We start from the raw sequence: 57671 nt of genomic DNA, 5'->3' as shown, positions 1-57671 counted from the left end.
CCGGGCGTTGGGGGTTTTCCCGGTGATGAGAGGGAACCCGAGGTCCCCGGCGATCCGCTCCAGTTGGTCCACGTACTGGCCGATCACCAGGATGGCGTCGTCGGGGTTGTTTTCGATCAGTTCCTCGACGATTTCGATCTTACGGGGGTTTTCCGCCGCCAGTCGGTACTTGGCCCGCTTCGACCCCAGGGCGTAGGGGACGTGCAGCGCCTCCGGCAGGGCCACCCGGATTTCGAAGCACCCGGCCTCGGCGATATACCCTTTCTGCTCAAGGAATTTCCAGGGCAGTTCGTATTTCTTCGGCCCGATCAGGGCGAAAACGTCCCCCTCCCGGCCGTCCTCGCGGATCAGGGTGGCGGTGAGGCCCAGCCGGCGGCGGACCTGGATCTCGGCCGTGGCCCGAAACACCGGCGCCGGAAGGGTGTGGACCTCGTCGTAGATGATGAGACCCCACTGGTTGCGTCGCATGAGTTCGAGGTGGCGGAACTCCTCTTCCCGGGCGGCCCGGTGGGTAAGGATCTGGTAGGTGGTGAGGGTGATGGGACGAATCTCCTTCCGGTCGCCGGTGTATTCCCCGATCTGGTTTGGGGCGAGGTCCGTCTTGTCCAGGAGTTCGTCGCGCCACTGGTGGACGGCCACGGTGTTGGTGCACAGGATCAGGGTCGAGGTTCGCAGCCGGGACATCACGCCCAGCCCGATCACCGTCTTGCCCGCCCCGCAGGGGAGCACGATCACGCCGGCACCGCCCTGGGGCCCCCCGCCGTGGTGGAAGGCGTCCACCGCTTCCTGCTGGTACCGGCGCAGGCCAAAGGGGGCGCCGCCGCGGCTCGTCGCCCGGAGAGCCAGCGACAGGGGGACGCCTTCCATATAGCCGCAGAGGTCTTCCGGCGGGTAGGCCAACCGTACCAGGGCCTGTTTGACCGCGCCGCGCCGGCCGACCGGGACCAGGAAACCCTCGGGGGTCGCCTCCTGGATATGCTCCCGCATCTCCCGGGCGCCCTGCAATTCGAGGCGGATCCGGGAATCGTACACCCGGAGCAGCAAGAATTCCTCATCCCGGGGGACCATCACCACCTGGCCGAAACGGTCGAACTGATCCCGGATGTTCCGTTCGACCAGGTCCGGGACGGGGTAGCGGCTGAACCGGGACAGGGCGCCGAGGATGTCGGGGAGGCGGACGCCGGCGGAAGCGGCGTTCCACAGGGAAAGGGCGGTGAGCCGGTAGGTGTGGATGTACTCGGGGGACTTTTCGATCTGGGCGAAGGCGCACAAGGCGTTGCGGGCTTCCTCGGCCTGCGCCCCGCCGACCTCCAGCAGGAGCGTGCCGTCGCTTTGCACCACCAGGGGGCGTTCCGACCGGGGGGTGTCGCCGGGGCGAGTGGCGTCCGCCGGGGTGGGGGGCAGGTCAGATCTCCACATCGAAACGCTCCGCCAGGGTGCGCAGTGCCTTTCGGGCCGCGGGGAGAGCCGAAGCGGGGATCACCAGCAGGGCGTCGCCCACGAGCTGGCAGGGGTCCGCCGACGGTCGGAGAATTTCCGACACCGCCTTCAACAGCCTGGGGTTTGCGCAGCGGAGCCCCGCCAGGTCCTCGAGGGCGACCGTCGCCTTCTCCCGCGGCGCCGGGCCCTTCTTCCGGGGAGACGGGCGTCCCGTTCGCTCCCCGGCTTCCCGGAGGACCCCGTCCGGGGCCGTGAAGCGGCCGCCGGCGTGATGGAAGCCCTCCGGGAAAAACAAGCCGGCCTCCAGTTGCTCGATGACCTTGTCGGGGTCGCGGACCACCAGGGCGCTCTCCAGCTTCTCGACGACCCGTTCCCCCAGGCAGTCGGCGACCCTGGCCACCTGCTCGCCGCCGCCGCGGAGTTCCACGAGGCCGAAGTTTTCGTACAGAGTCAGCTTTCGGGCGTGCCCCGTCCAGGTCTCCAGTTCGTGGCGGACGTTCTCCTGCAACGGCTGGGAGGCCAGCCGGGCCAGGAGGTCGACCAGGGGGACGGCGTCGGGCGGGAGCTGGGCGGTCCGGGTCACCACTTTCTTCCGGTCCAGGCGCAGCCTCAGGGTGTGGGCGTCTTCGTGGAGCATCACCGTGTAGGGCTCGAGGGCGGCCATCTCACGTTCCGGGTAGGAGGGGGCGTCGATCAGGACCTCGAAGTTGGGCATCACGGTCAGGTTCACCGCGTTCAGGCTCGGGTCCCCCTTCAGGACCTGACGGAGGCGGGGCCGCAGGCGGAAGGCGCGCAACCGTTCGAAGGACGGTTCCACCTCGAGGCCGCCGCGGTCCTCATCGGGGAGGAAGGCGAGGTCCACGAACCCGGCCAGGAAGGGGACCTGGCAGAGGAACCGCTCGAGGTAGCGCCCTTCCACCCGGTGGAAGCCTTCGGGGGTGCCATCGACGAATCTATTCCCTTTCCGCGGACCGAAGGAATACGGCTCGTTGGCCGGGCGCGCCGGGAACTCCTGGAAATTCTCGTAGCGGCCCTCGAGGACGACCGCGGGATAAGGTGTTTTCCCGATCGACCTCCTCGGGTACCTGTTTTCCCATTCCCAATTCTTGATCTTCCGCTTCGACTCGCTGTTCGGTTCCCGGGTCTTCGGATCGAGGATCAGGTCGGGGGTTCGTTGCCGTACCATCTCGACGAAATCATGGAATTCGAACCAGGTGTCGGGGGGAAGGTCCGCCAGGAGTTCGAGCAGGGCCCCCCGGATACGGGGGAGGTCCATGCGAGAAGCGGGGCCGGTGGCGCTGCCCCAGGTGCTGAAACAGTTTATGCCGACCCGTCCGGGGCGGTGGAAGAACTCGTTGGGGGTCTTGGCGGAGAGGGCGGCGACGATCCTCCGTTCCTTCTCGACTGCGGGCGCTGAGAGGTACTCGGCCCAGTTCTCCTCCCGGACCCGGATGAAGTTGTCCGGGTACGATTCGCTGCTGCTGCTGTACCCGGCGTAGACGCCCTTGAGATCGAAGTGGACGACCCCCAGGTGCAAAGCCGTGTTCCCGACCAGTTCCGACCAGCTGCCGGAATCGGTGTCTTCCACCCATTCCTCTTCTTCGGGGTCGGAGAGCAAGCGGGCGATTTTTTTGGCCGCGGCCTTGGGGATGAGGTTCTCCCGGTGGGACCGTTTGATGGGGTTGTGGGCGGCGAAAGTGACGAAGTGGAAGATGTCGCGTTTGAGGTTCAAGGGGTCGATCTTCATCACCGAAAAGGCGGCGATCTCCGGGGCGGCGAGGGTGCGGGGGATTCCGGGTTCGCTCATTGCACCCTCCGCGGGACCAGCCCCAGTTTACGGGCGAAGGCTTCCACCTCCGTCCCTTTCGCCTCCGGGACGGCAAAGAACTCCCCGCCCAGCGGCCGGAAGGCGTCCCCCAGGTGGTGGGCCAGCTGGGCCCTCAGCACGGGGTCCGCGATCTTGAGAATGGTCGCCCCCTTGTGGACCCGGGTCTTGCCCCGAGCCTCCCGAACCCGTTCAAAAGCTTTGGCGTAAGCCGGCGACATCGTCAACTTCTCCCGCAGGGCGGTCGCTGCGGCGTGGTTGTCGGGCAATCGGCCGATGCGGATCAGGTCGGGTTTGCAGACCATCTCCCCCCCGGACCCGGTGACGGTGCTGATCGACAGCAACTGAAGCACCGTTTCGGGAGTCGATCGGCTGAGTCGGATCCGGAGGCCTTCCGGGCACGGCGTGAGGGCGGCCGGGTCCTCCGCGACGGGCGCCGAATCGGCGGGGGCCAGGGCACAGATCATTTCGCCCTCGTTGCCTTCCGCCACGAGAAAACCGGTTTCGAGCCCGTCGTCGATGAAACGGCGGAAGGCTTTGGGGTCGATTTTCAACCCGTGGTGGGTGAGTTCGGCGCTAAGGTCTTCGGGGCTACATCCGTGGCCCCGGGGAACATGGGACAGAATGTGGCGCACCGCCTGGGCCGCTTCCGAACTCAGAAAGGATCCGAGGCTGCGGGAGTTCAGCCAGAACGAGGTCAGATTTCCCCGCCAGTCCGTGCGGTTGCCGACTTCCGCCCCCGCCAGCAGCAGCCGCCCTTTCGTGAAACGGATGCGGCCCGCATACCGATTTACGGCCGGGGTTTCGCTCTCTTCGTCCACGGTCGAACCGCTCGCCGCGAGGGACAGCGCGTTCAGCCAGAACCGTCCCGGGTCCGCGCCCCGGCCGGCGTTGAGGGGTCGGCTGTCGATCGGGTAGGGGGGCAACAGGGGGCGGTGACTTTCCGGGATCACGAGGGTGAGGCCACTGTAACGGCTTTCGCCGGATCGCCGGAGATGGTCGTCGGCGAGGAGGAGCAGGCCCCGGTTGAGTATATGTCGTCCCAGTTCGGAGTAATTGTCGCGGTCGTCCCAACCCGACGCCAGGTCGAAAGCGTTCATCAGGGCTCCCCGGATGTCCCGCAGGGAGGGACGGCGCGCCATCCCGGCCAGCAGGTGGAGAAACCGCAAGGAATTGCGGTCCAGGGAGGCCATCGCTTCCTTCACCCCGGCCGTCCCCGGGAGGCGCGGAGCGACGAAGGCGGCCAGGGCGGCCTTGTCGTTTTTCGGGGGGGCAAATCCCCGGAAACGGCAGATTTCTTTGAGCTGCGCCGCGGTGAGAAACTCAGTGCAGGTCGTCAACGCTTTTTCGTTTTCCGCATCCATGCCGGTCTGCGCTTCATGATCTGTCGCGCCCCTCGGAAGGGACTGCGAGAAACGGGGATTATACTCAAACGGGCCGGGTTATTTCCAGAAGAACCTTCCAGGATCAGCGGGTTCGAATTCGACCCCGTCTTGTGAGCCAACGGGCGCCCAACACTCCCCAACCCGGATGCGGTCGTCCTTTTCGAGCTTTGTGCCTTGGCGAGAGTCGGTCCGGACCCTGATCTCGCAAAGGCGCAAAGCTCGCAAAAGAAAACGGTTAGCCCTCGAATTCGGCCAAGGGCCATGAACGTTCGCCTTCACCGTATCGCCGTGCCTCTGTGAGAGAGATATCCCGGAAGGAACTCTCAAGGCGAGCTTCATGCCCCATCGACGCAGCTTGTCCGACCAGGACACCGGGCCCTGGGATTACCTGATAACCTGGGCCCAGGGCGGCAGGGCTTTGCCGGGGGCGCCGGGCTTGCCGCCCGCCAGGCCGGCGTTGAGGTTGACGTGGTTGAGGGTCTGCCAGGTCATGTCGGACACCGAACCCGGGGACATCTGGCCGGTGATCCCGGTCCCCGAGCAGAACCAGATTGACATGTCCCCCGTGGACTGGTTCCGCCAGAACTCGTCCGCCAGGTTGTCGCCGTTGAAGTCGCCGATCCCCACCACCTGCCAGCTCAGGTCCCCGAGGCCCCCCACGAAGACGTCGCGCTTCAGGCCCGCCTCGGTGAGGAGCCACAGGGACATGGTGCCCGAGGTGTCGTTTCGCCAGAAGATGTCTTCCTTGTTGTCGCCGTCGGCGTCGCCGAAGCCGACGATCTTCCAGGACGTGCCCACGGCCCCCGGCGAGAAGTCCGAGGTGATGCCGCTGCTGCCGCAGAGCCACACGGACATGATCCCGGAGTCGGTCCGCCGCCAGAAGATGTCCTTTCGCCCGTCCCCGTTCACGTCGGCGATCCCCACCACTTGCCACAGGGGGTCCGAGATGCCGCCCACGAAGAGGCTCCCCGCGTAACCCGACGGGGTCATCAGCCAGACGGAGAGGGTCCCCAGGTTGTCGTTGCGCCAGTAGATGTCGGCCCGGCCGTCCCCGTCCACGTCCCCCACGCCCACGATTCTCCAGGTGGTGTCGACGGTGGCGACGCTCAGTTCCCCGGCGTAGCCGTTCTCGTCCACGAACCAGACCACGATGGCCCCGGTCGTGGTGTTCCGCCAGAAGAGGTCCCCCTTGCGGTCCCCGTCGAGGTCGCCGACGCCCACCACCTGCCAGGCCGCATCGCTGTAAGGTCCGGACGGGGGCTGGATCCCCACGGAGCCGGCCACCCCCGAGGCGTTCATCAGCCAGGTTGACACCGCGCCGGACGTGGTGTTGTGCCACAGGATGTCACTGTAGACGTTGAAGTTGAAGTCGAAGGCCGTCCGGGGGCGGAGGAAGTCGAGGTAGGACCGCATGATCCCGTCGCGGAGGGGCGGGGGGATCAGGCCGAACTCGCACGAGCAGCCGATGGTGCGGTAGACGCCCGTGTTCCGGGCGATCCCGCAGAAGTAGTAGGGGGACATGTTGGCCCAGATCACGGCGGCGTCGGTGACTCCCGACGTGACCTGGAGACGGCTCACGGCGGCCTGCGTCCCGACCGGGGGGAAGGCGTTCCCCGAGGTGAAGACCCCCTGGGGCGCCTGGATGAGGACGAGGTCGGCGGCGGAGGAGGCGACGCCCGTGATCCCCGTCATGCCGTGGACGGGCAGCGGCGGGTCGGTGGCCCAGGTGGGGCTGCCTTCGAGGTACAGCCGCCCGCCGGCGTTGAGGTAGTTGACCAGGTGAGTGCTGTCGGTGGGCGTCAGGACGTAGTTTCCGGGGGTGTACCCCAGGCAGAGGAACGCGAGGGGGTAGGTGGACGCGGAGATCGCCCCGACGGACGTGGCGAAGACGGGCCGGATGTTGTGGTGGGCCAGGGCGTTGGCGAGGGCCCGGCCGCTCCCGTTGTCGGAGCCCAGGTCCATGACCAGCGCCTGGGCACTCGACCGGATGACGTAGACCGTGATCTCGTCGTAGTCCACGACGCCGTGGTGGTTCGTCGCCTCGACCCGGAGGGTGTAGGCCCCCGCGGGCAGGGGCGTGGTGTCCCACGGCAGCTGGTAGGGCGGGGAGGGGCACAGGCCGAGGGAGACCCCGTTGACGAAGACTTCGACCTTCACGATCACGTCGGGGGCCTTGGTGATCTCGCCCACGGTCGCCTGGATGTTCACGACCCCCGAGACCACCTGCTCGGCGGTCGGGTTGGTTACGGCGACGGTGGGGACGGCGTAGAGGGTGGCCCGGCACGACATCTGGAGCGTGCCGCTGGCGATGTTGTCCACCACGATGCCGGTGGGCCGCCCCGTGTAGGCGGCGCTGTTCGGCGTGGTGCCGAAACCGAAGGTGAGGCCGGAGGTGTAGTAGTCGCCGGCGTCGGCGTTGCCGTCGCCGGTCTCGATCTCCTCGAGCCCGTCGGCTTCCATCAAGCGGAGCAGCTTGTGGGAGGTGTACGAGTTGTCGTACTGGTAGTCCCACGCGCTGCCGTCCAGGGTGGCGTCCACGTGCCAGACCAGGAGCCCGTCGGCGGGGTAGGTGGAATCGTTGGCCTCCCGGAACCGGCTCTGGACCAGGAAGAACTCGCCGAAGAGCGTCGAGCCGGAAGCCCCCCGCATGACCAGGAGGGCGTCGCCGTAGGTCCCCGAGGAGCGGAGGGCCTTGGTGGTGGACCCGCTGCCCAGGACCGTGGGCGTGATCCAACCCAGGAGGTACTTGCTGAAGGCGTTGTGGTCGCCCCAGTTGCCGTCCATCATGTCCAGGCCGCCCACCCCGCCCTGGGGCCCTACGGTGGTGTCGTAGTCGTAGTAGTCGGGCAGCCCCAGCGCGTGCCCGGTCTCGTGGATGAGGACCTGGGGGGAGAAGGCGCCGGAGGGGTAGTAGTAGGACTCCCACTGCCAGGAGTACTTGCCGAGGGTCTTGCCGTCCAGGGTGTAGGAAGTGTCCCAGAAAGAAGTTTGGTACCCCCACCAGAAGGAGGCCCAGGCGCCCGGGGGGCCGGTCCAGATCACGGCGAAGTAGTCGACGGCCCCGTCGCCGTCGTTGTCGTACTGGGTGAAGTCGTGCCCCACCCCTTCGTAGTAGTTGAGGGCTTCCTTGATCAGCGTCTCGCGCCCCGTGTCGGTCTGGGTGACGGCGGAGCGGGCGTAGGCCGTGGTGTACCACCCCAGGACGTTCCCCTGGAAGGTGAGCTGGCTGTAGGACGCCCGCTGGTAGTAGTTCTTGAGGCTCTCCAGGGGGTAACCGCCGGTCCCGCTGCCGAAGATCCGCGAGTCGATGGCCGACTGGGTGTCCCCGGTGATGGGGGCGTAGTCGGAGAAGGCGATGAGCAGCACCAGGACCTTGACGTTGCCCGTGGTGGGGATGCCGCTCCAGGCCGGGGGCGGCGCCAGCACCGACTGGATCTGCGCCGCGGACCACCCCTCGTTTTCCAGGTACCGGTACTGCAGGTCATAACGAAGGCGTTCCATCCGTGCCGCGTCCGGACGGTGATTGCCGAGCCGGTAAGCCTCCGCCAGCCGCCCGGCCCACGTGCCGTCGGCCTGGTACTGCGCCGCCATCCCCGGGGCGGGGGGCTCCAGGGCCGGAACGAAACCCGTCCCGAGCACCAGCAGGCCCACCACGCCCACCACGCCGATCGTCGCTCCCAACCGCGTTCCGCGCGTTTTCGAAACCGCCATGATCCCTCCTCGCCCGGCACCGCTTTCCGGCCGGTGTTTCCTGGATTGTTCTCTTGGTCTATTCTATCGGAATTCGAGCGCTTCCGCAACTCCCCGGGTGACGAATTCGTGACGGCCCGGGGCCCGGGACCGGAAAAGAACCACGGATGAACACGGATGAACACGGATGAACACGGATCGTCCGGGTTCTACAGAAAGAAAAACACGCCCTTGCGCTGGCGAGGGCGGAACGAAGGGTCACTTTCGTCTTGACAGCCCGGCCGTCTTGCCCTATTCCTTGACCGGGACGGGGGGAGCGCGACCGCCTCCCCGCCCGCTCCCCCACCCCGGCGGGACGTTCCCCGGGGAGCCCAATCCCATCGAGAGGTTTTCATGCCCAACCTGATCGAAGCCATCGACCTCAAGCGCCGCACGTTTTTCGAGTTCGAGGACGCCCCCTTCGTGTGCCTCGACGTCGAGATCAACACCCCCACCGCCCGGGGGGGGCAGACCCTGGTGCGGGTAAAAATGCGCAACCTGATCACCCGGGCCGTTTTCGACAAGACCTTCCGGGCCGGCGAGAAGTTCCGGGAACCCGACCTCGTGATGGTCCCCGCGAGTTTCCTCTACGCCGACGGCGAAGGCTGCCACTTCATGGACCAGGAGACCTTCGAGACCCTGAGCCTGGGGGAAGACCTCCTGGCCGGCGACGAGGGCCTGATCGTGGAAGGTCTCGTCATCCAGGTCCAGAAGTACAACGGCAACCCCATCGGCCTCCAGTTCCCGCCCCACGTGGAACTGACGGTGACCCACACCGAGCCGGGCACCCGCGGCGACACGGCCAGCGGCAACGTCACCAAGCTCGCCCGGCTCGAGACCGGGCTGGAGGTCCGCGTCCCCCTGTTCATCAAGGAAGGGGAGAAGATCAAGGTGCACACGGAGACCCGGGAGTTCGCGGGCCGGGCCTGAGGGGGAAAGCCGGGGCCGGCGGGCCCCGGCCCGGTGATGACCCCGCAACACGTCCGGATTCCGGTCTCGCAGAGGCGCAGGGTCACGGAATCACATGCTGCATACCCGGAAATCAGAACGGCAAGACCGGCTTGCCCGAGTCCTGCCTCGCCGCCATCCGCAGGAGATGTAAAACGCGCGGGAACAACAACGAAGCCAAAGATCGTCAGGACGTTTCCAGCAGGGTTTGCAAGGCCCGGTAGTCGTCGGGGGTGTCGATGCCGGGCGTCAGGCGGTCGACGGTGACCACGCGGATCTTCCCGCCGTTTTCCAGGATCCGGAGCTGTTCCAGCCGCTCGGCCCGCTCGAGGGGCGAGGGCGGGACCCGGACCAGTTCCTGCAGGTCGGCGTTCCGGTAGGCGTAGAGCCCGCCGTGGCGCAGGGCCGGGAGGGGGGACGGCGGGTGCAGGAGGGTCCGCTCCCCGTAGGCGGCCAGGGTCAGGGTCCCCGACTCGGGGCGCACGTAGGGGATGGGCAGGCGGGAGAAGTAGAGGGCGTCCCCGCGGGTGTCCACCACCACCTTGACGCAGTTGGGGTTCAGAAAATCGGCGACGTCGGTGAACGGGGCGGCGAGGGTGGTGACCCGGACCGCTTCCGAAGCGAAGAACGGCTCCAGGGCGGCCTCGATCACGGCCGGCGGGATGAGCGGCTCGTCCCCCTGTACGTTGACCACGATCTCCGCCGGCAGCACCCGGGCCACTTCCGCCACCCGGTCGGTGCCGGAGGGGTGGTCCGGGGCGGTCATGACCACCTCGCCGCCGAAGGCCCAGACCGCGTCCCGGATCCGGACGTCGTCGGTGGCGACGACCGTGGCGTCCACCCGCGCGCAGGACCGCACCCGCTCGTAGACGTGCTGGACGACGGGTTTTCCGGCCAGCGGCAGGAGCGGCTTTCCCGGGAGGCGGGAGGACGCGTGACGGGCGGGGATGACGGCGAGTACGCGCATGGGGGCCTCCCGTTGAAAGCGGTGTCCGGCATTGATCGTCCGGCAGGAGGATTTTACATTCGGGGAGAGGGAAGGGGAAACAGAAAAGTGCTCTTCGAGGGAATCAGGAGTACTCGAGCGGTGGCCAAGTCCGTTCCCGGGCAGTTCTTGCTGAAAACGGGCGGATGTCGTCAATTCCTGTCTCACGCAAAATCGCAAAGTCTCGAAGCCTTGCAGAGAGAATCCGTATTACCGGTTCCAGGCCCCTTCGCGAGGCTTTGCGCCTTGGCGCCTTGGCGAGAGACTGTTCCAGAGACATCCCGGTATGGCTCCCCGGAGGTTTTTGTTGCGGGAGCCCGCCGGGTGTGGTAATTACAGATCATCATTCCTTGACGGAGGTTTGCGCCATGATCGGGAAAATCAGAGAAGCGGTCGATTACATTCACGGGAAGTTTCCCTCGGCCTGCGAGGTCGGGGTGATCCTGGGCTCGGGGCTGGGGGCGTTCGCCGAGCAGATCGAAAACCCGGTCGTCATCCCCTTCGGCGACATCCCGAACTTCCCCGTGAGTTCCGTGGCGGGCCACGCGGGGAAACTCTTCCTGGGCAGACTGAAGGGGAAGACGGTGGCCCTGATGCAGGGGCGGGTGCACTACTACGAGGGGCACGACCCGACGTCCGTCATCTTCCCGTGCCGGGTGCTGCGCCAGTTGGGCGTGAGGTCCCTGGTCGTCACCAACGCCGCCGGCGGCATCAACGTCGACTTCTCCTCCGGCGTCCTCATGCTCATCTCCGACCACCTCAACCTCATGGGGTTCAACCCGCTGCGAGGAAAGAACGAGGAGGCCTTCGGGGCCCGGTTCCCCGACATGACCTTCGCCTACGACCCCGAACTGAGGGCCCTGGCCCGGGACGTGGCCAAAGGGCAGGGGATGGACCTCAAGGAAGGGGTTTACGTGGGCCTGCAGGGCCCTTCCTACGAGACGCCGGCGGAGATCCGCATGCTGCGGACCCTGGGGGCGGACGCCGTGGGCATGTCCACCGTGCCCGAGGTCATCGCCGCCAACCAGATGGGCGTCAAGGTGGTGGCCATCAGCTGCATCACCAACATGGCCGCCGGCATCCTCAACCAGAAGCTGAGCCACGAGGAGGTCATGGAGACCACGGCGCGGGTCCAGCGGGACTTCGTCAAGCTCCTGGCCGGAATCGTCGAGCGCCTGTAGGGGGAGCCATGGACGAACTGGTCCGGATCGCCCTCCAGGCCCGGGAGAACGCCTTCGCCCCCTTCTCGAGGTTCAAGGTGGGGGCCGCGCTCCTGGCCGAGAGCGGGAAAATCTACACCGGGTGCAACGTGGAGAACGCCTCCTACGGCCTGACCGTCTGCGCCGAGCGGGTGGCCATCTTCAAGGCCGTCAGCGAGGGGGAGCGCCGTTTCAAGGCCATCTGCGTCACGGCGGACACCGACCGGCTGACCCCGCCCTGCGGGGCCTGCCGGCAGATCATCTGGGAGTTCTGCGGGGATGTCCCGGTGATCCTGGCCAACCTGAAGGGAGACCGGAAGGAGTACCGCATGCTCGACCTGATCCCCGACCCCTTCGACGCGGGACTGCTGACCTGAAGGGGACTTTGTAACCACGAACCACACGAACAGGAGGGTTCGGGGAATTCAACGCTGGGAACGAGCGGGTGGAATTCAGAATTCAGAAGGCAAGGGGCAGGAGAGAACGGAAGAAGACCGAGAGTCGGACATATCCCTCTGAACCCTTTGAAGTCCAAGGCCGACGGGTTGCAAGCCCGTCGGCCTTTCCATTGGTGAGAATCAGTGAGATGAGTGGTCGGAATGCAACCACTAATTGCACTAATCTTCACTAAATTGGATGAAGAAGCGGGCTCCGAAGGGTGGCCGGTCCCCTTCTGGTCGCAATCAATTTGATGGGGTCGCAAATAGCCGGAGAACGAAAGGGAAGTATATGTAAAGCCTTTGTCTGAACCATCGCCCAGAGGGCGATGGTACTTTTGGCGAGGATGTCAAATTTCATCATTTCAGGATTCGGATGAGGGCCTGGTCTCGCGCTCCGAACCTGTTCGTGTGGTTCGTGGTTGTGATCGAGCACATCGGGGCGGCAGCCGGCGAGGGCGCTTTTCCCTTTTTCGTGTTCCGGGGGTTGTGGGGAAGCGGGATTTCGTGTATGTTAGACGGCTCCGGCGGGAGTGTCCGGCCGGAAGACACCGAAGAGGAGGCGTTTCATGAAACTGAGTACCCCTGAGATCATCGCCATGGACAACACCTACGGCGCGCACAACTACCACCCCATCCCGGTGGTGATTTCCTGGGCCGAGGGCGTCAAGGTGAAAGACCCCGAGGGGCGCGAATACTTCGACTTCCTCTCCGCCTACTCCGCCGTCAACCAGGGGCACCGCCACCCCCGCATCGTCAAGGCCATGACGGACCAGCTGGGGCGGTGCACGCTCACCTCCCGGGCCTTCCACAACGACGTGATGGGGCCCTTCCTCAAGCGCCTCTGCGAGTACACCGGCTTCGAGATGGCCCTGCCCATGAACACCGGCGCCGAGGCGGTGGAGACCGCCATCAAGATGGCGCGCCGGTGGGGCGTGGAAAAGAAAGGGGTCGCCAACGGGAAACAGGAGATCATCGTGGCGGCCGAGAACTTCCACGGCCGGACCACGGGGATCATCTCCTTCTCCACCGACCCCGACGCCCGGATCAACTACGGCCCCTACCTCGAGGGCTTCCGGATCGTCCCCTACAACGACGCTCCGGCCGTCGAGGCCGCGGTGAACCCGAACACCGTGGCCGTCCTGATCGAGCCGATCCAGGGCGAGGCGGGCGTCTACGTGCCCGACGAGGGCTACCTCCGGGCCATCCGCCAGATCTGCACGAAGCACAACGTGCTCTTCATCGCCGACGAGATCCAGACGGGCTTCTGCCGCACCGGGCGCAAGTTCGCCGTGGACCACGAGGACGTCAAGCCCGACGCCATGACCCTGGGGAAGGCCCTGGGCGGCGGGGTCTTCCCCGTCTCCGCCGTGGTGGCCAACCACGACGTCATGGGCGTCTTCACGCCGGGGACCCACGGATCGACCTTCGGGGGGAACCCCCTGGCCTCCGCCGTGGCCATGGCGGCCCTGGACGTGCTGGAGATCGAGAACCTGGCGGAGAACGCCCGGGTCCTCGGCCAGTTCTTCCGGGAGGAGGCCGGCAAGATCAACTGCCCGAAAATGGTGAAAGTGCGCGGGAAGGGCCTGCTCAACGCCGTGGTCTTCGAAAAGGGATTCGAGGCGTGGAACGTGTGCCTGGCCCTCAAGGACGCCGGCATCCTGGCCAAGCAGACCCACGGCAACATCATCCGCTTCGCCCCGCCGCTGGTCATCACCCGGCCGGAGATGAGCGACGCCCTGGGCCGCATCCGGGAGGTCTTCGAGGCCATCCGCTGACCCGAACCCCTCTCGTGAACTTCGTGAGCGCCGGGGAGGGCAGGCCCACCCGGCGCTCTCGTTTCCGGGGGCGGGGCGGGGGTTAACCCACCCGGAACCGGGGGAGTCATCCGGACGGGAAGCCGGACACGGGGCCCTGGCAGGAAGACCCCCAGGCCGGTGTTCGAGGCCCCGACACGGAAGCGACCGGGAGCCGGAGGGGGCCGAACCGGGCAAGTGACGGAGAGGAAATGCGGTTGTCAATGAAGGGGATTTGAGATATGGAGAAAACGTTCACCGGAATGCGGTGGATCGCGGCCTGCGCGGCCTTCTGCGCGACCCTCGCCGCCGCGGCGCCCGCCCCCCCGGCGGTGGAGCCCGACCTTTTCGTGCTTCGGAAGGGCGCCGACACCCAGGAGATCACCGGCGCCCTCCGCGTCCTGCCCGACCCCGGGGGGGCCCTGACCCTCGACGAGGCCCGCTCCCCCGCCATGGCCGGCCGCTACACCGACCACCTCCCCACCACCCCCGGCGTGAAGTTCTACTGGGTCCGGGTCCGGGTCCGCAACGAGTCCGGTATATCAAACTGGTATCTCTGGGTTTATCCCTACATGGAGTTCTGGCTGTACGAGGACGAGGGTCAGGGGCGGGTCCGGGTGCGCCGGAACGGCATCGACGTCACCTCGGGCGAACGGGCCACCGTTTTCGAGCCCTCGCTGGTGGAGGTGGAGTGGCCCGCCGGCGAGGTGAAGACCGTCTTCGTGCGGACCGCCACCCTGGAGCGGAGCCGCTATTCCGACCTGCGCATCCAGGCCCGCCTGATCTCGGTCGCACCGATCCAGAGAGGCTTCTTCCTCTCGCTGGCGCAGTCGGTCTTCGTGGCGGGCATCATCCTGGTCATGGCCGTCTACAACCTGATCCTCTTCTTCTACGTCCGGGACAAGAGCTACCTTTACTATTCGCTCGGCATCCTCGCGGTCGCCTTGTACCTGATGTGCATGGACTACACCATCCAGTACCTCACGCGCGTCCTGAGCAACACCTGGAACACCCAGGTGGCCCTGGCCAGCGCCGGGCTCATGGCCTTCGTCAGTTTCACCCGGCACTACCTGGACGCCCCCCGGCGGTTTCGCGGCTGGAACCGCTACCTTCTCGGGTTGACGGGGGCCCTGGGGCTGGTCCTCGCCTTCATCGCCGTCCGGCTCATCTTCCCCGGCATCGGCTTCCTGGGCGGGCTCGACAACTACCTCTACCTCCTGGTCTTCTTCTCTCTCATCGTCTTCGGCTTCCACGCCTGGCGCCGACGGTTCCGCCCCGCCCTGTACTACTTGCAGACCTCCCTGGTCTTCCTCGTCTTCATCACCGCGTGGGTGACGGGACCCCGGTTCCTCAAGCTCCTCGACCTGGGGTATTTCTCCGTCATCAGCCTCAAGCTGGGCGTGGTGCTGCAGGTGGTGCTCTTCTCCATCGCCCTGGCGGCCCGCATCAACCTCCTGCGGAAGGAAGTCGAGGAGGAACGGGAGGCCCGGGAGGAGACGGAACGGCGGAAGATCCTCGAGATCCAGCAGCTCACCGAGCAGAAGAACGTGGAACTGGAACAGAAGGTGGAGGAACGGACTGCCGAGGTGGTTCGCCAGAAGGACGAAATCCAGCGGAAGAACGTCCAGATCACTGCCGGGATCAACTACGCCCGCCGCATCCAGGTGGGCGTCCTGCCGCCGAAGGAGGAACTGGACGGCCTCTTCCGGGAGCACTTCGTCTTCTTCCGCCCCAAGGACATCGTCAGCGGGGACTTCTACTGGATGAAGCGGGCGGGGGACCAGTGCGTCGTCGCCGTGGCCGACTGCACGGGCCACGGCGTCCCCGGCGCCCTGATGAGCATGCTGGGGATCACCCTCCTCAACGAGGTGGTCACGGAGGACCGGGCCCTGCCGGCGGGCGAGATCCTGGACCAGCTGGGCCAGCGGGTCCGGCGGGCCCTGCGGCAGACCGGCCGGCGCGACGAGGCCAAGGACGGCCTCAACATCGGCCTGCTCGTCGTCGGCGGGGACCCCGGGGAGGTCCAGTTCGCCGGGGCCTACCACCCGCTGTACCTCGTCCGGCAGGGGACGCTCACCCAGGTGAAATCCGACCGTCAGCCCGTGGGCATCTCCCGGAAGGATGGGGTGGGCTTCACCACCCACCGGGTCGCCGTCCTGCCCGACGACCGGCTCTACCTCGCGTCCGACGGCTTCTCCGACCAGTTCGGGGGCACGCGGGGGGAGAAGTTCTCCCGCCGGCGCTTCCGCCAGCTCCTGGTCGATATCCACGCGGAGCCCATGGAACGGCAGCGGGAGGCCCTCGAGCGGACCTTCGAGAGCTGGCGCTCCGCGATGCCGGGCCCCGACGGCGTCTACGACCAGGTGGACGACGTCCTGGTGATGGGGTTCCGGGTGCAGGACACGTCCGCCGGACACGGGAAGAACGGAACCACGGATGAACACGGATGAACACGGAGGGGGATTCGTGACGCGGAGATTGCCGGAAGCGGCTAAATCATGTCATCCGTGTATATCCGTGTTCATCCGTGGTCTTGAATTCTCCCGGGTGCGGGACCCGGACCGGCGCCGCCCATGCGAAACAGCGGTTACATCTACCACGACCAGGTGAGTGCCCGGGAGGCGGGGGTCGACCCGGTGACCTTCTATGCCCGGAAGTACCGGCACTCCCCGGCGGAGGCCTGGCAGGAACGGGTCGAAGCGGGGCGGGTGTCCTTGAACGGGCGCACGGCGACCGCCCGGGACCGGCTTCGGGCCGGGGACCGCCTGGCCTGGCACCGCCCCCCGTGGGAGGAGCCCGACGCCCCCCTCGAGTTCACCACGCTCCGGGAGGACGACCACGTGCTGGTGCTGGGGAAGCCGTCCGGGCTCCCGGTGCTCCCGGGCGGCGGGTTCCTGGAGAACACCCTGCTGGCCCGGGTGCGGCACCGGTTCGGAGCCGGGGCTTCGCCGGTGCACCGCCTTGGGCGGGGGACCTCAGGCGCCATCCTGTTTTCGCGGACCCCGGGCGCCGCCCGCACCCTGGGCCTCGCCATGGCCGACCGGCGCATCCGCAAGACCTACCTGGCGCTTGCCGCCGGGACCGGCATGCCCGACACCTTCACCGTGGACGCGCCCATCGGCCCCGTCCCCCACCCGCTCCTCCCGGGCCTGCACGCGGCCAGCCCCGGCGGACGACCCTCCCTCAGCCACGTGACGGTGATCCGCCGGAACCCGCAGGACGGCACCGCGCTGCTCCAGGTGGTCATCCCCACCGGGCGCCCCCACCAGATCCGCATCCACCTGGCCTTCGCGGGGTTCCCGCTGGCGGGCGACCCGCTCTACGGGCCGGGCGGCCTGCCCCGCGATCGGGCGGTCGACGACGAGCGGGAGGCGCTGCCCGGAGACTGCGGCTATCGGCTGCACTCCTGGAAGATTCGTTTTCCGCACCCCGCGGGGACAGGGGAAGTCGAGGCGGTCTGCCCCCCGCCGCCGGAGCTGGCGTTGCAGAGGGATGACGGAGCGAGGCCAAAAGACAAAAGGACCTGAACGGCGAAAATGACTGAAAGGATCATGACACCCACCCGTGATCCAGGGCCCGAACACCCATTAACCCCGCGCACCGCCGCGCCCTCACCCCGCCAGGGGTGAAATGTTGGTAGCAAAAGAGGTTATTGACTATTTCCCTCGCGCCTCCGTGCCCTCACCCCGTTAGGGGTGAAATATTTGTAGTAAAAGAGGTTATTAATTATTCCCCCCGCGCGCCGCCGGGGGTGAAGCATGCTCCGGAGCGCCATCCCGGACCGGCGGCGCGCGGGGGAGGGTAATTTTTATAACTTCCATTTCTACAAATATTTCACCCCTAACGGGGTGAAGGTGCAGCGGGCATGATCCCGGCAGGGCGAGGGCGCGGCGGGTACGATCCCGGCGAGATGCCTGGACCGATCCAGGCGTTTGAGCGGCTGCGTTGACCAACGTGTCGTCGATCCCGGTTGCTTTCCGAGGACACTTTCACCGGGCGACGTTCCGGAGAACGCCCGGGTCCTCCGGGCCGTTCAGGCTCTTTCGTCCTTTGGCCATTTCAGCCCCGGGCGGCGCAAGGGTCGGCGGGCCGGCCGCAAGAAGTATCGCTGCCGCCTCGTCCCTCACTCCGCGACGGTGTGGTGCTTCAGGAACTCCCGCACTTCGGGGGGAAGGGACGTGAAGATGATGCGGGCGTCCACGGGGACCTTCCCGAAGGCCCGGGAGACCTTGGCGTAGAAGTCGGCCCGGTGCGGGCCCGACTCCCCGTCCATGATCCCGATCTTGAGGTCGCTCAGCCGGTCCAGGGAAGCCAGCGTACGGAGCCGCGCCTCGCGGCGGGACACGGCCAGGAGGCTGCCCTCGGCGCTCTCGGCATCCGCGTGCTTCCCGGAGAGGACCCAGAACCTCACGGGGATCGGGCGGATGAGGTCGGAAAGGTCTTCCTCGACCTTCTCCGGCAGGCATAAGCCCCCCTCCCCGGTAATCCCGCCGATCTCGAAGATGGTGACCGGCCGTGGGACCCCCTTGGGATGGATCTCGAAACGGCCGTCCAGGCGCAGGGGGAGCCGGCACTGGTCCCGCGTGCTCTCGGAGACGAAGATCTGGCCGCCGGTGGTGAAGGACTCGATCCGGGAGGTCAGGTTGACGTGGCTCCCGATGACCCCGTACTTCGTCCGCCGGAAGCAGCCGATGTTGCCCACGATGACCTCGCCGGTGTTGAGCCCGACCCCCATCTCGATCTCGGGGTCCCCGGCCTCCCGGTTGGCCCGGTTGACCTCCTCCACGGCGAGCTGCATCTCCACCGCACAGCGCACCGCGCGGTCGGCGTCATCCGGGTGCGGGAAGGGGGCGCCGAAGATGGCCAGGATCCCGTCGCCGAAGAACTCGTCGATGGTTCCCCCGTGCCGGAAGATGATCTCCGTCATCTTCTCCAGGTAGCGGGTGATGAGGCCCACCACCTGCTCGGCCGGAAGGCGCTCGGTGAGGGCGGTGAACCCGCGGATGTCGGCCATCATGAGGGTCACGACGCGGCGCTCGCCCCCGAGGGAGGCCCCTTGGGGGGACTCGAGGATCTGCTGGACCACGTCGTCCGAAAGGTAACGGCCGAAGGTTTCCTGGATGAAGCGGTTGCGCAGGTCGAGCTGCTCGTTGAGGCGGTTGAGCTTCAGCTGCTGGCGGTCGCTGAGCTTGACGAGGAGCCGGAGCTGCTTGACGGTCCGGGTGAACTGCTCGAGGAGTTCGGCGTACCGGGGCCCGAGGGCGCTGTCCCGCAGGGCGGTGTCCGCGAGGGCCGCCGCCGCGTCACGGATGACCCGGTCCTCGTCCTCGAAGAGCCGCCGGTCTTCCACGGCTCCCCCGCTCAACGGGCCACGGGGATGAGGGTGAAGGGCAGGCCGATGTCCTCGGACAGTTCCTCCCCCATCTCCTGGATGTCCTCGTCGTCTTCCTCGTAGTACCAGTTCACGCGGACCTCCCCCCCCGCCTTGACGTGCTGCTCGAGGGCTTCCAGCAGGTCGAGCACGCACTTGGTGGAACTGGTGTTCATGTAGACGAGGCGGAAGTTGACCGTGAGGGGGCGGGCGCCTTCGGCGATGAACCCCCGGACCCAGTCGAGGAGGGGCTGGAAGAAGTCGACGGCGTTTTCCGGGTAGGAGGAACCGGCCAGTTCGAGGGCCCCCGACTCGGCGTCGAAGTCGACGGCCAGGGTATACTTGGTGGCAGCCAGCTTAAGGTTCTGCATGAGAGGCCTCTTTGAGGATTTTCGCGGACACGATGAAAAAGGAGAAGGTCCCGTCCACGGGGAACACCCGGTAGTCGAGGGGCTCGTCCGCCTTCCGGGCGATCTCGATCAGCCCCACGCCCCCCCCGGTCTTGCCCTCCCGGCGGGGTTCCCGCAGCTTCTCGCGGTACAGCCGCTTCAGGCCGTCCCGGTCGAGGTGGCGGAGGGCATCCAGCTTGCCCGTGAGGATCTCCAGTTCGGCGGTCCGGACGAGGTTCCCGGCCATGACCAGGTAACCGTTCGCCTCCTCGCTCACGGCCAGCGCCCCGGCGCCGACGGAGGAGCCGGGGTCGTCCGCCTTGGGGGTGCGCTCGGCCGAGTAGTGAACGATGTTCTGGGCGAGTTCGATGAAGATGGTGAAGATGCGCTTGACCAGGTCGGGCTTGGCGCTCATCTCGGTGATCCGGCTCCTCACGGCCTCCGCGAAGAGGACCAGGGTGTCCTGGAAAATGCTCCCCCGGAAGGCCAGGATGATGTTCTCGGAACGCATCTTCTGGTAGTGTTCGAACAGTTGGATGTAGTTCATCCCGCCTCCGCCTTCGACTGCTTTTCCCAAGGGTTCGGTCACCATCGCTCCGTCCTGCCCGCACCATGCCGGGCCCTCGACCCGCCGCCCGGGGAACGGGCCCCTTCCAATGGCTTGATGCGCCGAGCTTATGCGAGGAAGCTCCCCGAAGTCAAGGGCAATCCCCACAGATTCCCCTTGAGATTCGCGGAAAAACGGGATAACGTGTGCCGTCCGTTCCGGTCTCCGGGCGGCGACACATCACGGTGGGAGGACAGCATGAGACGTCGGGCATTCGGGTCGGCACTTGCGGTCGCGCTCTGTTTCGCAGCCGCCCTGGTCGCGCAGGACAAGGGGGACACGGGCATCATCAAGGTCAACGTTTCGCGGTCCATCAAGTCGATCGCCTACAAGCCGGGGACCTCCACCCGCATCGATTTTCGCGGCACCCCGCTCCACCCCTACGCCGTGGGCGAGGCCAACGTGAAGAACCAGAGCGGCAGCACCACCATCGACGCGAAGTTCTCGAAGCTCAACTTCCCGTCCACCTTCGGACCGGAATTTCTCACGTACGTTCTCTGGGCCATCACCCCGGAGGGGCGGGCCAACAACCTCGGAGAACTCGTGCTCAGCGGGGGGAACGCCAAGATGAAGGTCACCACCCGCCTCCAGGCCTTCGGCCTCGTGGTCACGGCCGAGCCGTATTTCGCGGTTTCCATCCCCAGCGAGACGGTGGTGCTGGAGAACATCGTCCGGTCCGACACGGTGGGGAAGGTGGAGATGGTGGACGCCAAGACCGAGCTTCTGCAGCGCGGCCGCTACGCCGACGCGAAGCTGACGACGATGCGGGTCAACCCCAAGGCGCCCCCCGAGTACGCCCAGGCGCTGAACGCAAAACGGATCGCGCTGTGGCAGAAGACCGACAAGTACGCTTCCGATTCCTGGGCCAAGGCGGAGAACGCCCTGGCGCAGGCCGAGGACTACCTGAACCGGAAGCAGAACCGCAAGACCATCGCCATGGCGTCCCGTACGGCCGTGCAGGCCTTCGAGGACGCCCGGCTCATCTCCCTCAAGCGCCAGGACGAGGAGCGCCAGGCCCGCGAGAAGCAGGCCGCCGCGGCCAAGGCCAAGGCCGAGGCCGAGGCGAAAGCCGCCGAGGAGGCCCGCCGCCAGGCCGAGCTGACTGCGGAGCGCGAGGCCCGCATGAAGGCCGAGGCCGAGCTGAAAGCCGCCCAGGCCAAGGCCGAGGCGGACCGGAAGGAAGCCGCCGCCCGGGCCGAGGCCGAGCGGCAGCGGCAGGCCGCGGAACGGGCCCGGCTGGAAGCCGAGCGCGCCGAGAAGGAGAAGCAGGCCCTGCGCGCCATGCTCCTGGACCAGCTCAACCGGGTCCTGGAGACCCGCGACACCCCGCGGGGGCTCGTGGTCAACATGGCCGACGTCCTCTTCGACCTCAACAAGTACAATCTCCGCATGGAAGCCCGCGAGAAGCTGGCCAAGCTGTCGGGGATCGTCCTGGCGCACCCCGGCCTCAAGCTCGAGGTGGAAGGCCACACCGACAGCACCGGGAGCGACGAGCACAACATGGAACTCTCCCAGAAGCGCGCGGACGCCGTCCGGGACTACCTGGAGGGCCAGGGGCTGGACCCGGCGACCCTGACCTCCCGCGGCTTCGGCAAGGACATGCCTGTGGCCGACAACGCCACGGCGGAGGGCCGCCAGAAGAACCGGCGGGTGGAGATCATCGTCTCCGGCGAGGTCATCGGCACCCGGATCGGTCACTGATCGCGCCGTTTCCGACCCGTTTCACACGAAGGCGCGGAGCGGTCTTTCCCCGCCTCACGCAAAGGCGCGAAGACGCCAAGCCTCGCAAAGAAGCCGGGAATCCTTCGGGCTCCCCTTGCAAGGCTCGGCGCCTCCGCGTCTCCGCGCGAGATACTTTCATGCTGCGACTGTTCCGGTTCGATCGGCGCCGTCGGGACGGGTTCCGGGCGGCGGAACGGCACCCGGGTCCCGCCCGGTCCATCCGTGCGCGACAAACAGGTTCCGATCCCTTGCCGCCTCGGGTATAATCCGGCCGGGAGCCCAGGTTCATGAAGCGTTTCCTGATCATCCTGATCGCCTTTTACCTGTGCGGCGCCTTCGCCTTCGCCTCGGCCGCGGACGCCTCCCGGCTGCTCGCCCGGGCCGCGAAGGTTTTCGGCCCGCCCCTGGACGCGGAACTGCACCTCTACCCCGTCGGCCGCCACCACGTCCTCCGCGTCGACCTGGACCCGGCGGGCAACCTGCTGGAACTCCGCGTCGAGGATCTTGGGAACTATTTCGAAACCCATCCGGAATGGGAAGCTACCGAGGGGTATCAGCCTCTCACGCAGTCGGACTTCCGCTCACTGCTGGATCGCCTTGACCGCATCCAGACGAAGGGGCGGGTCGTCCGGCCGGCTTCCTTGCCCTTCGCCGTGGAATACCGGACCGAGTACATGCAGGAGACATACGAACGTGCCCGTCTTCGCTGGGCGAGGATGGTCGATCTTGATACGGACAGGAATCAGCGGACCGTATCGGTTCTCAGTATCCAGGTTATATTCGATCACCGGGGTAAAAACCCGGTCAATCTCTGCCCCTGCCGATGCCGCCCGGCCGCATCCGATCATTTCTCCAATGGGGGGAACGAGTTCATCCTGCTCGACCTTCCTGTCCCCCGTCACCGCGTCTTCGGAAGGATATCCCTCCCCGACGGGAAAAGCGCTGCAGATGCGATGGTGGAAATCTTCGAATGTCCGGCAAACGAGTATGGATTGTCCCATCTCGACAGGGAGACGAAACGCATTGCCGCTTGCCATGTCGAGGAGGACGGGTATTTCTGCCTCGACGGGCTTCCCCCTGGAAATTATGTATTCCGGGCCGGCACGGCCTATGAAAGCGATCTGAACCAGATCCACGCCTTCATCACCATCGCCGGGGACGAGGAGGACGCTTTCGACGAGCCGATTTTCACCTGCCTTTCAGCTGCCACCTGACCGAAGCTTTTCCGAATCAACCACTAATTACACTGATCTTCACTAATCTCCTGCGGATAGCCCTCCATCAAAGCTCCCTCTTGAGTCGATTATTGGTCAACACAAATAGAATCAATTAATTCTGGAGCTAATTAGTGTCGAATAGTGTGATTATTCGTGTCGATGAGTGTGATTAGTGGTTCAAATCCGCCGTCGCCGCCGCACCGAGGCAATTGCGTTGCTGTGAAGGGGCTCAGGAGAAGGGTTGCGGCGCCCAAGCGTAAATCGTTCCCCCGGGAATAGGGGGGGAGAGGCGATCGGGGAGGCGGTAATTCACCAAAGTGGCAAAGATTTCCCCCACCCCCCCTCCGGGAGGGACAAGCGACGCAGGCCCGCTTTAACAAATTGCTTTTTCGAAATATTATATTGAAAATAAAGGCTTTGCATGCTACAATCGGGTTTCGTTAACGCCAATTAACTGGCCCGGAAAGGAGCAGCAAAGCCATGGCGATGAGAGCACAAAACGACCTCTTCAGTTGGGATTTCATCGAGGAGATGGAGGACATCAAAAGAACCCGGCTGGTGCTGGAGAACCTGCCGGACGAGGGACTGGTGCGTACGCTGGAAAGTCGGCGGGGCCAAGGGAGAAACGATTACCCGGTCCGGCCGATCCCGTTGAAGCTGCTGCCGGGTCGAGGGAACGAGGGGCTCTGTTGCGACCAGGACGGGCGGTTGTATTGCTGGCGCGAGGATGTGGACAGCGGGAAGTCCGGCCACTACCCGATGTCGCTCAAGGGATGCGAGGCCGATCGGGACAGTCTGAAGTACTTGTGCCCGGCGGAAGCGAAGGGGTTTTCATGAAGTGTGTCCAAAGTCGGGAAAAATGGCCTGAAAATGGTGGCTCTTTCCATATTTGGCGCTTCTTTGGCTGCATGGAGCCGTGTGTATCCCGGCTGGGGAGGTATTCCGAGCGTTTGCCGCCTCTGCCCGGAAATCCTCACAGCGCAATAACCACCGGGGCCCCTCTTCGGCTTGACACAAACGGCCTTCCGCATATAATGGCGGCTCACTTTCGGGAAGGAGTCTGCCATGATTGGTGCCCCCGGACTGGTTCAATATCTGCTCTTCCTGGCCATGCTGGCGGCCGGCGTGGGGCTTTTCGCCGTCAGGATGCGCAACAAGATCCGGCTGCTGACGAAGTTCGCCCCGGAGAACCGCTTCGACCGGCCGGCGGAGCGCGTGAAGAAAACCCTCGTCCACGTCTTCGGCCAGAAGCGCATCCTCAAGGACCCCGCCACGGGGCTCATGCACGCCTTCATCTTCTGGGGCTTCTGCGTCCTGGGCGTCCAGACGGCCTCCCTCTTCCTCGGCACGCTGGTGCGATACAACTTCGCCGCCGCCCTGGGTGATTTTTACGCCTGGCCCAAGGACCTCTTCATCGTCCTGGTCTTCCTCGCCGTGATCTACGCCTTCTTCCGGCGCCTCGTCGTCCGTCCGGCGCGGGTGGAAAGCTCCGGCGAGGCCTACCTGGTGCTGGGCCTGATCCTGGTCCTCATGATGACCGACATGAAGGGCGCCGCCGCCGAGCAGGCCCTCACCGGCCACTCCTTCGGCTTCCTGGGCAAGGCCCTGGCGCCGTTGATGGCCTGGCTGTCCCCGGAAATGCTGAGTTTCACCTGGCAGGCCTGCTTCTGGGTTCAGGCGGCCGTCATCCTGGCCTTCCTGAACATCCTTCCGGGGTCCAAGCACTTCCACGTCATCACCTCGCTCTTCAACGTCTACTTCCGCAAGCTGACCCCCATGGGCAAGCTCCGCACGCTCGACCTCGAGGACGAGAACGCCGAGAGCTTCGGCGTCGCGAAGGCCACCGAGCTGGACTGGAAGGTGGTGATGGACCTCTACTCCTGCACCGAGTGCGGCCGCTGCCACGAGCACTGCCCCACCCACACCACCGACAAGCCCCTCTCCCCCAAGCGGATGAACGACCACCTCAAGCACTACGTCTACGGGCACGAGAAGGAGATCCTGGCGGGGAAGGGCGCCGAGTTGCCGGACCTTTACGCTTCCGAGACCGTGGGCACCGACGAACTGTGGGCCTGCACCACCTGCGGCTACTGCGAGAAGGCCTGCCCCCTCTTCATCGAGCAGATCCAGTGGATCACCGACTTCCGGCGCTACAAGACCCTCTCCGAGAGCGAGTTCCCCGAGGAACTCCAGAAAGCCTTCAAGGGGCTCGAGAACAACTCCAACCCCTGGGGGATCGGCGCCCACAAGCGGGCCGAGTGGGCCGAGGGGCTGGACGTCCCCGTGGTGGGCGAGGCGGAGTCCTTCGAGTACCTCTACTACGTGGGCTGCTCCGGCAGCTTCGACGACCGGAACCGCAAGATCGCCCGGGCCTTCGCCACGCTCCTGAAGAAGGCGGGGGTCTCCTTCGCCATCCTGGGCGAGGCCGAGGGGTGCTGCGGCGACGCCGCCCGGCGCACCGGCAACGAGTACCTGTTCCAGACCCTGGCCCAGGGCAACGTGGAGATCTTCAAGGAAGCCGGCGTGAAGAAGATCCTCACCACCTGCCCCCACGGCTACAACACCCTGAAGAACGAGTACCCGGAGTTCGGCGGGACGTACGAGGTCTGGCACCACACCCAGTTCCTGGAGAAGCTGGTGAAGGAAGGGAAACTCAAGCCCGTCAAGTCGTTTGAAGCGAAGATCACCTTCCACGACTCCTGCTACCTCGGGCGCTACAACGCGGTCTACGACGCGCCGCGGGCCCTGCTCGGCAGCGTCCGGGGCGTGAAGCTGGCCGAGATGGCCCTGAACCGGGACAAGGGTTTCTGCTGCGGCGGCGGCGGCGGCCGCGTCTTCATGGAGGAGAGCCTCGGCACGCGCATCAACCACAAGCGCATGGAGCACGTGAAAGCCACCGGTTGCGGCGTGGCGGCCACGGCGTGCCCCTTCTGCATGACCATGCTCTCCGACGGCGTGAAGGAGACCAACCTCGAGGGGGTCGAGGTCCGCGACGTGGCGGAGATCCTCCTGGACGCGGTGGAATAAGGCTGTAGGCTGTAGGCTGTAGGTCCGGAGGAATCCCCATCGGGGTCGGGGTCGGAATCGGAATCGGAATCGGCATCGGTATCGGTATCGCAGTCGCAATCGCTGTCGCAGTCGCAGCCGCAGCCACTGTCGCAATCGCAATCGCCGTCGCACCCGTGAACGCGGTCGCCGCCAGGATCAGCGGCCCCCTGGGCGACGGCGGCCCACAGCCCTTGATCCTCTCCCTTTCCAGGAAGGCGGCGCGCGGGCACCCTGCGGAGAGGGTGCCGAGCCTCTCGCCGGCGTGACGGCGCTGACGGGGCATGCGATACATGCAGGCGCTTTAACGCTCTTCCTTTGCGAGCTTGGCGTCTTGGCGCGAGCCGATCCGGATCTGGACCTCGCCAAGGCGCCAAGACCGCCAAGAAAACCGGTTAACCAGGGATGCGGCCAAGGGGCACGAAGGCTCGCCTTCTCCGGGTCGCCCCGTTGTTGGCGGGGAAGAACGTGGCCGCAGCACGGTTTTCCTGCCGGCGACGCTCGGGACAACCCGACAGAAGCATCGATTTCAACCGACATTCGGCCCTTGGCGGGGCCAAACAAATCCAGCGTGATTGGCAGTCCGTGAGTCGCCATGTATAATACGTGTGATTCCGCGATTCTTGTCAGACCTGCCGGAGGTGCCGGAATGGGGAACAGTTGGCGTAAAAGGATCTGCATTGCCGGGATGGGAGTCATGATTGCCGGCGGTCTCCTGTCGGCCGGGCGGGGCCTTCCACCTGAAACAGCCGTGGCTGGGGCACCCGCGGACAGGGCAGATGTCCCGGAGCTGATCAAACAGGGCCGGTGGGACGAGGCGGAAACACAGGCCCGCGCCCTTCTGGCAGCCGACCCGGGGGACGGGGATGCAACCCGGTGGCTTCGGGAGATCGCCCTCGTGGACCGATGGGAGGTTCTGGCGCCGCGCGGAAAAGCGGTCGTACCGGCCCAATTGTGGCTGCGGCGGCACTGGATCGGGCTGGACTTCACCCCGCCGGAGGGTCCCCGGGAAGAGGGTTTCCGGTGGCCCCTTCCGGGGGTCGAGGTCAAGTACAAGGAGGACACGGCCTGGCATCAGCCGGGGTACGGCGTGGTCTGCCACGGCCTGGAAATGAAGAGCGGAAAGGAGAAGTGGCGGGTCTACACCCGCTTCCCCTTCTTCGAGGTGATCTCCATGCAGCGGCGCATCCGGAGCTGGCAGGTGAAGGCCCAGCGGCCGGACGTCCCCCCGCCGCCTTTCCCCGCGGCCGTGGTGAAAGGCAAGGACACGGCCGGGCTGAAAACCACCGTTCGCGAGTCGATCGCGAGCGGGCGCTGGGACGTCGCCGAGGCGGGTGTTCAGGCCCTGGAAACCCTCTCGCCCCACGACCCGGAGGTTGGGGCGCTCAAGGCGGAGACGGCGGTCGTCGGGCAGTGGGCGGTCCGCACATGGTCGCCGTCCGATGGTTACGCCGGGACCCTCACCCTTCGGAAGAACTGGATCACCTTCGAGGGCGAGGACTACGGCGGGAGCCCCGACAAGCCGCAGCGGAACGATTCCTTCCACTTCCCGCGGACCGCCTTGCGGGAGGCCTCGGTCTGCAGCGAGCGGGACTACGGCGCCAAGGCGGGGAGCGGCGGGGCCCTGGACCTGGTGCCCGGATGGGCCTCGACGGTGGCCACCGGGAAGAACTACGGCGTGGAACTCCGTTTCCGAAGCGGGGAGAAGTCCTGGAAACTGATCCTTCGCGGCGAACGCAACCAGAAGGGTGACGCCCTGGGCGCGGCGGCGATCCTCGGCTCCGGGGTCGACCCGGCGCGGTAAGGCCGGCCGCGGGCCGTTTCACGGCGCCGCCTCCGGGGCGCCGATCCTCCCCGTCCCGGTGCTACCGGCGGGAACACTGCTGGCATCGGGCTTGGGCCCGCCTCACAGCGGCACTTGTCCGTTGCTTTTTCCGCTCTCCTGGCCCATAATCGGGACCGGACCCGCGAAACACACGTCTTGTGAACTCTCCCCGGAGGTCGTTTCACTTTGCCGGGTCCGGAGCGGAGGATGATGCCCCCCACCCAGCCCCCCTGCATCCTGGTCGCCGACGACCAGCCCGACGTCCGGGACGCCCTGCGGCTCCTCCTCAAGACGGAAGGCTTTCGGGCGGAGGCGGCCGACTCCCCGGCGGCGGCCCTGGACCTGGCTTCCCGGCGGGAGTTCGACGCCGCCCTCGTGGACCTCAACTACACCCGGGACACCACCTCCGGCCGGGAGGGCCTCGACCTGCTGGAGCGCCTGCGGGGCCTCGACGCCACCCTCCCGGTGATCGTGATGACCGCCTGGGGCACCGTGGACCTGGCGGTGGAAGCCATGCGCCGCGGGGCCCGGGACTTCGTCGGCAAGCCGTGGGACAACGAGCGTCTTCTGCATGTCGTCCGGACCGAGGTGGAATTGCGTCGCGCGGCCCGCCAGGAGCGCTTTCTGAGGGAAGAGAACCGACTGCTGCGCGGCGAGGGCCTCCCGGAGATGGTGTGCGGCTCCCCGGCCATGGCCGCCGTCATCGACCTCGTCCGCCGCGTGGGCCCCTCCGACGCCAACCTGCTCATCACCGGCGAAAACGGGACGGGGAAAGGCCTGCTGGCCCGGCTCGTCCACTCCCTCTCCGAGCGCTCCGACAGGCCGCTGGTCACCGTCAACATGGGGGGCCTCTCCGAGGGGCTCTTCGAGTCCGAGCTGTTCGGCCACGTCAAGGGGGCCTTCACCGACGCCAGGGCCGACCGGGTGGGCCGCTTCGAACTGTCCGCCGGCGGGACCCTCTTCCTCGACGAGATCGCCAACCTCCCGTCGGCCCTGCAGGCCAAGATGCTGCGGGTGCTGGAGTGCGGCGAGTTCGAGCGGGTGGGGTCGTCCCGCACCCAGCGGGTGGACGTGCGCATCCTCTCCGCCACCAACTCCGACCTCAACGCCGAGGCGGCGGCCGGCCGCTTCCGGCAGGACCTCCTCTTCCGGCTCAACACCGTGGAGGTCCGGCTGCCGCCCCTGCGGGAGCGCCCCGAGGACATCCCCCTCCTGGCCGCCCACTTCCTGGCACGCCACGCGGCGAAGTACCGGAAGCCCGTCACGGGTTTCGAGGCGTCGGCCCTGAACGTGCTCCAGACCTACGCCTGGCCGGGGAACGTGCGGGAACTCGACCACGTGGTGGAGCGGGCCGTCCTGCTCAGCCGCGGCACCCGGGTCCAGCCGGCGGACCTCTCCTGCCGTCCCGCCCCCGGAACGGGGCCCGCCCCGGACGACCTGAGCCTGGAGGACCTCGAGCGCCTTTTCATCCGCAAGGCGCTCGACCGGCACGGCGGCAACGTCCTGCGCACCGCCCGCGCCCTGGGCCTCAGCCGGAGCGCCCTCTACCGCCGCCTCCAGAAGCACGGCCTTGACGGGGCCGGCGAAGCCGGCGCGTGAGGCAGTCCGCATGAGCCCGCCCCGGCGCCCGCAGTCGAAATTTTCTCAACGGCACCCCGGCGCGTCGCTTCTCCTGGGCCTGCTCCCCGCCGTGGCCCTCACGGCGCTCCTGGCCGGCACCGGGGGGGCGTCTCCCTCCACCCGCTGGGGCCTGGCCGTCATCGCTCTCCTGGCCTGGCTGGTTCCGTTCGTCGCTTGCCGCGCCCGGGTGAACCGCCACCTGCGCACCCTGGCCAACGCGCTTTCGGCCCTTCGGGAAGGGGATTTCTCCCTGCGGGTCCGGGGCGGCGGGATGACCGACCCCCTGGGGGAACTGGTCCGCGAGGTGAACAACCTGGGGGAGTTCCTCCGGGAGCAGCGCGCGGGGTCCCTGGAGGCGCAGGCCCTGGTGCGGGTGGTCCTGGGTGAGATCGACGTGGCGCTCCTCACTTTCGACGGCGGTGCCAACCTGCGACTGGTCAACCGCGCGGGCGAGCGGCTCCTGGGAAGAACGGCCGCCGACCTCGCCGGCCGGAACGCCCGGGAACTGGGTTTGGACAAGCTTCTGATCGGGGAGACTCCCCGGGTTACGGAACTGAACCTCCCCGGGGGGGCGGGCCGCTGGGAGCTGAGGCGGACGCAGTTCCGTGAACACGGCCGGCGCCACACCCTCCTGGTGCTCACCGACCTGAGCCGGGCCCTCCGGGACGAGGAACGGGCGGCCTGGCAGCGCCTGCTGCGGGTCCTGGGGCACGAGCTGAACAACTCCCTGGCGCCCATCCGGTCCATCGCCGGCAGCCTTCTCAAGATCCTGCGCCGCGACCCCCCGCCCGAGGACTGGCGGCAGGACCTCGAGGAGGGCCTCGCCATCGTGGAGGGGCGTGCCGAGGGGCTGCACCGCTTCCTCGACGGCTACTCCCGCCTGGCCCGGCTCCCCCTGCCCCGATTGGCACCGGTGGACCTGGGGGATGCCGTCCGGCGCGCCGCGGCGCTGGAGACCCGGCTGGCGGTCGCGGTGGAGGAAGGACCGCCGGTAACGGTTCAGGCCGACGCCGGCCAGCTGGACCAGGTGCTCATCAACCTGCTGCGGAACGCCGCGGACGCGGCGCTTGTGACGGGGGGCGGCGTGGCGGTGTCGTGGGGACCCGAGGGCGGGGCGGCGGTGGTCCGCGTCCGGGACGGCGGCCCCGGGATCGCCAATCCCGCCAACCTCTTCGTTCCCTTCTTCACCACCAAGCCCAGCGGCTCGGGGATCGGCCTGGTCCTCTCCCGCCAGATCGCCGAGGCCCACGGCGGCACCCTGGAGCTGAACAACCGCCCGGAGGGGAAGGGCTGCGAAGCCGTCCTTCGGCTACCGATGCCGGAAGGTTGACGCCTCTTCGCAGAGCCCCCGGATCTCGCCCCGAATCGCCCCGCCCCGGCAACGGCACGAATGCCTTTCTGGCCGCACGGCGCGAAAGCGCTTCTGGCCACATGGTGCGAGAGCCTCGCCCCGACCACACGCGGCGCGAAAGCCCCGCCGGTCACGCGGCGCGAAGGCCCCCGGAGCGCCGCTTTCGGAGTGCGGCAGCGAGTCCCCGAGTTGCCGCTTTGCCCTACGGATGGGAAGACCTCACGCCAAGAGAGCCATCGGGACGGCAGGGAGTGCATCGACAGGGGCTGGATAGGGGGAGGAAAAGCGGATGTCATTGATGCGGAACCCAACAAGGACGAGATCTCGAGGTTTTTATAGGGAATCGCTCCGGTTTCCGTCGATTTTCCTTCAAATTTCTGATCAGGTCACTGAGGCGTGGGATACCCGTCGTCAAACAAGGGACAAAACCCGGTAGTTCGATCAGAGGTAGGATGTAGAAGACGGGTAACACCAAAGCCGAGGTCTTTGGCTTTCTCGAAGCGTCTGCCTCTTTATCCCGAAGGGATTCCGGATATTAGCCGGTGGGTGCTCCGCCGGAGGCGGTGCTCCCACCGGAAAAACGGTACCCGCCTCTCGGTCCCGCGCCCCGGAGGCGGCGCCGGAAGGTCTCCTTGTTCATCGGGATGGCACGGGCAGCAGTTTTCTCGCGCCGCCTCCGGGGCGCTGACCTTCATTACAACCGCTTTCCCGGCGGGAACACCACCTCCGGTGGAGTACCCGCCGGCTAATTTCTTTAATCCCTTCGGGATGGGAGCCGAATTTCCTTCATCTCCCTGGTTTGATGCCCCTCAACGGGCCAAAGGCGAGAATCTCTTCGGGATGGGTGTTTCTACTCGAACAGCATCAAGTCGAGGGTCTCAACGGCTTCGAAGTGTCGGTCCGAGGTGAGGAGCGTCCCGCCCATGCTCAGGCAGGAGGCCGCGATCCAGACGTCGTTGACGGGGATTTTCGTGCCCTTTTTTTCAAGGGAAAGGTAGACGACGGCGTATTTGCGCGTGACGTCCTCGTCCACGTCGATGACCCGGATGTCCAGTTCCTTCATCACCTGTCCGAGCTTCTCCTCGTTCCAGGCCGCCCGCGTCCCCTTCAGGAACCCGTAGCGCAGTTCCCCGAGAACGACGGCGGGGATCCAGAGCGTCGTCCCTTTCCGCGCCAGGGCGGCGACGACAGGCTCGTGGCCCCGAGCGAAGCCGACGTAGGCCGAGGTGTCCAGCACCAGGTTCATGCCCAGTCTCCCGGATGGACGGTCTCGAAAACGGCGAGGTTCTCCGACAACTCAGCGGCTTCCACGTCGCTCATCCACCCCGCCAGCGCCCGAACCTTTCGCTCCCGCTCCGACAACCCCAGGGAATCCTCCACCAAGTCCAGAATGTAACGGCTCTGCGTTCGCCCGGACGCTTCGGCCGCCTGCTTCAGTTTCTCCTTCGTCTCCGCGGACATTCTCAGGCTGACGGTCATGCCCACCTCCCGTAATACAACAACAGATTGATTGTATTACATCGCTGCCGTTAATTCAATCCGGATCTTGGACGTCCGACCATAGAACTGCGGGTTTTGTTCGTTTGGTTCGTGGTTTGTTTTCCGGTTGATCCGGCTCAAGGGAATCGCAGCCCGAGGACGTAGCGTTCCCACCGCTTCTGGAACGCCGCCATGTCCTTCTCGCCCAGAACGTTCTGCAACGTCTTGTAACCGGTGGGGTCCGCCCTGGCGTTGGCGGTGAAGTCGCGGTAGAACTTCACCAGGAGGCCCTGCTCCTGGAGGTAGTAACAGAGGTAGCGCGACTGGCCGTAGAACTGGCTGTACTTCGGGTTGCCCGAGGCCCCGTAGAACTCCGCGTCGGTCTTGGCGGTCAGCTCCCGGAAGCTCACCGTGTTCCCCGCCCGGATCGCCTGCTGGAGCCCCTCCAGCCGCCAGTTGGTCAGGCCGACGATGTGGCCGTCCCGCTCGTGGCACTGCTCGAAGAGCGACCCCAGCCCCTCGTTGAACCAGGGCGGGCACGCGGGGAAGTTGGCGTGCATGAAGGGGTGGACGATCTCGTGCACCAGCGTCCCGCCGCCGGTGGCGATGTTCATCACCAGGGCGCGATGCCGGGCGGAGTAATAGCCGTAGGGCGTCTCCGGGGTGTCCCCGAAGAGCAGCTTCGCGTGCTTCCGGTAGCTGGCGTCGTCCTTGAAGAGCCAGATGGTGAGGGTCTCCACGGGGTCTTTGCGGAAGAAGTCCTGCTTGAGCCTGTCCACGGCCCACTTCACCGTGGTGGTCGCCCGCCGTCTCACCGTCTCGGGCGCCTCGTCGCCCGCCACCACGAAGGGCGGCTCGACCAGCACCGTGAACCCCGGCGGGGCCTGTTTCCGCACGGCGGCCACCGCCGCGGCCGGCGTCGCCCCCTTCACGGCGGGGGGCTTCGCGGGGGGCGCCGCGACGCCGACTCCCGCCAGCCAACCGGACAGCACCCACCCGAACCCTACTTTCGTCGCTCCACCCAGCATCGTGGCCTCCCTCTTTCCCAACCTCTCGAGACGATTTTACCCCACGAAACACCCCGCCGACCGTAAAGAAATCGTAAAGGCGACGCACCCGCAAAAAGTCGCCAAAATGGAGATATCCCGCGAATAACGCCAATGCACGCGAATTCATAACGCTTATGATTTCTTTGACTTATTGGATTCTGATTCGCGTTCGTTCGCGTGATTCGCGGGCTGCAAGGGACTTTTTGCGGGGCCGTTAAGGCTGTTCGATCGTTTCATCACAGCTTTTCCGCTTCAATAGACGCTCAGGGCAACGGAAAGGCGTTGAGCCGGCCGCGTGGAGCGGCGTCTTCCGGTCGCCCGGGAAAGCCCAGCGCGGTGTCCACCCCTCTGCACGATTCCCATATGAACCTGTCTTGTGAGTTTGGTATTCCCTGTGTTCCCTGCGGTTGAACCGGCTTGATACGCGTTCGTCAGGGCTGCCTCCCAAAAAAGCCTGTGAACCGGACGTCTTTTCAGCTATCCTGTCCGCGGCCGGAGGTCCAGGGACCGGGTGTCGCCCGCCCGGGCAAGTGCGGCAGGGGGAGAGGCCGGAATGGACGAATCCGCCTGGAAGGTTCTGAAAATGACGCCTCGGAAACTCGACCGTTCGCGGTACCGGCATTTTCCGGCAAGCACCCCGAGTGGTCGGCCGCTCAAGAATGCCTGCCGGACCGGCTACTCGCCCCGGGAGGCGGAGGAACGCCTGCTGGCGGCCGGCAGGCCCCTGGAGGATACCCGTCGCCGGGTCGGCGAAGCGGTGCGCGCTCACGCCGCGGCCGTGGCCCGGTCCTGGACGCCGTGGGTCGAGCGGTACGGCTTCATCGACGAGATGTTCCGGCTCCCCCCGGAGACCCTCGAGGAGTTCCTCCACCAGCAAGGCTGGGACGACCTGCGGGAAAGGGTCATCCGGGTCGCGGCGGACACGGGTCTGTTGGAAAGCGATCCCGCCCTCCGAAAGGACCTGAGCAACCGCGTCACCGGTCTCGCCGGGGAAGACGCGCCGCGCCCCGCCGCCTTCATGCTGCAGCACCTGCACGGTCTGCCCCCCGGCCTGGCCGAGGCCGCCGCCCTTCGCCACCGCTACGTCGTGCCCGGGGTTCCCGAAGCGATTGTCTTTCTCATGTTTTTTATTCCGATCCTGGCCGTGGCCTTCCTGGCCTCCCTCATCGGCGGCCACGCCCGCACCTTTCTCCCGATCATCTTCGCCTGGGCCTTCACCTTCCTGGTCGCGCTGCTCGTGGCCAACCTGGTCCGGGAGGAGCCGTTTCGCCGGGCGCCCTGGCGGAAGCGCCTGGCGCGCTGGAAGGCCGAAACCGCCGCGTCCGCGGCTGAGCAGGGCGGCGGATCGATGGGCGACCGGGGTTCGGCGGGGAAATGACGGGCGTGAAAGGACGAAAGGACCTAAAGGACCAAAGGGACCCAAAGGACCGGAAGGGCGAGACGGGAATTGTCCATGGGGGTTTCCTCCGAAATCGGTGTTGATCCGTGTTCATCCGTGGTTGAGATTGGGTTGCGGCCGGCAGTTGCTCAATTAATTTCGCGTATTCCGTGTATTTCGTGGTTTCTTTTCCGGGTTATCGGTTTGGGGGATGGGAGGACGGGCATGTCCGGAACGACGACGGTGACGGTGATCGGAGGCGGTTTGGCGGGGAGCGAGGCCGCCTGGCAGCTCGCCCGGCGGGGCGTGCCCGTCCGGCTCCTGGAAATGCGCCCCGGCACGATGACCCCCGCCCACCGAACCGGGGACCTCGCCGAGTTGGTCTGCTCCAACTCCCTCAAGTCCGAGGCGCCGGCGTCCGCCGTCTTCCTGCTCAAGGAGGAACTGCGCACACTGGGCAGCCTGGTGATGCTCTCCGCCGACGAAACCCGCGTCCCGGCCGGCCACGCCCTGGCGGTGGACCGGGAGCGCTTCGCCCGGCGGGTCACCGAAGCCCTCGAGGGCCACCCGCTCGTCGAGGTCCGGCGCGAGGCGGCGGAGGACGTCGGCCCCGACCGCCCCGTCATCGTGGCCGCCGGCCCCCTGGCCTCCGACGCCCTGGCCGGCGCCCTGTCCCGGGCCGCCGGGGCGGGCCACCTCTACTTCCACGACGCCGTCAGCCCCATCGTGGCGAGGGACTCCATCGACTTCGGCGTGGCCTGGGAGTCCTCCCGCTACGGGAGGGGCGGCGACGACTACCTCAACTGCCCCTTCGATCGGGAGGCCTACGAACGCTTCCTCGAAGCCCTGCTCGCGGCGGAGCAGCACCCGCTCCACGCCTTCGAGGAACCCCGCTTCTTCGAGGGGTGCCTGCCGGTGGAGGAACTGGCCCGGCGGGGCCCCGACACCCTCCGCTTCGGACCCCTCAAGCCGGTGGGCCTGGACGACCCCCGCACGGGGCGCCGCCCCTGGGCTGTTCTGCAACTCCGGAAGGAGAACGCCCTGGCGGAGGCCTACAACCTGGTGGGTTTCCAGACCAACCTCCGCTACGGGGAGCAGGAGCGGGTGTTCCGGATGATCCCGGGCCTGGCGAACGCCCGCTTCCTTCGACTGGGGAAGATGCACCGCAACACCTTCGTCAACGCCCCGCGGGTGCTGGACGCGTCCCTGGAGATGAAGGCCTGCCCGGGGGTCTTCCTCGCCGGGCAGCTCATGGGCCTGGAAGGGTACGTTGAAGCCGTCGCCACCGGTCTATTGGCGGCGCTCCAGGTCCACCGACGCCTCCGGGGCCTCCCGCCGCTCCTGTTCCCCCGGGAAACGGCGCTGGGGAGCCTGCAGCACTTCTGGACCCACGCGGAGCCGGACCGTTACCAGCCCACCAACATGAGCTTCGCCCTGCTCCCCCCGCCGGAACCGGGGCTCAAGCGCCGGATCCGCGGAAAGGCGGAACAGCACGCCCACCGCGTGACGGAGGCGCTGGGGGTCTTCCGGGCATTCACCGCGGAGATGGAACAGGGTATGTAAGCGGAACACAAGAACCCACGAACGCCACCCGGGAAAGCCGGAACATAACCACGAAATATACAAAATACACGAACTGCACGAAAGGAATCCGGACGAGAATGCAGTATCGCGCCCATGAAAAACCGTGATCGATTTCCGAGGCAATCGTGAGTTCACAGCGCGGATCGATGCGGCTGGACCTGCAGATGTGGGATCAAATTTCGTGTATTTCGTGGTTTAATATCGGTGGATGCTGTTCGGGGGAGGCGGGATGGCAAGGCGGGAAGGGCTGAGGATCGAGGCGGTGGAACCGGGTTCGCCCGCGGCGGAGATGGGCCTGGGGCCGGGGGACGTCTGCCTCGCCCTCAACGGCGAACCCCTGGAGGACTACCTCGATTACCAGTTCCACTACGCGGAGTTCGAGGAGAACACCCTGCGGGTCCGCAAGCCCGACGGCGAGCTGTGGGACGTGGAGTTCGAGCTGGGCGACGGCGAGCCCCTCGGCGTCCGCTGGGCGGAGATCCCCCCCCGGACCTGCCGCAACCGCTGCGTCTTCTGCTTCGTGGACCAGCTCCCCAAGGGCGTCCGCCGCACCCTCCGCATCAAGGACGAGGACTTCCGCCACTCCTTCCTCTACGGCAACTTCGTCACCCTCAGCAACGTGTCGGGCCGCGACCTCCGGCGGATCGTCGACCAGAAGCTCTCGCCGCTCTACGTATCGGTCCACGCCACCGACCCCGACGTCCGCCGGCGGTTGACGGTCCCCCGCGGCACGGACCGCTTCGACGAGCACTTCCGCTTCCTGGTCGCGAACGGGGTCACCCTCCACACCCAGGTGGTCCTCTGCCCGGGGATCAACGACGGCGACGTCCTGGAGCGGACCGTGGAAGACCTCGCCGCGAGCCGACCGGCCGTGGTCTCCGTGGGCGTGGTGCCGCTGGGCCTCACGGCGCACCGGGAAAGGCTCCCGGCGCTGACGTCCCCCGACCCCGCCTTCTGCCGCGAGACCCTGGATCGGATCGACCGTTTGCAGGCGGCGTGCCGGGACCGGTTCGGGAGCCGGTTCGTCTGGGCCGCCGACGAGTTCTACCTCCAGGCGGGGGCGCCCCTCCCGCCGGTGGAAGCCTACGAAGGCTTCCCCCAGCTGGAGAACGGCATCGGCATGGCCCGGGACTTCCTCGACGGCTTCGGTGAGCTGCTCCGCCGCCGCCGGAAGGCCTTCGCCGGCCGCCGGGCCCTGTTCGCCACCGGGGCCTCCTTCGCACCCCTCCTGCGGGAGTGCCTCGAGCGTTTCAACCGCTTCCACGGGGCGGCGCTGGGGGTGCTGGAAGTGCCCAACCGCTTCCTGGGCGGCCGGGTGACGGTGGCCGGGCTCCTTTCGGGAAGCGACCTCCTGGCCGCCGCCCGGGGCGTCGATGCGGGGGAGTTCCTGGGCGTCCCGTCCTCCTGCCTCAACGCCGACGGGCGCTTCCTCGACAACCGGACCCTCGACGATCTCGAGCGCGAAACCGGGTTCCCGGTGACGGCCTGCGCCCCCTGCCCGGACGGGATCGTCAGGGCCCTCTCCGAATCCCCGACTGCACGACGGCATCGAAGGGACGTTCGCACGATCACGGAGGAAGGCAAGTCATGATCAAGAAGTTCATGCGAGGGTATATGAAAGACATCCTGGTGGTGCTGCTCATCGTGTTCGCCTGGTTCGCCCTGCAGAAGTGGATCCTGCCCAAGCTCGGGGTCCCCACCTGAATGTCCCAGTCGTGCGATCTCGGGTCCCGGGATCAGAAGGGGAAAGGCACGATCGAGACGGACGGGAAGAAGTAGGCTGTTGGCCAGGCGCAAAGACGCCAAGCCTCGCAAAGCCGGAACCGGAAAAGGGGGATTCCTTTGCGAGGCTTTGGGTCCTGGCGTCCTTGCGAGAGACCGGATACGTCGATTCCGGAACCGGATCAGCACCAGTGGGGCATTTTAGCCCCGGGGCATGCCGGACGACGCGGCCGGGATTCCCTCCTCCGTCCCCGCACCGGGTTTCCCCGCTCTGAAAGCGGTGGGAGCCCACCGATGATCTCAAATCGTGCTCATTTTGCCAAAGATCTTACTTCGTAGGGACTACAGCCTACAGCCTATAGCCTGCACATGGCCGCCAGCGGGCAGGTCGTCCGGACGGACGGGTCGCACGGGCCCTCACCGCCGCCGCAGCGGGTGGTGCCCCACCAACTGAGGGCGAAGTCCCAGCGCAGCGGGTCCTCCGGGCAGAGCCGGCGGAAGGCGGCGGTGACTTCCCGGGCGGCCGGGAGCCCCGGGGAGGACCGGTGGGTGAGGCCCAGGCGACGGGCAAGGCGGAAGACGTGCACGTCCAGGGGCATCACCAGGCGGCCGGGGTCGATCCCGGTCCACAGTCCCAGGTCGGGCGCTTCCCGCCGGACCATCCACCGCAGGAAGAGGAAGGGCCGCTTGAGGGAACTGGCGCCGTCGGGGTCCGGGAACAGGAAAAGGGGGGTCCCCGTCCGCCCGCGGAAGGCCGGGTGTCCGGCCAGGCTATCCAGGCGGGCCCGCAGGTCCCGGAGCATCCCGCGCAGCGCTTCCGAGACGTCGCCCGCCCCGCCGGCCTTGAAGCTTCCGAAATACGCCTCCAGGTCCTCGTGCCCCCGGAGGACCCGGCCCAGCACGGCCGCCGCCAGGGCCAGGTCGGCGCCGGTGTTGAAACGGTAACGCAGGGGGAAGAACCGTCGAGCGTCCCGGGCCGGGTCGAAGCGGCGCAGGCCGTCCGCCAGGTCCGTCGGCAGGAGGGCGAAGAACCGCTCCAGGATGCCCAGGAACAGGTCCCGGCGGCCGTAGGCCAGCAGGGCGGCGAACCACCCGGCGGCCTCGGCGTCCGCCTTCCCGCCGAACCGCCGGGGGAAACGGACCGGGTCGGCGTCCTCGACGAAACCTTCGGGGCACCGGTCCCGCACCGTTTCCAGGGCACGGAGCAACGGCTCGACGCCATCACCCGCCCGCCCCCCCTGCACCGCAGTCCGCAGGTCAGGCGCGCGAGCACTGGAAGGTGAAGCCTGTTTCGGGTCGCCGGGCGCGTCCGCCTTCCCCGTCGACCCCCGGTTTTCATTCTTCATTCTTTGCTTGCATCGCCGCATCGAAGAGATTAAGTTGTCGGGTCACCCTCGCGGGCGACTGGTGGAAGGATACCATGGATTCGACGCGCCAACCCGTTTTGATGGTCTTCGTGGACGGCCTGGGCATCGGCCCGGATGGCCCCGCCAACCCCGTGGCCCGCCCGGGTCTTCGCGTGCTCTCCCTGCTGGACAAGCTGCGCCGATGGGGCCCCTTCGACGTGGATCACTTCGTCGCCACCCGGCTGGACGCCACCCTGGGCGTGCCCGGCATCCCCCAGAGCGGGACCGGCCAGACCACCCTCCTGACGGGGGTGAACGCCGCGGAACTCCTGGGCAGGCACCTGAACGGCTTCCCCAACCGCCGCCTCCGGCAGCTCATCGCAGCGGAAAGCGTGTTCGTCCAGCTGGCCCGTTGCGGCCTCCTGGCGAACTTCGCCAACGCCTTCACCCCCGAGTTCTTCCCCGCCCTGGAGGAGGAGCGCCTCTCGGTGACCACCTGGTCCACGCTGGCCGCCGGCCGGCCCCTGCGCAGCCTGCAGGAACTGCGGGACGGGCGGGCCGTCTACCAGGACTTCACCAACCTCCACCTCCAGATGCGGGGCTACGACATCCCGATGCGCCGCCCGGAGGAAGCCGGCATGGTCCTGGCCGGGATGGCCGCCTTTCAGGATTTCCTGCTCTACGAGTACTTCATCACCGACTTCGCGGGCCACGCCGGGGACCCCGCCTTCGCCGGCCACGTCATCGACCTGCTGGACCGGTTCCTCGAGTCGGTCCTGGAGCACGCGGACCTCGACCGCCTGACCGTGCTTCTCACCAGCGACCACGGCAACATCGAGGACCTCTCCGTCAAGCCCCACACCCTCAACCCGGTCCCCCTCATCGCCTGGGGGCCCGGCGCCCACGCCGTGACGCACGGCGCCACGTCGCTCGCCGACGTCGTGCCCGCCATCCTGTCCTGGCTGACCCGGCCGGCCATACCGGCCTTGCCGGACCCCGAACCACAGTGATCCCCTTTACAAGTAAACACAGGACACCCACCCTTCCCCAACGGGCAGATATCTTTGTCTGTCAATGAGATTTTTGCGTCTTTGGGGGGCGTGGCGCTCGAGAGGTTTCATCGCCGGACCGACCGGAACCGTTGCCGGAGGACCTTCTCGACGCGTGTTTCCACTTCCGGAGGAACCCCGCCGAGGTGGACCGTCCAGGTGGGGGAGAGGTCGCCATCGCTCTTCACGGAGAGGATGATGCCGGAGGGCAGCCCTTCCCAACCCCAGGCATCGAGCGTCCGCTCGCAGCACTGCCCGCTCTCGCCCAGTTGCTCCGCCCATTCCCGGCAATACGCCATGCCGGCCGCCTCGACCCGGAAGGCATAGTGTTCCCAGCAGATGCCCACGTCACGGACCTGCTTCACGAAGATGGCCGGCGTGCCTGCCAGGGCGCCCAGCACCTCGCCGGCGATCACGGCCGCGTGGACCTCCTCCTCCAGCGCGCCCTCGAGGCCGGCGAGCAGGTCCGCCCACCGCTCGCGCAACAGGCCCTCGATCGGGCGGAACATCCGGCATTTGAATACCGCTTCGGGATAAGGCATGCTCACCTCCGGAAAATGGCCGCCCCCCACAGCCGGGGTCGGTCCGCCCCGCCGACGGGGTTGACCCGCATCAGATGGCCCGGCATCTCCTGGCTCCGAAGCGGGCCCGAAACGTCAGTATAGGTCAACCTTGACGGTTCCGTAAAAAGTACCATCGCCCTCCGGGCGATGTTTCAAACAAAGGTCTTTCATCCACTTTTCCGTTCGATTTCCGACTTTTTACGAGGCCGTCAACCTTCGGCGACCAGGCAAGGGGTGTCCTTTTCTCGACGGCAGCCATGGCTCTGGGCCGCCTCAGTCTCCGCCGTTTCTCCACGGAATGGGAGCATATTCTGTCCTTCGGCGGCCGCTAAGCCGGGACCGGACCGGTGCACCCGCGGGAACTATTTCTCCAAGCTTTACGTATCTAATGATTTGCTGAGGGAGGGTACCATGGGCATGAAAATCACGTGGTTCGGACTCATCCTGTCAGGGGCTCTCATCCTGCCGGGGGGAGTGGCGTTCTCTGCCGGGGCAGAGCGGCCGGAGGCGAAAGGTCAACAGGGGGATTTTACCCTCGTGCTCCCGACGACCCTGGAGGACTGGCGGACGGAGTACCGGGAAACCGTCGCCGGCGCCCTCGACCAAGTCATCCGCTGGTTCGCCGCGAACGGGTTCAAGGAGGCGCCCGGCGACCTGCTGGACACCGTCATCGTCCACGACGACCCCGTGGTCATGCGACGGGAGCTGTCGAGACGCTTCGGCGTGCCCGAATCCTCCGTCCCGGACACCTTCGCCGGCACCGTGCAGGGGAAGACCCTCTTCCTGGTCTCCGCCCCCCGCTACGAGAAGATCTACCGGGACCTCTACCCCGAATGGCCCTGGAACCCCGCGGAGTACCGTCGCCTGGCCGCCCACGAGCTGGCCCACGCCGCCCACGCCCGGATCGTCCGCGAGCGAACGGGCTCGGAGGACGCCATGGGCCCGCGCTGGTTCTTCGAGGGCCTGGCGATCTGCTGCGCAGGCCAATTCGAACCGGCAGCGGGCCAGGACAAACCCCTGGACTGGGCGCAGTTCATGGCGTACGTCGGGCGCGACCGGGAGAAGGTCCTTTCCTATCCCGTCTACGGGGCCATGTTCCGCGCCCTCGACGGCAAGTTTGCCGTGAAGGACCTGGTCCGCCAGGCCGCCGACCCGGGCTTCCCGGCCACCCTGGAAAAGGTCGGAAAGCGACCCCGCCCCTGAGCGGGCCACAGTGCGGGGCCGCCGGTCGCCCCCTTCGGAGAAAACAGGACACTCACTCATCCCGAAGGGTGAGTGTCCTGTCTTCTCTGGCATTGAACATCCCTGTTAGGGCTGCTTTGCGAGGCTTGGCGACTTCGTGTCTTTGCGTGAGGCGGAATTGACAGCTTCCACCTAAGCCGCTCCCGAGAACGGTGTCGCTGGCGCGCACCCCTCCGGAGAGTCCCTTGCACGAGAGACGGGGGTGTGGTTTAATGCGCGCCTGGCAGGAGCGCGGCGATGAACGAACACCCCGACACCGACGAACACGGCCTCAAGGCGCTGAGCTACCAGGGGATCGCCTACGGCGGGGCCCTGGGGCGCAGCCGGCCTTTCCGGCTGGCCTCGGACTTCGTCCCCCGGGGCGACCAGGCCAGGGCCGTCCGGACCCTCGCGGACAACCTCGCCGCGGGCGTCCCCCACCAGGTCCTCCTGGGCGTGACGGGAAGCGGCAAGACCTACAGCATGGCCCGCATCATCGCGGCCACGGGCCGGCCGGCCCTGGTGCTTGCCCACAACAAAACCCTGGCGGCCCAGCTCTACCACGAGTTCCGCTCCTTCTTCCCCGACAACGCCGTGGAGTACTTCATCTCCTACTACGACTACTACCAGCCCGAGGCCTACATCCCTGCTTCGGACACCTACATCGAGAAGGACGTCCAGATCAACGAGGAGATCGACCGCCTCCGCCACTCGGCCACCCGCAGCCTCTTCGAGCGACGCGACTGCATCATCGTGGCCAGCGTCAGCTGCATCTACGGCCTGGGCTCCCCCGAGGCCTACTTCGGCATGGTCCTGTTCCTGGAGACGGGGCAGACCCTCGACCGCCACGAGTTCCTCCACCGCCTGGTGGAGCTGCAGTACGCCCGCAACGACTTCGCCCCGGGGGTGGGGAACTTCCGCGCCCGGGGCGACACCGTGGACATCTTCCCCCCCTATGGAGAGGGGATGGTGCGGGTGTCCTTCTTCGGCGACGAGATCGAGGACCTGTGCCTCGCCGACCCCCTGACGGGCGCCGTCCTCTCCCGCCACGAACGCCTGCCGGTCTACCCCAAGTCCCACTACGTCATCCCCCGCTCCCGCTGGGACGCGGCGGTGGCCTCCATCAAGGCGGAGCTGAAGGAGGCGGAGGCCCGCTTCCAGGCCGAGAGCAAGTTCCTCGAGCACCAGCGGATCCACGAGCGGACCCTCTTCGACCTGGAGATGATCAAGGAGCTGGGCTACTGCCGGGGGATCGAGAACTACTCCCGGCACCTGACGGGACGACGGCCGGGCGAGCCCCCTCCCACCCTGCTGGACTACCTACCCAAAGACCACCTGGTCTTCGTGGACGAGTCCCACGTCACCCTCCCCCAGGTGCGGGGCATGTTCAACGGCGACCGCTCCCGCAAGACCACGCTGGTGGAGCACGGCTTCCGGCTGCCGTCGGCCCTCGACAACCGCCCGCTGAACTTCGACGAGTTCCGCGCGCGGATCAACCAGGTGATCTACGTCTCGGCCACCCCCGCCCGCTACGAGATCGAGCTGTCAGAGAGCCGCGTGGCCGAGCAGCTTGTCCGCCCCACGGGGCTGCTCGACCCCGCGGTGGAGGTGCGGCCGACGAAGGGGCAGATGGACGACCTCTACGCCGAGATCCGCCGCCGGGCCGACCGGGGCGAGCGGGTCCTGGTGACCACCCTCACCAAGAAGATGGCCGAGGACCTGGCGGACTACTTCCGCGAGCTGGGGCTGAGGGTGGCCTGGCTCCACTCGGACGTGGAGTCCCTGGAGCGGATCCGCATCCTCCGGGACCTTCGGGCCGGCGTCTTCGACGTGCTGGTGGGCATCAACCTCCTCCGGGAGGGGCTGGACCTGCCCGAGGTCTCACTGGTGGCCATCCTGGACGCCGACAAGGAGGGCTTCCTGCGCTCCCGCTCCTCCCTGATCCAGACCATGGGCCGGGCGGCGCGGCACGTCAACGGCACCGCCATCCTCTACGCCGACGAGGTCACGGAGTCCATGAACCTGGCCGTGGAGGAGACCTACCGGAGGCGCTCCCTGCAGGAGGCTTTCAACCGGGAGCACGGCATCACCCCCGAGAGCGTCGTCAAGCCCCTCAACGAGGAACTGGTGCGGATCTGCAACGCCGACTACGTGGACCTGACCGCCGCGCTCGGGCCGGCCGAGGGGTTCCGCTCGGCGGAGGAGGTGGCCGCCGAGATCGCCGAGCTGGAGAAGCGCATGAAGGAGGCGTCGGGCCGCCTGGAGTTCGAGAAGGCGGCCGGTTTCCGGGACCGCATCCGGGACCTCCGGAAGGTGCTGATGGAGGCCCTGGAGAACGAGGCGATGGCCATCCCCCTGCCGGAATCCGACCCGGACCGGGGGCCGGGACGGGGTGGGCGCCGCCGGGGGCGCCGGATCTGAGGTGCGGACCGCGGAAGACAGAGGACCGCAGAAAATGCAGAAAATGAAGAAGATACAGGAAGACGATCACCGGACACTCATTTCTTTCGGAGCGGGACACTCCGGAAGGCGCCACTGTCCGCCGAGCCGATCGGCGATCCCGGAAACAGGGGACACTCATGGATTCCCACAGCCTCTGGACACCCATCAAATGGGGGACACTCTTGCGTTCCCGGAGCGGTAGACCCATGAGCATGCCAACGTCCGCCGGAGGGTCCCCAACGGCAAACCGTCAAGTCTCCCTGTCCTCGCTCCTGAGCGAGCCGGACGATTCCCTTCGACGTCCGCCCCCCCTGAGCCCCCTGGCGGTCACCGTCAACGGTTTTCGCGACGCCGGCGGCTGGGTGGGCGTTTTCGGCCGGCACGCCCCCCTCGAGCTGGAGATCGGCTTCGGCTGGGACCCCTTCCTCTGCGACGAGGCCTCCCGGCGCCCCGAGACCGACTTCGTGGGGATCGAGTACGACGGCAAGCGGGTGGAGCATTTCGTGCGCCGGGCGGAAAAGCGGGGGCTGGCCAACGTGCGGGCCGTCTTCGGCGACGCCTTCCACCTGATCCCCCGCCTCTTCGCCCACCGGGAGCTGTCCCGGGTCTACATCCACTTCCCCGACCCCTGGCACAAGAAGCGCCAGCAGAAGAACCGCCTCCTGGGGCCCCACTTCCTCGAACTGCTCTTCTACCACGTGACGCCGGGCGGGGAACTGGTGGCGGGGACCGACTCCGCGGACTACAAGGACTTCATCCACGAGAGCCTGTCCGCGGTGGGCGGCGTGGTCAACCTCAACGCCCCCGCGCCCTGGGCGGACCGTCTCCCGGGGCATCCCGAGACCCGGTTCGAGCGGCTTTTCCGGCAGCAGGGGAAGCCAATCCACTATTTCCATTACCGCCGCGAGGCGTCCTTCGACGACCGGCACGTCGCCGCCGTCGAGGCCCTGCGCGCGCAAGTCCCCGGGAGGATGAACGCCATGCCCCACGCCGTCTTCGACCGCGCCCTGGACCTCGCCGCCTGGGCCCTCGCTTTCAAGCCCTTCTCCTGGACGGAGGCGGGGACCCTTTACAAGGTGACGGAGGTGTGGACCCCCGTCGCGGGGACGGGGCTCCTCCTGGAGGGGGTCATGGTCCGGGAGGGGCACGATGCCCTGTTCTACGTGGAACTCCGGCTCAAGGCCGGCCGGTCGGTGCTCCGGGTCTCGCCGGTTCGGGAGGTGGAGCGGGACGAGCTTCTCTTCCGCTTCCTGGCGGGCCTGGCGCGGCGGCTGCTGGAGTTCTTCCCCGGGGCCCGGCTCGAACGGCACAACCTGGGGAAATATATCGAGGGAAAGGACAAAGGGACCTAAAGGACCAAAAGGACTTAAACGACAGCGGGGTGCGGGAAAAGTGCTCAGGTGGGGGAAAGGCGAGAGGTGGGGGAAAGGCGGCAAGGTGCGGAGAAGGAGACGTTGGGCATGACGCGCCGAGTGATGATTCGGCAGGCTATCAAACCGGCGTTGCCGATGCCGGAGGCGCAGTTTGCACGTTTAACGTCGTCCTTCGGGCCTTTGGGGTCCCTTTGGTCCTTTTGGTCCTTTTGGTCCTTTCGTCCTTTCCCGGTTGGGTCCCCATGATCGAGGAACCCCTCTGGTACGACGTCAACGCCTACTTTCGCCAGACCTTCGGGGGCAAGGTCTGGAAGATTCTCGTCGACACCGGGGTCCCCTGCCCGCACCGCGTTGCCGCGGGCGGTTGCACCTTCTGCCGGGAGGAGACCATCCTCCCCGGCCAGCTCTCGGTTGTGCCGCCGGACCTTTCCCGGCAGATCGCGCTGGGGAAAGCGGCCCTTCGCCGCAAGTACGGGAAAGTGGACCGCTTCGTCGTCTACTTCCAGCGGGGAAGCGCCCTGGCCGCGCCGGAACCGGAGGTTCGGGCCTGGCTGCGGACCGCCCTCGAGGACCCCGAGACGGTGGCCGTGGCCCTGAGCGCCCGTCCCGGGGACATCACCGACCCGGTGCAACGGATGCTGGCCATGGCGGGCCCGGAAAGGGTGATCTTCGTGGATATCGGCCTCCAGAGCGCCTCCGACGAAACCCTCCGCCGGATCAACCGCGGCCACACCCGGGAGGACTTCGCCCGGGCCGTTCGTTGCCTGGCAGCCCTGCCGGAGGTCCGGAGCGTGGCGCACGTCATCGTCGGTCTCCCCGGCGAGGGTGCCGCCGAGAACGAGGCCACCTTCCGTTTCCTGTCGGGGCTGCCGCTGCACGGTGTGAAAGTGCACCACCTGCAGGTCATCCGGGGGACTCCCCTCGAGACGGAGTTTTTGGACGGCGGGTTCGAGCCCCTCGATCCTGAAACGTTCGTCCGGCGGTTGGCGGACGGTCTCGAGTGCCTGCCGCCGGAGATGGTGATCCACCGCCTCCAGGGAGACCAGCCGCGGAAGTGGGTGGCGGCGCCCGCCTGGCATCTGCGCAAGGAGGAGATCATCGTCCGCCTGGAGGCCGAGTTTCGCCGGCGCGGCACCCGGCAGGGGAGCCGGTATCAGGCGGCAGGCTCCGGGTTGTAGTAGTACCCGCAAGGAAAAATCGTTGCCAAACCGCGCGAGATCTCGGGGACGATTGATCGAGACGGCGGCCGGGAGCCGTTCGAGGGGAATTTCCCGAGGAAAACACGCGGCCCCGGTTGCGTCTCCTCCGTGCCGTGAAAGATCCTCCCGATATTTGTCGCATCAAGGCACGGTCGTTTGATGGGTTGCGGAGGTGCCGTCCCTGGGGTAGAATGCTATTTTCGGAAACGATCCGGTACCGCCGTTGAAACGGCAAGCACAGCGCAGGAGCATGGATCATGAGGCCGATGGAACATAACCTGGAATCCTTCGCAACTCAAGCCCCCCGCCGATCCACCGAACCGTTGGGGACGGGGGTTCGAGGCATCCTCTCCGTCGCCGCCCTGACCGCGGTCCTGCTGGCCGCCACGGCCTGCTACAAGGTCTCGGGCCGGTACGGGAACCTGCCGGAAAACATCCGGAGCATCGGCGTGCCCCCCGTCGAGAACAAGACCACCCGGTTCAACCTGGAACGTCTCCTGACCCCGGACCTCCGCCGGGCGCTCGCCCGCAAATCCGCGGTCCACGTGGTCCCCCGGGCCGAGGGGGCGGACGCGGTCCTCCGGGTCTGCATCGAGTCCCTCACGGTCATCCCCACCGGGGTGGATGCCAGCGGGACCGGGACGGCTTTCGAAGTCATGGTGACCCTCCGGGTCACCTTCACGGAGGCCCGGACCGGGAAGGTGATCCTGGAGAACCCGGGGGTGATCGTTCGTGAACCCTTCATCCTGCCGGACACGGGCCTGGAGTTCGCCCCCGAGGACAGCCCCGCCCTGGAGCGGCTCTCGCTCCGCGTTTCAGAGGACGTCGTGATGAACGTGCTCGAGAGCTTCTGATCGGAGCCCCCCGTGCCCGGACGCGCCCTCTACCTCGCCGACCTCGAAAACGCCCTCTCGCGGGGGAAAGTGGCGCCGGTCTACGCGTTCCTCGGAGGGGAGGCCTTTCTCAAGCAGCGCGCGCTGCGGAAGCTCCGGAAAACCATGTTCCCCGAGGGCGAGGACCCCTTCAACTACGAGAAGGCCTACGCCGACGAAAGCTCCACCATCCGCCTGCTGGACCAGGCCCGCACCCTCCCGTTCCTCGGGGGGCGGCGGCTCGTGGTCCTGAAAAACGTCGAAGCCCTGGACAAGGGGCCGTCGAACGAGTTGCAGGCCCTGGAGAACTACCTGAAGAACCCCGCCGCCTGCACAGTCCTGGTCCTCGAGTACGGCACCGAGTTCGACCCCAAGCACAAGGACAACCAGAACCGGAAGACCCTGAAGCTGGCCCTGGGCCTCCCCGAACACCACCTCTTTCTGCGGCTGACGGAAGACAACCTGATCCGCTTCTTGGAGAAGTATGCCGTCGAGCAGCAGTACCGCATCGACCGGGCGTCCCTGGAAGTCCTGGCCAACCGCCTGGACGGGGATCTTACCGCCATCGCGCACGAACTGGAAAAGCTTCACCTGGCCGCCGACACGGGGCCGATACGGCGGGCCGACATCGAGCGCGCGGCGTCACGCCACCACACCACCAACATCTTCAGACTGCTGGAATCCCTGGCGGCACGGGACACGGAAGGGGCCCTCGGCCAACTGGCTTTCCTGCTGGAAACGGGGGAAGCGCACCTGAAGATGCTCCTCATGATCGGGCGGTTCTACCAGCAGGCCCTGGGTTATGTCGACCTGTCGGAGCAGGGGGTCCCGGAGCCGGAAATCCTCAACCGCCTGAAGATCCTCTCCTACCAGGCCCGACCGCTGAAGACCGCCGTGCTCAACTACTCCCTGGATGAGATCCGGTCGCGCCTCGCCATGGTGGGGAAGTGGGAAGAGCAGTTCAAGAGCATCCGCATCGACGCCGACACCCACATGGAGATGCTCCTGGTGAGGCTCTGCCGTCGCGCAAATCAAGCGCCCCGCAAACGCTAGCCCGTCCCGTCCGGGAGGCCGGGCCGCCTCCGTCGGGCGGATGCAAGGCGACGTCCTGGGATCGACCGCCGCCCGATGCACCGTTCACCGTCCTCCGGCCAATCACCTGCCGGCGCACACCCCGTTCGAGGGTGGAGGCCTGTCAGCGGCCTTCCCCCGCCGTTTCCAGGATGATCTCCGCGGCCCGGCCGGCGGAGCCCGGCGGACCGAACCGTTCCCGCACCGCCCGAAGTCTCTCCCGGGTGGCCAAGGCTTCCCCCGGGTGGGTCAGGATCCTCAGGGCGTGCCTTGCCAGGCCGTCCACCGTCAGGTTCTCCTGGATCAGTTCCGGCACGACTTCCTCTCCCGCCACGAGGTTGGGCATGCCCATGAAGGGCACCCGCATGACGCGCCGGCCGATGAAGGCCGTCAGCGGGCTCACCTTGTAGACCACCACGAAGGGTGTCCCCAGAAGGGCCGTCTCCAGCGTGGACGTCCCCGATTTCACCCAGGCGAAGGCGAAGGCCGCGCGCATGGAGAAGAATTCTTCCGGGGAAACGCCCCCCTCGCCCGGCGGGTCGAGGACCGTCACCGGGACCTCCGCGTTGCGCAGGTGATCGTCGAGGAATTCCCGCCGGATGGTGGCCGCGCGGACGACAACCCACTGGACGGGCGGGCGAGCGCTCGCGGAAGGGCTCGGCAAGAGGGTGTCCCGGGTATGGCGAGAGTGAGTGTCCTCGATCTGCAGCGAGTGAGTGTCCTGGATCTGCTCGGTCTGCAGTGAGTGAGTGTCCGTGATTCGCTTGGCGGCCTGGAGCATCAGGGGCAGGTGTTTGGCCACCTCGCGGCGGCGGCTTCCGGGGAGCAGGCCCACCACCGGCCGGGTCGGGTCCAGCCCGAAGCGCGGGCAGACCGTTTCCCGGGGGATGTCCGCCCGGAGGTCGTCCAGGAGGGGGTTGCCCACGAAGCGGGCGTCGATCCCCTCCTCCCTCAGGAGGGCCTCCTCGAAGGGGAAGATGGGAATGACGGTGCGGCAGAAGCGCCGGAGCCGGTGAATCCGGCTCTGGTGCCAAGCCCAGAACTGGGGGACGATGTAGTAGACGACGGGGATCCCGAGCTTTCGGGCGTATGGAGCCATGAGGCCCAGGTTGAAGCCGGGGTAGTCCACCAGCACGAGAGCGTCGGGCCGCATCTCCCGCAGGGCCCGGCGGGCCAGACTTCGGACCGCCACGATCTGGGGCGATTTCTTGAAGACCTCCACCAGGCCCACGATGGCCATGTCCACGGTCATGTCCCGGAGCAGGCGCATGCCGGCCGCCGCCAGGCGCGGCCCGCCCAGCCCGACGGCCTCCACCCCCGGCGCCCGTTCCCGGATCGCCCGCAGCACGGCCGCCGCCCGGGCGTCCCCGCTGGGCTCCCCGGCGATGAAAAACAGCTTGGGGCCGGCTGAAGGCATCGTGCTCCTTTGGAGGCATTCAGGCTATAGGCTGTAGGCTATAGGCTGTAGTCCCTTCGAAGTAGGGTCTTTGGCAAAATGAGCAAGACTTGAGATCGCCAGTGGTCTCCCACCGCTTTCGGAGCAGGGAAACCCGATGAGGGGACGGAGGGAATACCCACTGCGTCGCCAGGCATTTACCAGGGCTGAAACACTCCGCTTGTGCCGATCCTGGTCCGGAATCGACGAGAAAGGTCTCTCGCAAAGACGCCAGGAAGCAAAGCCTCGCAAAGGGATCCCCCTTTTCCGGTTCCGGCTTTGCGAAGCTTGGCGGCTCCGCAAAAAGCCCGGATTCGGATCTCACAGAGGCACAGAGGCACGGAGAAGAATCGTAAGGATTGTTGATTCTATTAAATACGATTTGCATTTCTCTGTGCCTCCGTGCCTCTGTGAGAGAAAAGGACTTTTTGCGACCGCATCAAGCTTGGCGGCGTTGCGCCTTGGCGAGAGCCGATCCGGATCTTGATCTCGCAAGCGCACAACCCTCGTAAAGGAAACCGGTTGACCGGGCCTGCCGCCGAGGGGCATGAAAGCTCGCCTTCAACGGGTCGCCGTGCCTCCGTGAGAGACCTTCCGGACGGTCATGCTCAAAGTCACGGAGGCACGGGAAAGAGCTGTTTCCGATCGCCGTGACCCGGCCGGGCGCCATCTCCGGTATACGGTCCCCGATCTTCGGTCCCCTGTTTTTTTTCTTCTGTGCCATGTCTTCTGCTTTCGTCGTCGGACGACTCGCCTCATCCCGAAAACCCCGACGTTTATTCTACCCCACCTTCGTGTCGCAGGCTACCGCTCAAAGCGGGAAGACCCGAGTCTAGAAGGGAATCTCGTCGGGATCGAAGGCGAACTCGAGTTCGGCCTTCATACGCAGGGGGTAGAGGTACTCCACCGGGGGTGGCGCGGTCCCATAGTACTCGCGGAGAATCACCTCGTCGCCGAACAGGGGGACTCCCTGCGCCTTGGAGGAGTCCGGCGTGTCGTCCTGAAAGGCGGCCGCGAGGTAGTAATCGCGAAGGATCTCCCCGTCATCGAAGGGGTCGGGGTCGCCGAAGTCGGGAAACTCGTCGAAATCGCTTTCCGACATCAAGTCGCGGTGTTCCTCGAGGACGCCCAGCCTGGCCAGGCGGTCGAACAGGTCCCGTCTTTCATAGTACAGGAATCGAACCCGCTTGCGCCGGCCGGGCCGAACCGCTCCCACCTCCCGCACCACTTGGGCCAGGGGGGCGATCTCCGCGTCGCCGGAAGCTGCGAGGACATCCAGACGCTTCAAGTTTAACGACGAGATGCGTGACTGGCGAAAAAGGTACCCCAGGATCTCGGCCCGCTGGAGGATGCGTTGCCGCTCCGCCTTGGGCGTCTTCATGCAATCCTTGCAGATGTACCGGCGATCCCCCTTCCCGCCGAAACGCTCGTTGGCGCGGATGCGACCACAGATCCGACAGCAGCGCGACATTGGACAACCCTCCGGGGCCGATCGATAAGGATCCTAATCCGGGTGAAACGGAGAAGGTAACACGAAATACTCGACATACACGAACGTAGAAGAAGTCATTAACCCCATGAACAGGTTTTCAGAGTCGAGGGATGATGATGCTCAAGAAGAACACGATTCGTCGGGTCGGATCCAGAACCCCTTCGACCTCAACCGCTAAGAATAGGCTTTTTAAAACCACGAACCACACAAACCAGACGAACGAAGAAGTATAGAGGTGGCGATACCAACAAGGGTATGCGTCCCGCTCGCACCCGGCTCCCCACTCGCCGCCCTTCGGGCTGCAGGCGGGCTGATTGCGTCGTCCCGCATGAAACCCTCGGGTCGGTTCCGGAAGCGGAGTATACCTCGAAACCTGCTGAGTTTATAGCTAAAGGAAGAAGGTATGCATAGGGGTAGCCCCCATTTCAGAGTGGATGTCCTATATTGTCCCATGCTAGGATTGGATCCGCAATTGCCGATTTACTGGACACGTATGAGCTTTCTTTCAGAAAACTTTTCATCAGAACTCGAAAATCTGTGCCGTGCCGGTGATGCCCTTGCAGAATCCAAGCGGTACGCGGAGGCTTGCAAGGTTTACTGGGCCGCATGGGATCTGCTTCCAGAGCCACGGATCGAATGGGAAGCCGCCACTTGGATCCTGTCGGCGGTGGGTGATTCCCATTTCCTGAACGGAGATTATTCTGCAGGACGGGACGCTCTTCTCGACGCCATGTGTTGTCCCGGCGGTATTGGCAACTCTTTCATTCATCTTCGGTTGGGACAATGCCAGTTTGAGCTGGGGAGCCTGGACCGGGCTGCGGACGAACTGATAAGAGCCTACATGGGTGCGGGCAAGAATATCTTCGAAGATGAAGACCCGAAGTATTTCCTATTTTTACAAAGCAAAGCGAAAGATCTGTAATGTATAGGCGGAGCGCCTTTCTCGCTGTTGAAATTCCGGACTTGTGCGAAAGACAACTCCAGAATGCCCCGATCCCCGTTCGTGTGGTATGTGTGGTTCGTGGTTGTATTCTTTCGTGTATTCCGTGTATTTCGTGGTCACTCAATAGTTCGTGGCCACTCACCGGATGACCAGGTTCACCACTTTCCCCGGGACGCAGACGGCCTTGGCCAGGGCGCCGGTCTTCAGCAGCTCGGCGATGCGGGGCGAGGCCAGGGCGGCCGCGCGCATGACCTCCTCGCCGGCGCCGGGGGGCACCATCACCTTGGCCCGCAGCTTGCCGTTGACCATGACGGGGATCTCTAGAGCGTCCTCCACCAGGAAGGCGGGGTCCGCCACGGGCCATGGCACGTCGATGACCGGGCCGGCGTTGCCGCACAGCGCCCAGAGTTCCTCCGCGATGTGGGGGACCAGCGGCGCCAGGATCAGCGCCACGGTCTCGCAGGCCGAGCGGAAGACGGCCGGGTCGCCGGCCTCGGTCAGCCCGTCGGCGTCCCAGAGGTAGAGTTCGTTCACCAGCTCCATGCAGGCGGCGATGGCGGTGTTGAAGTGGAGCCGCTCGTCGATGTCCTCGGTGACGCGCCGGACGGTGTCGTGCACCTTGCGCAGGGCCTTCGTCTGGCGGGGCGTCAGCGCCGCCCGATCGGGGACACCCACTTTCACCCGCAGCCCGTCCTTGTGCTTCTCGAAGAGCCGCCAGACGCGGTTGAGGAAGCGGAAGCACCCCTCGATCCCCTGGTCGGACCACTCCAGGTCCTTCTCCGGCGGGGCGGCGAAGAGCATGAGGAGCCGGCAGGCGTCGGCGCCGTAGCGCTCGGCGTACTCGTCGGGGTCCACCAGGTTCCCCAGGGACTTGCTCATCTTGGCGCCGTCCTTGATGACCATCCCCTGGGTGAAGAGGCGCTTGACGGGCTCGGCGCCCTCCACGAGCCCGAGGTCCCGCATCATCTTCCACCAGAAGCGGGCATAGATGAGGTGCCCGACGGCGTGCTCGATCCCGCCGATGTAGATGTCCACGGGGAACCAGTAACGGACCTTCTCCACGTCCACGGGCGCCGTGTCGATGCGGGCGTCGGCGTAGCGGAGGAAGTACCAGGACGAGTCCACGAAGGTGTCCATGGTGTCGGTATCGCGCCGGGCGGGGCCGCCGCACTTGGGACACTCACTTTTCACGAAGGTCTCGATGTTGGCCAGGGGCGAGCCGCCGTGGTAGTCGATACGTTCCAGGGGCGGGAGGAGCACCGGGAGCTGCTCGAAGGGGACCGGTTGCAGCCCGCAGGCGTCGCAGTGGACGATCGGAATGGGTGTCCCCCAGTAGCGCTGCCGGGAGACGCCCCAGTCACGCAGCCGGAAGCTGACGGCGGCCTTTCCGAAGCCGCCCGCCTCGGCGTCGGCGGCCATGCGGTCCATGGCCTCCTCGCAGCCGAGGCCGTCGTAGGGGCCCGAGTTGCACAGGACGCCGTACTCCTCGAAGAGCCCGTCCACCGGCTCGCCGCCCTCGGGGCGGATCACGGGCCGGATGGGGAGGTCGTACTTCAGGGCGAATTCCCGGTCGCGCCCGTCGTGGGCGGGGACCGACATGATGGCGCCGGTGCCGTACTCCATCAGGATGAAATTGGCCACCCAGATGGGAAGTTTCTCCCTCGTGAAGGGGTTGACGGCGTAGCGGCCCAGGAAGATGCCCTCCTTGGTAGTGTCGGCGAAGGCGCGGTCCTGCTTGCTCTTTCTCAGCATCTCGTCCAGGAAGGCCTCGATGCCCTCCCGGTCGGGGTTGTTCTCCAGGAGCGTCTCCACCAGCGGGTGCTCCGCCGACAGGAGCACGGAGTTGGCACCGTAGATGGTGTCGATGCGCGTGGTGAAGATCTCGATGGCCCCGCCGGAGCCGTCGACGGGGAAGTGGACGCTGGCCCCTCGGGAGCGGCCGATCCAGTTCCGCTGCATGGTCCGGACGCGCTCCGGCCACTGCTCCAGCCGGTCGATCTCGTCGAGCAGCTCGGCGGCGTAGGTGGTCGTGGCGATGAACCACTGGTCCAGGCGCTTCTGGACGATGGGGGTCCCATCCCGCCAACACCCGCCGTTCACCACCTGCTCGTTGGCCAGGACCGTCTGGCAGGCGTTGCACCAGTTGACGGTGGAGTGTTTCCGGTAGAGCAGGCCCTTCTCGTACATCTTCAGGAAGAACCACTGGTTCCAGCGGTAGTAGTCGGGCAGGCACGTGGCGCACTCCCGTTCCCAGTCGTAGCTGAAGCCCAGCTTGCGCATCTGGGACTTCATGAAGGCGATGTTCTCCAGCGTCCACGTCTCGGGGTGGATGCCATGCTTGATGGCGGCATTCTCGGCCGGGAGGCCGAAGGCGTCCCACCCGATGGGGTGCAGCACGTTGTACCCCGCCATTCGCTTGTAACGGGCCACGGCGTCGCCGATGCTGTAGTTGCGCACGTGCCCCATGTGGAGACGTCCGGACGGGTAGGGGAGCATCTCCAGGACGTAGTACTTTGGCCGGTCGGAACGCTCGTCGCAGCGGTGCACGCTGCGGGCGTCCCAGTTGGCCTGCCATTTTTTTTCGATTTCATGGAATGGGTAAATATCAGCCATGGCGGTCTCCCGGCTCAAAATAAGCGGTTATCCTACCATTTCACTCCCGGGCGTTCAACGGGGATTTTCCCGGTGTCGGTCGCACCGGGCGAGGGTCCTTTTGCGGGAGCATCCGCCATTGATCATGCGCCGGTATCGGTTGGGGTTCCGGGTTCGGACGGCTCACCCCGGGCTCACCTCGCCGGCGCAGACGCGCAGCCGGCGGTGGGGGTGTAAAACACCCTCGAAAAGTTCCGGTTTCGATGTGGTGAGAAAGATCTGGGAGGCTTCCGAAAGGGCTTCCACGAAGGTGAGGATTCGGGAGCGGTCGAGTTCCATGTCGGCGTCGTCCACCAGGACGATGGGGAAAGCGCCCCGGATCTGCATGAACAGGTGAAGGGCGTTCAGGTAGAACGTGAAGAGAACGGACCGCTTCTGGCCGCTGGAGCCGAACTTTCGGACCGGGTGACCGTCGAGGGTGATCTCGTAGCGGTCCAGGTGGGGACCGTACAGGCACCGGCCGCTCTCGATTTCACGCTGCGCCCGCTCCCGGAGAAGCTTCTCCGCGGCTTCGGGTTCCCTCAGGAGTTCCAGGGGCAACGACGGGTGATACACCACCGCGAGAGGGGCCCCGGAAAAACGGTCGGTGGGGATTCCCGCCGAAAATTGCGCGATGAAAGCGGCGCGGCGCTCGACGAGTTCCTGCGCGCCGTCCAGCAGCGCCCGGTTCCACGTCTCCAGTTCCTCCATTCGGACCTTCCCCCGGTGAAGAACGGCGCTTTTCTGTCGGAGGGTCCGACGGTAACGTGCGAGGGCCGTGAGATAGACGGGTTGGAACAGGGCCAGGAGACCGTCGAAAAACTTGCGGCGAGGGTCGGGCCCCCCGGAGACGATCCCGAAGTGCTCGGCGGTCACGCACAGCACGGGGGCCCGCTCGATGATCCGGGTTACGTCCGCCTCGGACCCGTTCAGCAGGAGCCGCTTCTCGCCGTCGGAAAACCGTGTTTCCACCAGGTCGAGAAGGACTCCCCCGAGCACAGAACACAGGACCCGGAACCCGCGGGAACCATACGCCGCACACTCCTCCAGCTGGCGCGTCCGGAAGGACTTGGAAAGGCATGCACAGTAAACAGCCTCGATCAGGTTGGTCTTCCCTTGGCCGTTCAGCCCGGTGATCAGGTTGATGCCCGGGTCGAAAGCGACCGTCCCGTCCCGCAAGTTGCGGAATCCATACGTCTCCAGGCGCTCCAGGTACATCCGACTCCCTCCCGCCCTCTCGCCGGTTTCAGGCATTCTCCGGCCGACCTTCCTTCAAACAAGCTTGATGCCCTCGAAAAAAGTACCATCGCCCTCTGGGCGATGGCTCAGACAAAGGGGTTACGACACTGTTTGGGTTCGTTTTCCGACTTTTTACGAACCCGTCAAGCTTAGATTGTACGATGGGCAGGCCAGGAAAGCACCCGCAAACCGCAACCCCAGGCAGAGAGGCGGCGAAACGAGAGAACCGTCAGGACGCAGGGTATCCGCATTTTTTCCGGCAGAACGCCTCTTTTACCTGGTCTGAAGGTGCGCCTGTGCATGCACCCTTCACCCCGGGTCCCTACCCTTCCCGTGGAACCTGTCAACCATGAGGCGGGGCCAGGTGCAGGCCCAGCCAGGCGTCGAAACAGGACACTCAAGCGAAGTGGAAAAGTGAGTGTCCCCCTTCCCGACCCTCCCGCCGGGCCTGCTCGCAGCGCTTCCCGGCGTCTTGCGCCCCGCGGCCCGGTCCCCTCTCCCGGGTCAGCGCGGAGCCCCGCCCAATTTTTTTCACCTGTTTTGCAAAATAACTTCGGATATTGCCCGGCGAAAACGTTAGTAAGGGTGAAGTCCACTTCCAGGAGGCTGCCATGGCCATCGCGCGCAAGAACATCGTCGCCGACGGCGCCGAGCGGGTCTACCACTGCACCGCCCGCTGCGTCCGCCGCGCC

Annotated in this window: 41 protein-coding genes (1 of these 41 running past the window's edge); 24 read left to right on the top strand and 17 right to left on the bottom strand. The window is 66.3% G+C overall.

Going from position 1 to position 57671, the window contains the following annotated elements; translation table 11 throughout:
• From KA419_12805 to KA419_12790, 4 genes are all read right to left on the bottom strand, one after another.
• Positions 1-1419: the 5' portion of a helicase-associated domain-containing protein gene (locus KA419_12805; GenBank protein ID MBP7866818.1), read on the bottom strand. The gene continues 300 nt to the left of window position 1, outside the view; only the first 1419 of its 1719 coding nucleotides appear in the window; it begins with the start codon at positions 1417-1419; its stop codon lies beyond the left edge, outside the window.
• A complete protein-coding gene (locus KA419_12800) occupies positions 1406-3247 on the bottom strand; it encodes a hypothetical protein (protein MBP7866817.1) in 1842 nt (613 codons plus the stop codon). The genes KA419_12805 and KA419_12800 overlap by 14 nt, the downstream gene beginning before the upstream one ends.
• On the bottom strand, positions 3244-4605 hold the full coding sequence (locus tag KA419_12795) for a hypothetical protein (protein ID MBP7866816.1): 1362 nt from the start codon (positions 4603-4605) through the stop codon (positions 3244-3246). The genes KA419_12800 and KA419_12795 overlap by 4 nt, the downstream gene beginning before the upstream one ends.
• A gap of 429 nt (positions 4606-5034) precedes the next feature.
• Positions 5035-8361 carry a M6 family metalloprotease domain-containing protein gene (locus KA419_12790; protein ID MBP7866815.1) on the bottom strand — a complete coding sequence of 1109 codons (3327 nt, stop codon included), beginning with the start codon at positions 8359-8361 and terminating at the stop codon, positions 5035-5037.
• A 372-nt stretch (positions 8362-8733) separates the two neighbouring features.
• On the opposite strand from KA419_12790, the gene KA419_12785 reads away from it, so the two are divergent.
• Positions 8734-9309: an elongation factor P gene (locus KA419_12785; protein MBP7866814.1), complete on the top strand. Its 576-nt coding sequence runs from the start codon at positions 8734-8736 to the stop codon at positions 9307-9309.
• A 205-nt stretch (positions 9310-9514) separates the two neighbouring features.
• Here the strand turns inward: KA419_12785 and kdsB are convergent, their stop codons facing one another.
• A complete protein-coding gene (kdsB, locus tag KA419_12780; protein ID MBP7866813.1) occupies positions 9515-10294 on the bottom strand; it encodes a 3-deoxy-manno-octulosonate cytidylyltransferase in 780 nt (259 codons plus the stop codon).
• A 386-nt stretch (positions 10295-10680) separates the two neighbouring features.
• Here kdsB and KA419_12775 point away from each other — a divergent pair, with 386 nt between their 5' ends.
• The 5 genes from KA419_12775 (at position 10681) to KA419_12755 (ending at position 17271) form a co-directional block, all read left to right on the top strand.
• Positions 10681-11493, top strand: a complete 813-nt coding sequence (locus KA419_12775; protein ID MBP7866812.1) for a purine-nucleoside phosphorylase — start codon at positions 10681-10683, stop codon at positions 11491-11493.
• A gap of 8 nt (positions 11494-11501) precedes the next feature.
• A complete protein-coding gene (locus tag KA419_12770) occupies positions 11502-11888 on the top strand; it encodes a cytidine deaminase (GenBank protein MBP7866811.1) in 387 nt (128 codons plus the stop codon).
• 629 nt (positions 11889-12517) lie between these two features.
• Positions 12518-13726 carry an ornithine--oxo-acid transaminase gene (rocD, locus tag KA419_12765; protein ID MBP7866810.1) on the top strand — a complete coding sequence of 403 codons (1209 nt, stop codon included), beginning with the start codon at positions 12518-12520 and terminating at the stop codon, positions 13724-13726.
• A 260-nt stretch (positions 13727-13986) separates the two neighbouring features.
• Entirely contained in the window at positions 13987-16194 is a 2208-nt protein-coding gene (locus tag KA419_12760) for a SpoIIE family protein phosphatase (protein MBP7866809.1), read from the top strand.
• Positions 16195-16317: 123 nt separating this feature from the next.
• Entirely contained in the window at positions 16318-17271 is a 954-nt protein-coding gene (locus KA419_12755) for an RNA pseudouridine synthase (protein ID MBP7866808.1), read from the top strand.
• Positions 17272-17867: 596 nt separating this feature from the next.
• On the opposite strand, the gene KA419_12750 is transcribed toward KA419_12755, so the two are convergent.
• The 3 genes from KA419_12750 to KA419_12740 are packed head-to-tail and all read right to left on the bottom strand — an operon-like array spanning position 17868 to position 20051.
• The gene (locus KA419_12750; protein MBP7866807.1) at positions 17868-19205 is read right to left on the bottom strand and encodes an adenylate/guanylate cyclase domain-containing protein; all 1338 of its coding nucleotides are present in this window, start codon (positions 19203-19205) and stop codon (positions 17868-17870) included.
• Positions 19106-19486, bottom strand: coding sequence for a DUF1987 domain-containing protein (locus KA419_12745; GenBank protein ID MBP7866806.1), 381 nt, complete (start codon positions 19484-19486; stop codon positions 19106-19108). Before KA419_12745 ends, KA419_12750 begins: the two co-directional genes overlap by 100 nt.
• A complete protein-coding gene (locus KA419_12740) occupies positions 19473-20051 on the bottom strand; it encodes a SiaB family protein kinase (protein MBP7866805.1) in 579 nt (192 codons plus the stop codon). The genes KA419_12745 and KA419_12740 overlap by 14 nt, the downstream gene beginning before the upstream one ends.
• A 258-nt stretch (positions 20052-20309) precedes the next feature.
• On the opposite strand from KA419_12740, the gene KA419_12735 reads away from it, so the two are divergent.
• The 7 genes from KA419_12735 to KA419_12705 all read left to right on the top strand — a co-directional run bounded on the left by KA419_12735 (position 20310) and on the right by KA419_12705 (position 30870).
• Complete coding sequence (locus KA419_12735) at positions 20310-21812, top strand: OmpA family protein (GenBank protein ID MBP7866804.1); 1503 nt, start codon at positions 20310-20312, stop codon at positions 21810-21812.
• 308 nt (positions 21813-22120) lie between these two features.
• Entirely contained in the window at positions 22121-23047 is a 927-nt protein-coding gene (locus tag KA419_12730) for a carboxypeptidase regulatory-like domain-containing protein (protein MBP7866803.1), read from the top strand.
• A gap of 483 nt (positions 23048-23530) precedes the next feature.
• Positions 23531-23887 (top strand): hypothetical protein, encoded by a 357-nt coding sequence (locus KA419_12725; protein MBP7866802.1) that lies wholly within the window; start codon positions 23531-23533, stop codon positions 23885-23887.
• 228 nt (positions 23888-24115) lie between these two features.
• Positions 24116-26077 carry a (Fe-S)-binding protein gene (locus KA419_12720; GenBank protein MBP7866801.1) on the top strand — a complete coding sequence of 654 codons (1962 nt, stop codon included), beginning with the start codon at positions 24116-24118 and terminating at the stop codon, positions 26075-26077.
• 715 nt (positions 26078-26792) lie between these two features.
• Positions 26793-27899 carry a hypothetical protein gene (locus KA419_12715; protein ID MBP7866800.1) on the top strand — a complete coding sequence of 369 codons (1107 nt, stop codon included), beginning with the start codon at positions 26793-26795 and terminating at the stop codon, positions 27897-27899.
• 228 nt (positions 27900-28127) lie between these two features.
• Positions 28128-29519, top strand: coding sequence for a sigma-54-dependent Fis family transcriptional regulator (locus KA419_12710; GenBank protein MBP7866799.1), 1392 nt, complete (start codon positions 28128-28130; stop codon positions 29517-29519).
• Positions 29520-29529: 10 nt separating this feature from the next.
• Positions 29530-30870 (top strand): PAS domain S-box protein, encoded by a 1341-nt coding sequence (locus KA419_12705; GenBank protein ID MBP7866798.1) that lies wholly within the window; start codon positions 29530-29532, stop codon positions 30868-30870.
• A gap of 871 nt (positions 30871-31741) precedes the next feature.
• On the opposite strand, the gene KA419_12700 is transcribed toward KA419_12705, so the two are convergent.
• From KA419_12700 to KA419_12690, 3 genes are all read right to left on the bottom strand, one after another.
• A complete protein-coding gene (locus KA419_12700; GenBank protein MBP7866797.1) occupies positions 31742-32137 on the bottom strand; it encodes a type II toxin-antitoxin system VapC family toxin in 396 nt (131 codons plus the stop codon).
• Complete coding sequence (locus KA419_12695; GenBank protein MBP7866796.1) at positions 32134-32370, bottom strand: TraY domain-containing protein; 237 nt, start codon at positions 32368-32370, stop codon at positions 32134-32136. The genes KA419_12700 and KA419_12695 overlap by 4 nt, the downstream gene beginning before the upstream one ends.
• A gap of 137 nt (positions 32371-32507) precedes the next feature.
• Positions 32508-33398 (bottom strand): hypothetical protein, encoded by an 891-nt coding sequence (locus KA419_12690; protein ID MBP7866795.1) that lies wholly within the window; start codon positions 33396-33398, stop codon positions 32508-32510.
• A 574-nt stretch (positions 33399-33972) separates the two neighbouring features.
• Between KA419_12690 and KA419_12685 the strand changes: the two genes are divergently transcribed.
• From KA419_12685 to KA419_12675, 3 genes are all read left to right on the top strand, one after another.
• Complete coding sequence (locus KA419_12685; protein MBP7866794.1) at positions 33973-34797, top strand: hypothetical protein; 825 nt, start codon at positions 33973-33975, stop codon at positions 34795-34797.
• Between the two features lie 225 nt (positions 34798-35022).
• Positions 35023-36360, top strand: a complete 1338-nt coding sequence (gene trmFO / locus KA419_12680; protein ID MBP7866793.1) for a methylenetetrahydrofolate--tRNA-(uracil(54)-C(5))-methyltransferase (FADH(2)-oxidizing) TrmFO — start codon at positions 35023-35025, stop codon at positions 36358-36360.
• Between the two features lie 250 nt (positions 36361-36610).
• Positions 36611-37972, top strand: coding sequence for a DUF512 domain-containing protein (locus KA419_12675; protein ID MBP7866792.1), 1362 nt, complete (start codon positions 36611-36613; stop codon positions 37970-37972).
• A gap of 487 nt (positions 37973-38459) precedes the next feature.
• On the opposite strand, the gene KA419_12670 is transcribed toward KA419_12675, so the two are convergent.
• Positions 38460-39449 carry a TIGR02757 family protein gene (locus KA419_12670; protein ID MBP7866791.1) on the bottom strand — a complete coding sequence of 330 codons (990 nt, stop codon included), beginning with the start codon at positions 39447-39449 and terminating at the stop codon, positions 38460-38462.
• 74 nt (positions 39450-39523) lie between these two features.
• Here KA419_12670 and KA419_12665 point away from each other — a divergent pair, with 74 nt between their 5' ends.
• The gene (locus KA419_12665) at positions 39524-40459 is read left to right on the top strand and encodes a peptidase (GenBank protein MBP7866790.1); all 936 of its coding nucleotides are present in this window, start codon (positions 39524-39526) and stop codon (positions 40457-40459) included.
• A 107-nt stretch (positions 40460-40566) separates the two neighbouring features.
• Here KA419_12665 and KA419_12660 read toward each other — a convergent pair whose 3' ends face one another.
• Positions 40567-41040, bottom strand: a complete 474-nt coding sequence (locus KA419_12660; GenBank protein MBP7866789.1) for a hypothetical protein — start codon at positions 41038-41040, stop codon at positions 40567-40569.
• Positions 41041-41472: 432 nt separating this feature from the next.
• Between KA419_12660 and KA419_12655 the strand changes: the two genes are divergently transcribed.
• From KA419_12655 to holA, 6 genes are all read left to right on the top strand, one after another.
• Positions 41473-42264 (top strand): hypothetical protein, encoded by a 792-nt coding sequence (locus tag KA419_12655; protein ID MBP7866788.1) that lies wholly within the window; start codon positions 41473-41475, stop codon positions 42262-42264.
• A gap of 276 nt (positions 42265-42540) precedes the next feature.
• Positions 42541-44703 (top strand): excinuclease ABC subunit UvrB, encoded by a 2163-nt coding sequence (gene uvrB, locus KA419_12650; protein MBP7866787.1) that lies wholly within the window; start codon positions 42541-42543, stop codon positions 44701-44703.
• 227 nt (positions 44704-44930) lie between these two features.
• Positions 44931-46076, top strand: coding sequence for a tRNA (guanosine(46)-N7)-methyltransferase TrmB (gene trmB, locus KA419_12645; GenBank protein MBP7866786.1), 1146 nt, complete (start codon positions 44931-44933; stop codon positions 46074-46076).
• A gap of 263 nt (positions 46077-46339) precedes the next feature.
• On the top strand, positions 46340-47275 hold the full coding sequence (locus tag KA419_12640; GenBank protein MBP7866785.1) for a TIGR01212 family radical SAM protein: 936 nt from the start codon (positions 46340-46342) through the stop codon (positions 47273-47275).
• 278 nt (positions 47276-47553) lie between these two features.
• Entirely contained in the window at positions 47554-48150 is a 597-nt protein-coding gene (locus tag KA419_12635; protein ID MBP7866784.1) for an LptE family protein, read from the top strand.
• Positions 48151-48162: 12 nt separating this feature from the next.
• A complete protein-coding gene (holA, locus tag KA419_12630; GenBank protein ID MBP7866783.1) occupies positions 48163-49221 on the top strand; it encodes a DNA polymerase III subunit delta in 1059 nt (352 codons plus the stop codon).
• Between the two features lie 142 nt (positions 49222-49363).
• Here the strand turns inward: holA and KA419_12625 are convergent, their stop codons facing one another.
• Together KA419_12625 and KA419_12620 are read right to left on the bottom strand one after the other, a co-directional pair.
• Positions 49364-50656 carry a hypothetical protein gene (locus KA419_12625; GenBank protein ID MBP7866782.1) on the bottom strand — a complete coding sequence of 431 codons (1293 nt, stop codon included), beginning with the start codon at positions 50654-50656 and terminating at the stop codon, positions 49364-49366.
• Positions 50657-51506: 850 nt separating this feature from the next.
• Positions 51507-52145, bottom strand: a complete 639-nt coding sequence (locus tag KA419_12620) for a hypothetical protein (protein ID MBP7866781.1) — start codon at positions 52143-52145, stop codon at positions 51507-51509.
• A gap of 514 nt (positions 52146-52659) precedes the next feature.
• Between KA419_12620 and KA419_12615 the strand changes: the two genes are divergently transcribed.
• Positions 52660-53088: a tetratricopeptide repeat protein gene (locus KA419_12615; protein MBP7866780.1), complete on the top strand. Its 429-nt coding sequence runs from the start codon at positions 52660-52662 to the stop codon at positions 53086-53088.
• A 159-nt stretch (positions 53089-53247) separates the two neighbouring features.
• Here the strand turns inward: KA419_12615 and KA419_12610 are convergent, their stop codons facing one another.
• Entirely contained in the window at positions 53248-55722 is a 2475-nt protein-coding gene (locus KA419_12610; protein MBP7866779.1) for a leucine--tRNA ligase, read from the bottom strand.
• A gap of 162 nt (positions 55723-55884) precedes the next feature.
• Positions 55885-56958, bottom strand: coding sequence for a DNA replication/repair protein RecF (locus KA419_12605; GenBank protein MBP7866778.1), 1074 nt, complete (start codon positions 56956-56958; stop codon positions 55885-55887).
• Positions 56959-57671: the final 713 nt, after the last annotated feature.

This window comes from Acidobacteriota bacterium (assembly GCA_018001935.1).
In the GTDB taxonomy this organism is placed as follows: Bacteria; Acidobacteriota; JAAYUB01; order JAAYUB01; family JAAYUB01; genus JAGNHB01.
This window is presented reverse-complemented; position numbering and strand designations above follow the sequence as displayed.

Coding starts and splice junctions, on each gene's coding strand:
- KA419_12800 (MBP7866817.1), bottom strand. CDS start 3,247: ATGAGCGAACCCGGAATCCCCCGCACCCTCGCCGCCCCGGAGATCGCC.
- KA419_12790 (MBP7866815.1), bottom strand. CDS start 8,361: ATGGCGGTTTCGAAAACGCGCGGAACGCGGTTGGGAGCGACGATCGGC.
- KA419_12785 (MBP7866814.1), top strand. CDS start 8,734: ATGCCCAACCTGATCGAAGCCATCGACCTCAAGCGCCGCACGTTTTTC.
- kdsB (MBP7866813.1), bottom strand. CDS start 10,294: ATGCGCGTACTCGCCGTCATCCCCGCCCGTCACGCGTCCTCCCGCCTC.
- KA419_12775 (MBP7866812.1), top strand. CDS start 10,681: ATGATCGGGAAAATCAGAGAAGCGGTCGATTACATTCACGGGAAGTTT.
- KA419_12770 (MBP7866811.1), top strand. CDS start 11,502: ATGGACGAACTGGTCCGGATCGCCCTCCAGGCCCGGGAGAACGCCTTC.
- rocD (MBP7866810.1), top strand. CDS start 12,518: ATGAAACTGAGTACCCCTGAGATCATCGCCATGGACAACACCTACGGC.
- KA419_12760 (MBP7866809.1), top strand. CDS start 13,987: ATGGAGAAAACGTTCACCGGAATGCGGTGGATCGCGGCCTGCGCGGCC.
- KA419_12755 (MBP7866808.1), top strand. CDS start 16,318: ATGCGAAACAGCGGTTACATCTACCACGACCAGGTGAGTGCCCGGGAG.
- KA419_12745 (MBP7866806.1), bottom strand. CDS start 19,486: ATGCAGAACCTTAAGCTGGCTGCCACCAAGTATACCCTGGCCGTCGAC.
- KA419_12740 (MBP7866805.1), bottom strand. CDS start 20,051: ATGAACTACATCCAACTGTTCGAACACTACCAGAAGATGCGTTCCGAG.
- KA419_12735 (MBP7866804.1), top strand. CDS start 20,310: ATGAGACGTCGGGCATTCGGGTCGGCACTTGCGGTCGCGCTCTGTTTC.
- KA419_12730 (MBP7866803.1), top strand. CDS start 22,121: ATGAAGCGTTTCCTGATCATCCTGATCGCCTTTTACCTGTGCGGCGCC.
- KA419_12725 (MBP7866802.1), top strand. CDS start 23,531: ATGGCGATGAGAGCACAAAACGACCTCTTCAGTTGGGATTTCATCGAG.
- KA419_12720 (MBP7866801.1), top strand. CDS start 24,116: ATGATTGGTGCCCCCGGACTGGTTCAATATCTGCTCTTCCTGGCCATG.
- KA419_12715 (MBP7866800.1), top strand. CDS start 26,793: ATGATTGCCGGCGGTCTCCTGTCGGCCGGGCGGGGCCTTCCACCTGAA.
- KA419_12710 (MBP7866799.1), top strand. CDS start 28,128: ATGATGCCCCCCACCCAGCCCCCCTGCATCCTGGTCGCCGACGACCAG.
- KA419_12705 (MBP7866798.1), top strand. CDS start 29,530: ATGAGCCCGCCCCGGCGCCCGCAGTCGAAATTTTCTCAACGGCACCCC.
- KA419_12700 (MBP7866797.1), bottom strand. CDS start 32,137: ATGAACCTGGTGCTGGACACCTCGGCCTACGTCGGCTTCGCTCGGGGC.
- KA419_12695 (MBP7866796.1), bottom strand. CDS start 32,370: ATGACCGTCAGCCTGAGAATGTCCGCGGAGACGAAGGAGAAACTGAAG.
- KA419_12690 (MBP7866795.1), bottom strand. CDS start 33,398: ATGCTGGGTGGAGCGACGAAAGTAGGGTTCGGGTGGGTGCTGTCCGGT.
- KA419_12685 (MBP7866794.1), top strand. CDS start 33,973: ATGGACGAATCCGCCTGGAAGGTTCTGAAAATGACGCCTCGGAAACTC.
- trmFO (MBP7866793.1), top strand. CDS start 35,023: ATGTCCGGAACGACGACGGTGACGGTGATCGGAGGCGGTTTGGCGGGG.
- KA419_12675 (MBP7866792.1), top strand. CDS start 36,611: ATGGCAAGGCGGGAAGGGCTGAGGATCGAGGCGGTGGAACCGGGTTCG.
- KA419_12670 (MBP7866791.1), bottom strand. CDS start 39,449: ATGAAGAATGAAAACCGGGGGTCGACGGGGAAGGCGGACGCGCCCGGC.
- KA419_12665 (MBP7866790.1), top strand. CDS start 39,524: ATGGATTCGACGCGCCAACCCGTTTTGATGGTCTTCGTGGACGGCCTG.
- KA419_12660 (MBP7866789.1), bottom strand. CDS start 41,040: ATGCCTTATCCCGAAGCGGTATTCAAATGCCGGATGTTCCGCCCGATC.
- KA419_12655 (MBP7866788.1), top strand. CDS start 41,473: ATGGGCATGAAAATCACGTGGTTCGGACTCATCCTGTCAGGGGCTCTC.
- uvrB (MBP7866787.1), top strand. CDS start 42,541: ATGAACGAACACCCCGACACCGACGAACACGGCCTCAAGGCGCTGAGC.
- trmB (MBP7866786.1), top strand. CDS start 44,931: ATGAGCATGCCAACGTCCGCCGGAGGGTCCCCAACGGCAAACCGTCAA.
- KA419_12640 (MBP7866785.1), top strand. CDS start 46,340: ATGATCGAGGAACCCCTCTGGTACGACGTCAACGCCTACTTTCGCCAG.
- KA419_12635 (MBP7866784.1), top strand. CDS start 47,554: ATGAGGCCGATGGAACATAACCTGGAATCCTTCGCAACTCAAGCCCCC.
- KA419_12625 (MBP7866782.1), bottom strand. CDS start 50,656: ATGCCTTCAGCCGGCCCCAAGCTGTTTTTCATCGCCGGGGAGCCCAGC.
- KA419_12620 (MBP7866781.1), bottom strand. CDS start 52,145: ATGTCGCGCTGCTGTCGGATCTGTGGTCGCATCCGCGCCAACGAGCGT.
- KA419_12615 (MBP7866780.1), top strand. CDS start 52,660: ATGAGCTTTCTTTCAGAAAACTTTTCATCAGAACTCGAAAATCTGTGC.
- KA419_12610 (MBP7866779.1), bottom strand. CDS start 55,722: ATGGCTGATATTTACCCATTCCATGAAATCGAAAAAAAATGGCAGGCC.
- KA419_12605 (MBP7866778.1), bottom strand. CDS start 56,958: ATGTACCTGGAGCGCCTGGAGACGTATGGATTCCGCAACTTGCGGGAC.